We start from the raw sequence: 57,415 nt of genomic DNA, 5'->3' as shown, positions 1-57,415 counted from the left end.
GGCAACAGTGCCTTCTCGCAGGGCATGATCTGGCACAACTACCCTAAGCCAACGACCTATATGGTTGGTCTGCAAATTGGTCTTTAATCACAACGTACGTAACACATTGATAACAATTATGCGACAATCTTTTGTAAAAAACATATCACGGGTGCTGCTATGCGGCATTGTGCTGGCCGGGCCAATGGGCTGCTCGGATTTCCTTGACGAGAAAGACCCTTCCAACCTCACTCCCGATAGCTTCTATAGCATTCCCGACCATGCCGAGGCCGCTTTGGCTGCGGTCTATGCCGATCTGAGGTTTATGGGCGGCGGAGCCGGTATTTTCTCGGCCAACTGGCAGTTGCTCGAAGCCCTGACGGGTACCTCGACTACCGAAACGGCGCAGAACTCCGACCTCAATAACCTGTATAGCCTGGTTCATGACGGTAACACCGTCCACGTGGTCAACTACTGGAACGGACTCTACCGCGTTATTGCCAACGCCAATCAGGTACTTGACAAGGTACCGGCCATTACACCCATGAACGACGCCCAGAAGGCCAAGATTCTGGGTGAAGCCCGGTTCCTGCGGGCGTCTGCCTACTTTACGGCCGTTCGGCTTTGGGGGGATATTCCGCTCATTACCACCCCCCAGACTGCCACAACCGACCAGTTCTCGCCCACCCGTGCACCACAAGAGGATGTGTATAAGCTCATAGTAGATGACCTCGTCGCGGCCGAAGCGGCTGGTCTGCCCTGGATGGACGTATCGGGCCGGGCCAATTTGGCTGCTGTAAAAACACAACTGGCAAAAGTGTATCTGACGATGGCGGGTTTCCCACTTAGCAAGGGTGCGTCGCACTACAAATTAGCCGCTGACAAAGCCTTTGAGGTTATTACCTACGCCAATGCTAACCCAGGCACGATCAACCTGTTTACGAATTACAGAGACGTACACAGTGAGACCACCGAAAACCGGCTCGAACACCTGTTCATGATCCAGTACAACACGGTTGTCGCGGGTAACCCGATGGAGAACTTCTACCCCAATTTCAAACCCGTTACCTTCAACGGGCCGGGCGGAACGGGTAGTTCGGTGCCAACACCTGCATTTTACAAATCGTACGAGGCGGGAGATTTGCGGGCCAAAGACCAGGATGGCTATTTTTACACCAGTTATTTTACCAATGGCAACGGAGCGCCGTTCGAACTGGGCGCGCCCTATGTTTTCAAGCACTTTAACCAAACCTCGGCAGGTAGGTCTGGTGTGGCTGGTACACGACAAAACAACCTGAACGTGCCCCAGATCCGCTACGCCGAAACGCTGCTGATTTACGCCGAAGCACAGAACGAAGTGGGTGGGCCGACGCAGGCCGCCTACGATGCCATGAAGCGCATTCGGGATCGGGCCACGCTGACCACGCCCGCGCTTGGTACGTTTAGCCAGGCCAGTTTCCGCGAGGCTGTCTGGCGCGAACGGTGGAAGGAACTCTCCTACGAGCAGATCACCTGGTTCGATATGTTGCGTTTGCGGAAGGTCTATAACGAAACGACCAATGGTTTTGACAACTTCGTGGGTCACATAAACCTAAGTTCCAACCAACCGCTACAGCAGAAGCACCTGTTACTACCCATACCAACTCAGGAATTGCTCAACAACCCGAATCTGAAAACGCAGAACCCGGGTTATAACTAATACCTAGTCTCTGAATACCTAAAACCGCCCCGGTCACTACAAGTACCGGGGCGGTTTTTTTATGCCTTCTTTTAAAATAATAAGTACCTGTTGCTTACTCATACCAGACTGTTACCTCGTCGGCCGATTTACGCTGTATATCGGGAACGGTGGCATCGGGGGCCGGGTACCCGACCGGAATGAGGAGGAAAGGTTTTTCGTGAGCGGGTCGCCCCAGGAGGCGGGTCAGGAAGTCCATCGGACTGGGCGTGTGGGTGAGGGCTACCAGCCCCGCCTGGTGAACGGCCGTCAGAAAAAAACCTGCGGCCAGTCCCACCGACTCCTGTACATAGTAGTTCGTGTGTTTATGACCGTTCTCATCGAGATCATAGATTTTCCGGAAAATAATAACCAGCCAGGGGGCAGTTTCGAGAAAAGGCTTACGCCAGTCGGTACCCAGCGGAGCCAGGTCGCGAAGCCACTCCTCACTCATGCGTCCGTGGTAGCTGCGGTACTCCTCTTCTTCGGCTGCCTGCCGTATCTGTTGTTTGAAAGCAGGGCTGCTTACCGCACAGAAGGTCCAGGGCTGCTTATTGGCCCCCGAAGGCGCCGAGGAACCCGTCATGATCAGTTGCTCGATGATGTCTCTGGGTACCGGGCGGTCAGAAAAAAAACGCAGGGAGCGGCGCTTTTCCATCCCTTCGTGGTATTCCCGGCTACGGCTTCTCACTTCATCCTCGGGCAGCCCCGCCGCCTCAAAAGGAATGGCTTTATACGGTTCATCCGCGTTTTTATACATTCTAACAAGCCATTTGCTAAGTTGACAACCTCCTTTGTTTAGGGAGAAATAAAAAAAGCTTTACTTTGTTCAATAATTACTCACCCAAACAATTCTAATAGCACATGAAAAAGTTTTTCGCAACACTGTTCTCTATTGCCCTGTTTACACTGGCAACCCAATCTGCTTTTGCTCAGTATGAAAAAGGCGACAAATTATTAAACGTAGGTATTGGTTTAGGTTCCTATGGTTACGGGAACATTGGCTTCGGTGGTTCCTTTGAAGTAGGTGTACACGAGGCTATAAGTGTAGGTGTACTGGGGGGCTACTCAGGTACATCTTACATTGGCTACAACTGGTCCGTACTTACTATCGGTGCACGTGGTTCCTACCACTTTAACGAACTCCTCAACCTGGACAACGAACAACTGGACCTTTACGCAGGCTTGGGCCTTGCCTACCGTAATTATAGCTACGGAGGGATAAGAGACAACTTTGGTTATAATCCTATTGGCCTTTTGAGTCATATAGGTGGACGTTACTACTTCAAACCTAATATGGCAGCATTTGCGGAATTAGGTTCTGGTTTCAGTGCTCTACAGGTTGGACTTACCTTCAAGTTTTAATAGACCACGAATACTGAAAGAGCGTGAGGCAGCTGCCTCACGCTCTTTTTTTGAGTTTTCGGGCAGAAGCCCTTTCCTTCGTCTGTTTCAAACTTTGTTTAATCGGCTTTATTATGAAGAAAACAGCTTTACTATTCCTACTTTTTCTCGTTTTCGGTATTTCGGCTTGTCAGAAGCGCCAGTACCCGCCAATGGGTAAACCCCGGTTTGACAGTTTCAGCTCCCAAAAGGCATCCGCCCCCATCGCGACGACTGAGGTACCACCCGCCCAGGTACCTGCTGCGGTGGAAACAAACCAGGTGATAACCGCTTCGGCGGCCGAAGGAATTGAAACGGTAATTGGGGGAGAATCTGTCGAAGGAGCCGTTCCGGCCGCGGCCGTCGGGAATCAGACTGCTGTCCGAAAAACTCCCGGCAACTCGTCCTGGAAAGAACGGCTCATTATCAGTAAAGCCGAGCAGAAACTAAGACGTACTGCTACCACTGACCAGGGAAAGGCCGCTGCAAAAACAGATGCGGTATCGTTAGTATCGTTTTTTGCGGGGCTGCTTGGGCTGGCTTTACTGATAGCGGGCCTGACCCCAGCGGCTTTATTGGTGGGCCTGGTAGGTTTTATACTGAGCCTGGTTGGGCTAAAGCGGGTAAAGAAAGGGCTGGCTACGCGCGCATCAAAAGGCTGGGCCATAGCCGGTCTGGTACTCAATGGCATACTAATGCTGGTACTTCTTTTTTTTATTGTATTCTTCCTGGCTTACGCGGCTGCCTCCTGAAAGGCCTTCCTATTTCGGTGTTGTATTAACTTTTGTATTCAGTACTTATTACATGAAAAAATCATCTTTACTCCTCCTTATTCTTCTTGGTATTCTTTCGGCTTGTCAAAAGCGCCAGTACCCGCAAATGAGCAAGCCCCAATTTGAAAGTTTCGGCTCCCAAAAGGCAACACCCGCCCAGGTACCCGCCCCTCCGGTAGCAGCAGAGGCGCCCGCCGCTGTCATGGCCTCCTCCGCAGCGGGGGTGGAAGCCGTACTGGAAGCAACGAATGAAAACTTAGCCGCTATGCCGGCCGAAGCCATAAAGGCTTTACCAGTGGCGGAAAAAGCACCGGTTAAACTCAACTGGAAGGAACGGCTGGTGGCCAAAAAGCTGGAAAAGAAAATGCAGGGTACTTATTCTTTGAAGAGAGCGAGTGCCACAGGTACATCCAAAACCATCCCCCTGCTATCCCTGGTTTTTGGGGGGCTTGGCCTGCTGATGTTACTTTTGAGTATCATTCCCGGGCTGGCCATTCTGTTCGGGATAGCGGGCCTGGTGCTGGGTATTGTTGGGCTGGGTGAAGTAAGAAAAGGGAAAGCTCCGCGTTCATCCAAATTCATGGCTTTACTCGGATTAATCTTCGGGGCCGGCGTCATAGTACTACTCCTGGCCGCCGTAATTTTCATTGCCGCCTTTGGCTTTGCCTGAACATAAGTAGGACGCTTTAATAAATGTACTAAAAAATTATAGCAGCAATAAAAAATGTAATCTATAATTAAGATATTTATACCGTGAAACAGACTTCACAGCTTTTTATTTTTTAATACCCCCTCCTTATAACTATCTGTACTTTAAACGCAATGTGAATGAAGAAAACCTTTCTAGTGCTCTTTACCCAATGTAGTATTCTTATTGCTTATGGCTCTGCTCCGGCTACTGCTTCGGTGGTAACGGCCCCTGTGGTAGCAGCCCCCGTGGTAACGGCCACCGTGGTAACGGCCACCGTGGTGGTAGCCCCGGTGGCAGCCATGGCTGTTAAGCAGGCTTATGTACCCGCTGGTGCGGCCATGTCTACCAAAGCGATTAAGAGTATCGGTAAAGCCGGCAATGCAACTGCCGTGCAAACCTGGGAAAAACGAATTATTGTAAAGCTACTGTCTGCTATTTACTTTGTTATTGAAGCGTTCGGCTTTGTATGATCCTTTTTTTCTGTACTTACTAAAAGAGAGGGCTGCCTGAAGGCGGCCCTCTCTTTTTTGTACCCAATAAGCGTTTAAACGCCAAACTTATCCAGTTGCTTTACCAGTACATCAAAGTCCTTGGGGTAGGGGGCTTCAATCCGTATGGGCTCACCGTCCATGAGCGCAAAGGATAGGGAATGTGCATGCAGGGCTACCCGCTGAATGAGCGGCTGCTCTTCGGTTTCCTTCTTAAGATTAAACTTCCGCTTCAGGCTCGACAGGAATATGGGCTCTCCGCCATACTGCGGGTCGTTCACAATAGGCGCTTTCAGGCACGACAGGTGGATACGGATCTGGTGCATGCGGCCCGTAATGGGAATACACTCTACCAGGGTATAGCCCCGGTACACCTTTAGGGTATTAAATATGGTTTCGGCTATTTTACCGTTGGTTTTGTCAATTTTTACGGCCGTACCATTTTTCAGGGGCATAATGGGCAGGTACACCGATATGCTGTCCAGGTCGTGGATACCGTTGGCTACGGCATGGTACCGCTTCGTAACCTCGCGGTGCTCAAACTGCATGGACAGGTGCCGGTAGGCTTCCGGTCGCTTGGCAAAGGCTAGTACGCCGGAGGTTTCCTTGTCGAGGCGGTGGGCGGCCTGTAGGTCGGGGTGGTACTCTTTGGCCAGGCGCAGTACGCTACCGCCCCGGTCGGCGGTACGTTCGTCGAGGGTAGCCAGGTGAGGGGGTTTGTTAACGAGCAGAAAGTCGTCGTTTTCAAAAAGGATAATATCCGAAAAATTGATTTTCATAAGCAGGTCTCAGGTAATCCGCCGCTGGCTGATTAGCCTTACATAATTTTAAATGACTACTGAAAAGGTACTTGCTGCGCTACTGCATACATTAATCAGAACCAGAAGTAGGTACTGATTCAGGGAAAACAAAAAATCTTCCGGCCAAAGTTCGGAAGATTTTAAGAGAAAATGGGGTTCAAAGTACCTTTCACCAGGAACAGTAGATAATGACAGGCCTTATTCGGGTGTTTCTTTGGCCAGATGCTCTACTTTTGTTGGGTTAGGGTTAAGAGTATCGGATTCGACGAGGCCGTCGCGCAGGCGAACAATTCGGTGGGCGTAGCGGGCTATGTCTTCCTCGTGCGTTACCATTACAATGGTGTTGCCCTTGCTGTGGAGCTGGTCGAAGAGGTCCATAATTTCGTAGGAAGTCTTGCTGTCGAGGTTACCGGTAGGTTCGTCGGCCAGCAGAATACTGGGGTCATTGACCAGGGCGCGCGCTATGGCTACCCGCTGGCGCTGCCCGCCCGATAGTTCGTTGGGTTTGTGTCCGGCGCGGTTTTCCAGCCCTACGTTACGGAGGGCCAGCATGGCTTTTTCGGTGCGGGCAGCCTTGTTGAAGCCCGCGTAGATAAGCGGCAGGGCCACGTTTTCCAGCGACGACATCCGCGGGAGCAGGTTAAAGGTCTGGAACACAAAACCAATCTCTTTGTTACGAATTTCAGCCAGCTCGTTTTCGCTCATATCACTCACATCCTTGCTGTTGAGTACATAACGGCCGGAGGTAGGGGTATCCAGGCAGCCAATGATATTCATCAACGTAGACTTACCTGAGCCCGAAGGTCCCATAAAAGCGACGTATTCGCCTTTATTTACATCAATACTTACTGACTTCAGGGCCTCTATCACCTCAGTACCCATAATATAACGCTTGGATATATGGCTGGTTTCAATAATTTTCATACTTCCGGGGTAGTTTCACTATTGGACAGGTAACTGATTATTTGTCGTGTATTTTACTATTTATAAGGTACTTGTTGCTGAACTAAAGATGCATGAGCAGCCGCGCCAACGCGGGAATAGAGACGCCCGCCAGCACCATAAGCCGGAACCGCTGCCGGAAGTAGCTATGCACGTACAAACCTACCAATACGATGGCCGGGTGCAGGTAATCGTACTGTATGGTACCACCTCCACCCTGCCAGGGGCGGGCCGCTACGTAGGTTGCTTCTTCGTCGGTATGCCTCACTGACCATTTGTACCGGCTCCACTGCTGGTAGTTCCATTGGTACTCTTCTCCTTCGTAGGTAATGGTCGCCGATGTAGGAAAACGCCTGAACTTAACGCTGCCCAGTACTTTTTGCCCTTCAATATCCAGGATACGTGCACTTCGCTTACCAAAGCCTTTGGTATCAAAACGAACCAGGTACCCGTTGTATTCGCCGTAGGTGTCGGTCCCCCAGGAGCCCCTTTTCAGAATACCCACAATCACTTTCTCTCTAAAAATCCGGTACTCGCTCTGCCAGCCGACTGTCTTCCAGTAAATATCCATAGGGTAGTAGGGGTACAGGTCAAAAATAAAGAATCAACGAAAGTCTTCCCGTTGTTTTTCGATGAGTGCTTTCCTGGGCTGATAGCGTTCCCTAAAAGCCTGATAGTCGGCAGCCGAGGTGTTAGCCTCCACCCGGGCTGCACCTTCATCGGCCTGTTCCAGCAGGCCCATGTCCAGGCTGAGCAGGGCGTACTGTGCCCACAGCCCCGCCGCGCGGTCGTTGAAGCGGAGGGCATCAACCACTATCTGGTAAGCTTTTGTGGGTTGTTTTTGTTGGCGGTAGTACTCCGAGGTACTTACTACTACGCCGGCATTCAGCGGATTGGCCCGCAAGGCTCTTTCATAACTACCGGCCGACGGGTTGGCCCGCGCTGCCGTCAGCAGGGAGTCGGCCTGACCCACGGGCCGGACGCCATCAGCGAGGCTTTCCTGCAGGGCCTGTACCGACGGATTGGGGCCTTCTTTCTGTAACCTTTCGAGTAGGATAGTCGCTACGGCGCCCTGTCCGGCCAGGGCCTGCGCCACCGCCTGCCCCAGCAAACCTTCCGGCCCTTTGACGAGCGCCAGTTGCTCAATAGCCTGGTCATACAGGCCGAGCTGAAGGTACCAGTGCCCGAGTATCTTGCGGAACAGCGGCTCTTTTTCGCCTCCTTCCTCCACCCAGGCCGTCATGATGGCCAGTGCCCGTAACTTATCACCACTGTAAAATTCCGGGTAGAGCGAGGCCAGCAGCAGGTCATCAACCAGGTAGGGGTTTTTGTCGGCCAGCTGGGAAGCCAGCCGAATGGGCATACTGTCGGTACGGGCCTGGTTCAGGGCGTAGTTGTAGATATAGGCCAGCCCCGATACATTCAGGAGCGAGTCAGCGGGAATAGCTTCTTTGCGGAAACGACGCTCCGCGAAGTTCTGGCGGAGATTCTGAACGGCCAGCCAGTTGGCCTGCCAGGAAGGGTACTCTTTTTCATCCAGCTGCTGTACCAGCGAGTCCAGCAGAGGGGCGTCGGTATTGCGGGCCCAGATTGCCAGCAGATTGGTAGCCGGTACTTCACTTCGCTGGGCGGTGCGTTCGGCGCGGTCGAGGTAGTGATAGGCCGAGTCGGCCAGATTGGTGCGGGCGTAGAGCATACCCAGGTTATTGAGTAATTCACCACTTTTAGGAAAGGTAGTAATTCCTTCGCGAAGGCTGAATACCGCATCAAAGAACAGGTTTTCCTGCACCAGTACATTGCTGAGTCCTACGTAAGCCTGCGGCGAAGGATTCTTGAGCGTAGCCTGCCGGAAGTAAAAGGCCGCCGCGGTGCGGTCGCCCTGGCGCAGGGACAGGGAGGCCAGGGCGTAGTTGGACTTGTGGTTCTGGAACTCCTGCTGCAGCGCCAGTTTGTAGTACTGCTCGGCCAGCGCATACTCGCGGGTAGTGGTGTAAAGGTCGCCCAGGCCGTTGAAGTACCCGGCTACGGCCTGATAAACAGGGAGCAGAGTTTGGGTGGAAATCAGGACAACGAACCCGGCAAAACCCAGCAGGCGCGTTTGGGTCAGCCCGAATTTCAGGGGCTTGTAAAGTATTTTATGTACCGCCAGCCCTTTCTCGAACAGCGGCAGGAAGTTGGCCAGGATATAAAACAGAAACAGCAGACCCATGGCCAGTTGTCCGTTCACGACCACATCTTCCAGTACTTCCAGCAGGGGGTCATTGGCGGTGGCGGCCACATACCCGCCAAAGGCTGCCGTAATGATAAACAGCCCTACGTACCACCAGAAGCTTCCCTCGCGGTAGTACAGTATGCCATTGGTCGCTTCACTGCGGGCGCGGAACCCCCATATACCCAGCAGTCCGGCTACTATGGCCAGCACGGCCGGACTCACCATGGGTACGTCCCATTCAATCTGGCGGGTATTGCGCAGAAACAGCATCAGTAAGTAAATCAGGTATAGTATACTGATAACCAAAAAATTGGTAAGCGACGTGCGTCCCATGCCTATCCGGGAGGTGGTACTGAGCCACACCAGGCCGGCCATGATTTCGGTGGCGGAAATGAGCAGAAACAGAGCCGACAAAAACAGCCACATGGGCAGCGAGTAAGTCGCCGCGGTCAGGTCGGGGTGGGGGACCGTAGCGGTAAAGGCTACCAGTAAGGTCAGCCCGGCCGATACCCCTAAAAAAGAAAACAGGCGCAGGGCTATCGACGCTCCGGGGCGGAAGGCATGAAAAAAGTAGCTCAGACCGGTGTAAAGTACCAGGGCCAGAATAAAGAAAGCACGGCTTCCTTCGCCGAACAGGCCCAGGGTTTCGGTTTGGGAAGCCGCCAGCAGCAGAATAAAGCCAACCATACTACCCAGGTACCAGAAGCGCGGCAGGGTTGTCAGGCCGGCCAGCAGCAGGGACAAACCAATGAGGCCCAGGCCCAGAAAAATACGGACCGCGCCGAAATCCACCTCCATGGTAGAAGCCACAAACTGCTCCGTAACCAGGTAGGACGGTACCGACACGCCGTACTGCCAGTTGTCGAGCCGGATTACGTCCACGGCCGTAGACAGGTCCGACAATTCACTTAGTATATCCCAGCGGACCACATTCCCCAAAGGGTCCAGAATTTTAATACAAAAAAATACCAGCGCCAGCAGCAGGATAAACAGCACTCCAAAAGCAATGCGCAGTTCACCGGAAGACCAGGCTTTCTGAAAAAACAAGTATCTCATGAGTTATCAGCTCTCCTTTCTCAAAATTTCTATACGCTTTTTCGTTAAATCGGCGCTTATTTCTAAAAAATATCCAATAAATGAAGCCATGGTCTATTGGTACTGACCAAATTATCTTCTAATTTTGCGGTCTTGAAAATAACCTCTTGACGATAACTATATTCTTACAATGGCAAACGTGACAAACATAGGAAAAATTACACAAGTAATTGGACCGGTTGTAGACGTATCGTTTGAAGACAGCGAGCGCATCCCGGCTATTCTGGATGCGTTGGAAGTCGTAAAACCGAATGGTCAAAAAGTAATACTTGAATGTCAGCAGCATCTGGGTGAGGACCGCGTTCGCACCATCGCGATGGACGGTACCGAAGGTTTGCAGCGTGGCATGGAAGTAAAATCATACGGCTCACCTATCCTTATGCCGATTGGTGAGGAAATCAAAGGCCGCCTTTTCAACGTAGTAGGTGACGCCATTGACGGACTCCAGTCGGTTGACAAAACCACCGGTATGTCTATTCACCGGGCGGCTCCCAGGTTTGAGGATCTGGCTACCGGTACCGAAATTCTTTTTACCGGTATTAAAGTAATTGACCTGCTGGCTCCTTACGTAAAAGGAGGTAAGATTGGTTTGTTTGGTGGTGCGGGAGTAGGAAAAACAGTATTGATTCAGGAGTTGATCAATAACATCGCCAAGGCCTACGCGGGTCTGTCGGTGTTTGCCGGAGTAGGTGAGCGTACCCGCGAGGGAAATGACCTGCTGCGCGAAATGATTGAAGCCGGTATCATCAGGTACGGTGAAAACTTCAAGCACAGCATGGAAAACGGCGGCTGGGATCTTTCCAAAGTTGATTACGAAGAGCTGAAAGAATCACAGGCTACTTTCGTATTTGGTCAGATGAACGAACCTCCCGGAGCCCGGGCCCGGGTAGCCTTGTCAGGACTGACGGTAGCGGAGTACTTCCGCGACGGCGACGGCCAGGGTCAGGGACGCGATATCCTTTTCTTTATCGATAATATTTTCCGCTTTACGCAGGCGGGTTCAGAGGTATCGGCCCTTTTGGGACGTATGCCTTCGGCGGTAGGATACCAGCCCACACTGGCCACCGAAATGGGTGCCATGCAGGAGCGTATTACCTCTACCAAGCGTGGTTCCATTACCTCGGTGCAGGCGGTATACGTACCTGCCGATGACTTGACTGACCCCGCTCCGGCTACTACCTTTGCTCACCTTGACGCCACTACGGTATTGAGCCGTAAAGTATCTGAGAAGGGTATTTATCCCGCGGTGGACCCTCTGGACTCTACTTCACGGATTTTGTCGGCCGAGACGCTGGGTGAAGCCCACTACGACTGCGCCCAGAACGTAAAGAACATTCTGCAGCGTTACAAAGAGCTTCAGGATATCATTGCCATTCTTGGTCTGGAAGAACTTTCCGAAGACGATAAGCTGGTAGTATCGCGGGCCCGTCGGGTGGAGCGCTTCCTGTCGCAGCCTTTCTTCGTAGCTGAGCAGTTTACGGGTCTGAAAGGCGTACTGGTTGATATCAACGATACCATCAAAGGCTTTAACATGATCATGAATGGTGAGTTCGATCACCTTCCTGAAATGGCCTTCAACTTGGTAGGTACTATCGAAGATGCCGCAGCCAAAGGAGAGAGAATGCTCGCCGAAGCAACCAGATAATTGATTCAAGGTAGCTATCGGGTAAAAACGCTTCCTGGCCACTACTACCCGATAGCTACTACCTAACAGCAGATAAGTATGAACTTAGAAATAATCACCCCCGATAAGAGAGTATTTTCCGGCGAGGCTATAGCCGTTACTTTCCCGGGTACCGAAGGCCAGTTCCAGGTCCTCAACAGTCACGCTCCGCTGGTAAGTACGCTGGGGCGCGGCGACGTGGTAGTGGACACGGGTGCCGTGAAGCAGGTCTATATAATTGACGGCGGTGTGGTAGAGGTCTTGAACAATAAAGTACTTGTGTTGGCAGAGGCCGTACTATAAGATAAAAAAGTAAAACGTGGAGAGGCAGGAACCGGCAGGTTCCTGCCTCTTTTTTGTTGGGCAGTACCCAGCCCGAAGGGCTACGCTATTTCTGTTCACCACCGAACAAAAATGTTCGGAATCGAACGCCGCTTTTTAACTCTTTACTATTTTTACAAATATTCAATATTTGTATTTTATTGATAGGCAGCATGTTGATTGAAATTTTTGAAAAAATAATCTTTGGTCTGGCAAGTGGCACGGACTTTTCAATAATTAAATCAAATAGCCAAAAAGAAAAATAAATTAGCCATTAAAAAAACATCTGTTAGCCATGAAAAATGTAATTTCAACTGTCCGCACTTTGTTATTTGCTTTCGCGTTGTCACTTCCCCTGCTGAGCCAGGCCGACAATCACTTTGTAGGTCCCGAAAAACCTAAGAGCTTTACCATGGGTATGTACCAGGTACTCAATTCGTCTAAAATTAACCTGAGCATTGCCAAGGCCGCTACCGCCCGGATGACCATCCTGATTAAAGATAGTGACGGTAACCTGCTGCACCGGGAAACCCTGGCCAAAGGCATGGAGTACTACAAGCGGAAATTTGACCTGAAAGAAATGGGTAATGGTACCTACTACTTTGAGTTAATTACCAACGGGGAAACTATTACTAAAAAAGTAACTTTATCCACCACCAGTAACCAGCAGATAGCGCTGGAATAAGAGAATAGCCGGATGAGCTTGATCAACCACGGGGAACCGCTTTTGTTAGCGGTTCCCCGTTTGTTTTATCGGGGTACAAACCCCGTTACGCCCAGTTGGTTCCGGAGGGTGGTGTCGGCGGGGGCGTTGTGATTCCAGTAGTCGGAGCGGAGGAGGCTGGTCCGGACAGCCCGGGTCGTAAGTACCTTCCCGCGCGACGTATAGGTTTCTTCCCAACCCGCTATCTGATGCGGGAAAGCTTTTTCAAAAACAATGCGCAGCTCACGGCTGGAGTCCGGGTAGAGCAGGGAGTACACCGCCAGTGCTTTACCCGTAAAGGCAGGACCCGTGTAGTCGGTCATGGAGCCAATCGCCGACAGCGGCTCAAGCGCCTGGCCGGTAAGGCGGGCCGCGTAGGCGGCCGGCACTACGTCGGTACTGCCTATGGGTAGCAGCTCGGGCGAAAGGCGCACGAACGTCCAGATCTCATCTTCCAGCCAGGCCTCGCCGATGGTACCCTCTACGTCGCCTTGCCTCTCAAAGTACGAGCGCCCCAGTACATTATAGCCGGTGCCGCGCCGGTTGAGCTGGGTATAGGTTTGTCCGCACCAGTCCTGCGCCGACATCGTCACCTTGAGGCTGTGCGCAAAGTCGTCGGTATTGACCGGCGTAAAAACGGAGGTATAGAGGGAGTAGTCGTAAATGCCCGTTACGAAGCGGCGGATGCTGTTGAGCTTTAGAACAGTAGTGGCGTCGCCCGGGTTATCTTCCGACTCGAGCTTGACTTGCTTGTCCGTCAGGAAATCTTCGGTAACAAATACCAGTACCGCCTCGCCCGGATTCCGGGTACCGTACTGTACCTGTTGCAGGCTATAGCGGCTGATTTCGGCCTGGCCGTTGAACCAGTAGTCGCGGAAGGGCTGGGAGGGCTCAAAGTCATCTCCGTTGCCCGGCCGGCAGGCCGTAAGCCCCGCCAGGCACCAAAGTATGACAAGGATAAAGGTTATCTTCTTCATGGAGCCAAGGTACAGGTTTATGTTAAAAATATCCAGGTTATCTGTCGGGGTATGCGAAAGTTTCGGTACTTTCGGAATGGTAACATTTACTCCTCCTCCCGCATGCAGCCTACTTCAGCTACTCCCCGCCATGAGCTTTTAAAGATACTGGGCGTTGGATTTGGTATCGCCGTGACCATCGGAGGTACCATTGGTACGGGTATCCTGCGCAAGCCCGGCCCCATCGCCGCCCAACTGGGCGACCCCTGGCTGATCATGGGGGTATGGCTGGCGGTTAGTCTGTATGCATTTTTAGGTACCCTGTGTACCATTGAGTTGGGTACTTCTATGCCCAAAGCTGGTGCCTGGTACGTGTATGCACAACGGGCATTTGGCAACTACGCAGGTTTTGTAGTAGGCATTAATAGCTGGCTGGGTACCTGCGCGGCACTGGGCTTTGGCGTATACACCATGAGCGAGTACATGGCGCTCCTGCTGCCCGGGCTGGAAGGACAGGAGCCGTATGTGGCCGTAGGACTGTTGCTGGCTTTGACAGCGGTACACTGGCTGGGACTGGCGCTGGCCAGCAATTTTCAGAATGTAATGAGCTTTCTTAAGGCCATTGGATTGTTTGCATTTGTGGCGATCTGCTACATCTATGGCCAGGAAGTATCGGCGGCCGACGCTCTGGCTACTACCAGCCAGATTGCTGAGACAGGAAGCTGGCTGGGGCCTCTGATCTTTTCCTTGCAGGCGGTATTTTATACCTACGACGGCTGGCATACGGCCGCTTATTTCACTGAAGAAGACCGCGACCCTACCCGCAACCTGCCCCGCTCCATGATTGGAGGCGTGCTGCTGATTATTGTGATCTACCTGCTTTGTAATGCCGCTATACTGTACATTATGCCCATGGATGTATTGGCCCGGTCGAAACTGGCCGCGGCAGATGCCATAGGGCTTATTTTTGGTGAAAGTTCGGGTAAGATCGTGACGCTGTTCCTGATGATTTCGATACTGGGTATTGTCAATGCCCAGTTACTCTTTAACCCGCGGGTGTTGTACTCCATGAGCCGCGACGGTCTGTTTCTAAGGGCAGGGGCGCGCGTCAATCGGGGAGGTACGCCGGCACTGGCTATGCCCCTGACCGCCGCCCTGGCCATTTTGCTGATTCTGATCGGCAAGGAAGCCACCGAGAAGCTTTCCGACATCGCTACCTTCTTCTTTGTACTGGGGCATACTTCAGGTTTTGCTTCGCTGCTGGCGCTGCGCCGGAAAGAGCTCAAACTGCCGCGTCCGTGGAAGGTACCGGCCTACCCGGTACTCCCAATCGTGATGCTGATTGCTTCAATTGCCTTTCTGATAGGCGTTGTGGTACAGGATATGCCCAGCAGCCAGTACGCGCTGCTCTTTATGGTGATTAGTTATCCGCTGTTCCTGCTGGTGCGGCGGCTGAACCGGTAAGTCAGTCTGTTTTACTTTTGGGTACCATTCAGGACTTTCACATCCATCTCCGAAAGTTTCTCGCCCCCTTTGATGCCAAAGTCCAGGGTCCGGATCGGGAACGGGATCATGATATCATTCTGGTCGTAGGCTTCCTTGATATGCATGATGGCCTCGTGCCGGCCCTGTAGGTAGGTAGGCTGTGCCGCGGAGTTGAGCCAGATTCGCAGACTAAAATTGATAGAGCTATCTCCAAACTCCTCAAAAAACAGCGTCACCTCCTCATTCGGGTCGCGTACACTGACCTTCTCGGCGGCTCTGACGGTTATATCTCTTACTTTCTGAAGGTCATCACCATAGGATACCCCCACCGTCAGGTCCATCCGGCGTCTGCCCAGGGTGGTAAAGTTTTCGATAGAGTTCTGGAAAACTTCTTTGTTAGGTATAATAACCCGCTGGCCCTGTAGGGTACGCAGCACGGTGTCGCGCAAGTTAACTTCCAGTACTATACCAAAGTAATCGTTGGTCTTAACCAGATCACCGGCCCGTATTGGATGCCGGAACGACAGAAAAATACCCGAAACAAAATTGGCCGCAATGTCCTGAAAGGCAAAAGCCAGCGCCAGACCCAGAATTCCCGCACCAGCCAGAATAGAGGTAACGGCTTTATCGAGGTTGAGAATGCTAAGCGCAATAAAAATGATAACACCGACGAAAATGGTGTATATCAGCGAGGCAAAAAGGGCATTGACAGTTCCGTGCGAGGATACTCTCTTGATTAGCCGCAGGGCCAGTTGTTTTATAAATCGGGCAATAAACAACCCCAGTACCAGTACCAGAGCGGCCAAAATAATATTGGGCAAAAGCCGTATGAGTTCCTTCGCCCAGGTGTATAGTTTATCAGAGAGTAATTGAAATGCCTTATTAATATCCATAGTAGACAGGGGACTATCCTTCTACTACAACCATGACTAGTAGGAAAGGTTTGGGAAGAAGAGGATCTTCGGCAGGGGGAGAGGCAGGCGAAAAAAAACAAAACCTAAAAAAAGGAGAGCCCCGGGCTCTCCTTTTTCTTAGAAAGGTAAATCGTCGGATTCGTCTTCCGAAAAGGTCATACTGGGGGGCAGGGGCGAAGCAGCCTGCGAAGCGTCCGAGGAACTACGGCCACTGTCGGCGCTGCCGGCTTTTTCTACTTTCCAGGCTTTTACTTCGGTGTACCACCGTTGGTTATACTCACGGCTTTCTACGTCAATGGAGGCAGTGACGTTATCGCCTTCTTTCAGATTAAACTGATCAATTTTATCACCCCACATGGTAATACATACCTTGCGCGGGTACTGGGACGGAATTTCGAGAATGAATTCCTGCTTGCGCCATGTCCCGTTTTTTCCCTGGCCCGACACTTCCGGGAGCAGCGAAACAACTTGTCCGGTTAATTCCATTTATACGTTTTTTTAGAATACAATGCTGGATTGATACTGGTGATTGATAAACTCAAAATTACGGGTTTTACCCTGTTTTACCAAGCTTTTGCCCCGGCAAAAGCTAGCCAATCGCATTTTCCAGATCCGCAATCAGGTCTTCCACATCCTCAATACCCACGCTCAGCCGGATCAGCGTATCTTTCAACCCGCCTTTCAGGCGTTCCACTGCCGGTATGCTGGCGTGGGTCATACTGGCCGGGTGCGTACAGAGCGACTCCACCCCACCCAGTGATTCCCCCAGGGAGAACACCGTCAGGCTTTCCATCACCCGCACGGCCTCTTCGTACACGTCGCCTTTCAACTCAAAGGATACCATGCCGCCGAAGCCCCGCATCTGGCGCGCGGCCAGTTCGTGGCCGGAGTGGGAGGGGAGGCCGGGGTAGTATACCTTGCCTACTTTGGGATGATCCAATAGCCACTGCGCTATGCGCCCGGCGTTTTCGCAGTGGCGTTGCATGCGTATGTGGAGGGTCTTGAGGCCACGCAGTACCAGGAAGCAGTCCTGCGGGCCGGGTACGGCGCCGCTGGCGTTCTGGATAAAGGCCAGCTGCTGGGCCAGGTCAGAATCGTTCAGGACCAGCGCCCCCATAACCGTATCGGAGTGGCCGCCGAGGTACTTGGTGACGGAGTGCATCACAATATCTGCCCCCATATCCAGCGGATTCTGAAGGTAGGGTGTAGCGAAGGTATTATCCACCACACACATAATGCCCCGGTCGCGCGCCAGCTTCGCTACGGCTTCGATGTCAATGATCCGAAGCAGCGGATTGGTAGGTGTTTCCACCCAGATCATTTTGGTTTTATCCGAAATAACCCGTTCTATGTTGGCAGTATCGCTCATATCCACAAAGTGAAACACCTGTCCGAAGGGCTCGAATACGCGCTTCATGATCCGGTAGGTACCTCCGTAGAGATCATTGGTACTAATGATTTCGTCGCCGGGGCGAAAAAGCTTAAGTACCGCGTCGGTAGCGGCCAGTCCCGAAGCGTAGCAGATGCCGTGTTGGCCGTTTTCGAGGGCCGCCAGGGCTTTTTGCAGCGCCGTGCGCGTGGGGTTGTGGGTGCGGGAGTACTCGTAGCCCTTGTGCTTGCCGGGGCTTTCCTGCACGTAGGTAGAGGTCTGGTAAATGGGGGTCATGATGGCACCGGTAGTAGGGTCAGGCTCTACGCCCGCGTGTATGGCTTTGGTTCCGAATCGCATGCCGATGTATATAGGTTAGTAAGAGTAATAGTCTTCGCATTCTAAACAGGCGCATCTGTTGTATTGTTGGAATAAATAAGACAGATTCCAATGCTTTATACAGGGAGCCTGTTTTCCTTTGTCCCCAAATTAACAAAAAGACTTTTGGCTAACTCGTTTCTTCGTAAGTACCCGCTTCCGCTTCTCCTAAGTACCCTACTGACGGTGCTGCCCCTGGTTACCAGCTCGCTGGTGACGGGTTGGGCCATTACCCACGAAGGTACCCTTACCGGCTGGACGATGACCCAATGGGTACTGCTGACGGGCGGGCTGGCGGTAGCGTCGGCCCTGGCGCTGGTACCGCCGGGTTTTCTGGCGCTGGTGTACGGGTACCTGCTGGGGTGGATTTCGCTGCCCCTGCTTTTCGCCATGAATGTAGTAGCCATTGCGCTGGTGTATACGCTGGCCCGGTACCTTAAGGCCGACGAAATGCTACGGTACCTGGAAGCGGCGTTTCCAAGGGTCAGGTCTATCCTGGCGCGGTTTCGGGAAGATCAGCTGCGGCTTATATTCTTTACTAAACTGTCGCCGGTACTTCCCTTTGCCGTTACTAATCTGCTGTTTGCCCTGGCGGGGGCGGGTCTGCGCCGGATGCTGCTGGGGGGCGCGCTGGGTATGGTACCCCGTACTATACTTACCGTCTGGGCCGGGACCAAGGCCAAGGAGATCCGGTACCTGCTGGAGCACCCCAACGAAGGACTTGCTACGCAGGTACTTCTGCTGGCGCTGCTGCTGGTTTCGACGGTAGGAATCGGCTGGTTTTTCCGTTCAAAAAAATGAGAGGCCACTATGGCCTCTCACGTTCATCGTCCTCAATAAGCTTTTTTCAACGGTCGTGGGTTTTCATCCACTCATCCATAGAAAATTTACCGGACCCTGCAACGGTGAAGACAATCACAAGGAGAAGCGTGAGTACAGAGAGCCAGAGCTCGGAGTTGAGGTACGAGAAGCCCATGCGCAGGTTTACAAAAAACACCGCGAATAGTAAGATAGGTAGTTGAAACAGGCACGCCAGACGGGTCAGACAGCCCATGGCAATCAGAAAGCCGCCAAAGATATGGGCGAAGGCTACATAATGCACGGCCATAACCGAATACAGATCAAAATGGAGCCCGCCCACCAGCTGAGACAAGTGGGTCGTGTCGCTGATAAAGCTGATTCCTTTCACAAATAACAATACGCCCAGTCCGATACGGACCATATCCAGCCAGGCCGGATGGTGGGTGTCGCCCCAATGCTCAATACGATGAATGACATTCATAGGCTTGATAATGGTTTGGTTTTGAGAAAGTTATGTATTTAAATTTAAATAAGCAAGCAGTATGTAACTTATTTTACCAAAGAAGATAAATAAGCCGCTGCTTTGGCTACCAGTTGGGTGTGGCCGCAGGAAAGGACGATGTACTGATTTTCGGGCAGCCTCCGGGACAGTACCCTGACCTTATCCGGCCGGAGCAACTGATCGTATTTTCCCATGAACAGGTAGACAAGTACCCCATTATTGTGAAGCGTACCGTAAAGTACCGAAATGTTGAAGCGCAATGGCCGGAAGCCCAGCCACGAATGGTACACGGTTTGGCGCTGCGCGGGCGTAGCCAGCATGTGCTGCACAAACCGGATCAGGCTGCTGTGTAGCAATCCGGCTTTTTCCAAAAGTCGCGCCGCGCTGAATAGTTTGTCCGGATGCTCAAGTACCTGCCGGAACAGGTACCTTCCGGGGGCGAGGCGGGTGGCTAGTCCGTATAGCGGATGCTCCCTTACGCCGTCAGGGGCCATCAGGTAGGCCTGACCGATCTGCTCCGGAAAAGCTTCGAGTGTAGCGAGCGCAAAACGCCCACCCATACTGAATCCGGCTACGTCGAACCGGTCAATGCTGTTATCGGAGAGAAATTCCTGGACAATTTGTTTCCAGGCCGCTTTGGTGATAGGGGAGGTTTCGTGGAAGTCATCCGTCGAGGTAGTCCTGCTTTGGCCGTGAAAGTAGAGGTCAAAAGCGTAGAGGGTATAGTAGTCACCAAGTACTTCGGCAAAAGGTTGGTAGCAGTTAATGCCGTCCTGCCCGATGCCGTGGAAGGCCAGTAGTACGTGCGGGCCGTGACCCAGGCGGTGGTAGTGGAGCATTTATTCGTATCTTTCCTCCTTCTGTACTTCCTCAATCAGTTTTTCCAAAGGGATTTTTTCCTCCTGCTGCCGCTCCTCAATAAGTAGTGCATCCAAAATATCTTCTACCAGTTCCTGATGTTCTTCAAGATTAATCACAATATCTGTCTTATGTCCTTTTTCGTCGGTTATGTAGCGTATTCCTGTCATGGCTGTCTTGATTCATGAAGTGTCGCTCCTACGGAGCTTTTCGTAAAAAAAAGAATCAAAGCACTACTAAGGTTTTGCCCCTCCGGGGCTTGCGACTTTACTTGCTAAAATCATCCAAAGGTTTATCAAAGTCTTCGGATAGGGTAAAGGTACCCTTCATCATGCCGAAGCGTAGCTTTTTTGGAGTGGATTTTTCTGCTACGTATTTAGTAAGCAGAAAATCAACGTAGTCTGCTACCTGATTTTTAAGGTTATCGGGCAGGATAGACACTTTATTCAGCAGATCAGTGTTGATCATAGCTCGCAGTAATTTTCTGAAAATACTAATTATTGATGATAAAAGTCCCCGGAGGTTCAACTGTTTCCGGGGACTCATTATTTTACGACTCCATCAGATAAGCTTTGATGAAATCATTCAATTCACCGTCCAGTACCGCGTCGGTATTGGAGGTTTGGTAGTTGGTGCGGTGGTCCTTCACGCGGCGGTCGTCGAGTACGTAGCTCCGGATCTGCGAGCCCCACTCAATTTTACGCTTGGAGGCTTCCACTTCGGCCCGGGCCGCGTTGCGCTTTTCCAGTTCGATCTGGTACAGCCGCGATTTTAAGAGGCGAATAGCTACCTCCTTGTTCATCAGCTGTGAGCGCTCCTGCTGACAGGCAATCACGATGCCCGAAGGCTTGTGGTGCAGCCGCACGGCCGTTTCTACCTTGTTCACGTTCTGTCCACCGGCACCACCCGAGCGGTAGGTATCCCAGGTAATATCGGCCGGATTGACGTCAATCTCGATATCATCGTTGGCCAGCGGGTACACGTACACCGAGGTAAAGGAGGTATGCCGGCGGGCGTTGGAGTCAAAAGGCGAGATACGCACCAAACGGTGTACCCCGTTTTCGGACTTGAGGTTGCCGTAGGCGTAGTCGCCGTCTATTTCCAGCGTAACGGATTTTACACCCGCTACTTCCCCGTCCTGCAGGTCCACTTCGCGTACTTTGTAGCCGTTTTTTTCGGCCCACATGATGTACATCCGCATCAGCATGGAGGCCCAGTCCTGCGACTCGGTACCTCCGGCGCCGGCGTTAATCTCAATAACAGCGGGAAGTTCGTCGCCTTCCTCCCCCATCATTTTCCGGAACTCGATTTCGTCCAGCTTGGCTTCGAGCTTGCGGCCTTCTTCGTCCACCTCCTCTTCGGTGGCTTCGCCGGCTTCGTAAAATTCCCAGATGGTATCCAGGTCGTCGCGCAGGCGGGCGAGTTCTTCGTAGCCCAGGGTCCAGAATTTTAGCCCCTGCACTTCCTTCATGGTACGCTCGGCGCGTTCGGAGTCGCTCCAGAACTCGGGCTGGGCGGTTTGTTGTTCGAGGTCGTTTAGTTGTTCTTTGCGGTTAGCGTAGTCAAAGATACCTCCCCAAGGCCTCAACTCTGGCCTTCAAGTCTTTCAACTGTTCAAGTGTCATATTCAACAGGATTAATTTAAAATAATAAATACGTAGAAACAAAGATAGTAACAATTTGGCAGGTACCCCGGGTTCGGGCTAATCACGCCCGATGTCGGTGTAGGCAATCCGGCAAATCGTCTTAACTTTGCAGCGTTTTTCAGTAAAACCTTTTTTACCAAAAAATCAAATAGGAAATGGCTCAAACATATGATGTGATCGTGATTGGAAGTGGCCCCGGAGGGTATCCGGCAGCTATCCGTGCTTCCCAGCTGGGAATGAAAGTAGCGATCGTAGAAAAAGAAAGTTTAGGGGGAATCTGCCTCAACTGGGGCTGTATCCCCACCAAAGCCCTGCTCAAAAGCGCGCAGGTATTTGAATACATCAAGCACGCCAAAGACTACGGAATCACCGTAGGCGACTACTCGGCTGACTTCGGCGGGGTGATCAAACGGAGCCGGGGCGTAGCCGATGGAATGAGCAAAGGCGTATCCTTCCTGATGAAGAAGAATAAGATTGACGTCATTATGGGTGCCGGTAAGGTGAAAGGCAACAAAACCGTAGAGGTAACCGATAAGGATGGTAAGAAGACGGATTATACCGCTGGTAAGGGTGTCATAATCGCTACCGGCGCCCGGGCGCGTGAGCTGCCCAATATCAAAATTGACGGTCAGAAAGTAATTGAGTACCGTAAGGCCATGAGCCTCGAAAAGCAGCCAGCCTCCATGCTGGTGATTGGTTCGGGAGCCATCGGGGTGGAGTTTGCCTACGTATACGCGAGCATGGGTACCAAGGTAACGATCGTGGAGTTTTTGCCGAACGTGGTACCCGTCGAAGACGAGGACGTATCGAAAGAACTGGCCAAGCAGTACAAGAAGAATGGGATCGATATTTACACAAATTCCTCGGTAGAAAAAGTAGACACCAGCGGCAAAGGTTGCAAAGTGTCTGTTAAAACGCCCGACGGAGAAAAAACCTTTGAGGTGGACGTAGTACTTTCAGCAGCCGGTGTAATCGCTAACCTCGAGAACATAGGTCTGGAAGAAACCGGCATCAATACCGACAAAGGCAAGATCGTTGTGAACGAGTGGTATGAAACCAACGTACCCGGCTTCTACGCTATTGGCGACTGTACCCCGGGCCCGGCGCTGGCGCACGTAGCTACGGCCGAGGGTATCGTGTGTGCCGAAAAGATCGCCGGTCACAAGACCGAAGCCATCGACTACGCTAATATTCCGGGATGTACCTACTGCCAGCCGGAGATTGCGTCGGTAGGTCTGACCGAAAAGAAAGCCCGCGAAGCCGGCTACGATATCAAGGTAGGTAAGTTTCCGTTTACGGCCTCGGGTAAAGCTACGGCGGCTGGTGTACGCGAAGGCTTCGTAAAAGTTATCTTCGACGCCAAGTACGGTGAGTGGCTGGGTGCGCACATGATCGGGGCCAACGTCACCGAAATGATCGCCGAAGTAGTAACCGCCCGCAAGCTCGAAACTACCTCGCACGAAATCCTGCGCGCCATTCACCCGCACCCGACCATGTCGGAAGCGGTAAAAGGAGCTACTGAAGCCGCCTACGGCGAAGCGATTGATTTGTAGCAGGTAGTAAGTTTAACGTATAGGTTAATGAGTAAGACCTCACCAGCTTATAAGATCTGGTGAGGTCTTACTTTATTAGGGTACTAGTAAAAGGCTTTACCTGCATTTGTCCCATGCTTGCAGGATAGTAATCTGGCTTCTCCTCATATTATCCTGTAATAGCCTTTTGGACGCTACAGACCAAGCAGGTGTTCTGAAAAGATATGGTCTTTGAGAATATTGGCAAATTGTTGTACGCCTGTCTCTTCCCTTAAATGACATATATCACAGAAATTCTCTTTGTTACGAGGCAGGGCCACATCCATATCCAGGAAGCTTATTTTGTTTAAGGCTACCAGTTCTCGGAGCTGGTCATTATGAACCTTAATACCTTTCTGGACATTTTCAGGAGTACCCCAGATAGAAATACTGGACTGGTACTTACATTTTCCAAAATAGCTCTTGTCAGTCTCAGTTCCGGTCAGATGGACCCCTTCCGGGAAAAAAGACGCATAGGACATGAGCAGGAGTGGCTCCTGCCGGGATTTAGCAATATTAATTAGTTCCTGAATGTTTTTCCGGTAAGAGACCGAAGTTTTTATTTCGCTCCCATGGGTGACATAATCAAACGGTACGCTGTTCATATCGAGGCTCGCCGGTTTGGTGTAAAGGTGCTTCAGCTTCTTATAAATAAAGTGGAGCGTATAAGGTATAACTGTGTATTTGAGTTCAGTATGCTGCACAATCAGATGGACGTCCCGGTACCATACTACGTGGCTATAGTCTTCCCTGAACAGCTCACTGGGTACGTTGTTGAACCTGTTCTCATTGATGGCCTCATAATAAATTACCAGGTCAAAGTGCTGGTTAGCTACTAGTTTGTACTTAATCAGATTGTCCAGTGAAGTATTAGCAGGCGCTGCGGCATTGTATACCCGAATAGCACTTCCCTTGGAAAGATGCGGCTGAAGGAGCTTTTCCAGCCGTGTTTCCAGGTGGGACCAGTTGGTACTAACTACTGAACCACCTAAAATTAAAATATTCTTAACGTCTTTTTCTTCTCTAGTATTCTGCGCGAAGATCGGGGCAAGCTCCGAGTAGTGCTTTTTAATAAAGGAATGATAGGGGTTAAAAATGCATGTAGCGAATCCAAAGTAAAATAGTCTTAGTCCTACTTCAATAAGTAGATAATAGAACGTAAATAAGGTGGTGTAGACAGCTAATTTTTTCATTTTTAGAAGAGGATGGTTTTAAATTATTCATTAGGGTAAATCGATTGTCGGTGACAGAAAAGCAGAAGAGTATAATTTTTTGAAAGAATTAAACTCCTGTTAAATATATCACTTGTCCCCGCACGGGTCCAGAATCGGAAGCTTTAGTTTCTGAAAATTTATCTAACGGTAGGTTGCCCATGAAGACTTAGGCGGAAGTGGAAGCCAAAAAGCTTCTGAGCAGGAGGAATACAACCTTAAAACTGATAGCACGAATGCAGGTCCTTTGCAGCGCATAAGAGGGTTTTTTGCTTTGTCATTTATCCCAAAAGCCCCTCCGCCGGGCTGATTATCCCAAAACCTTGTCCGTAGTCCCTCCGATTTGGAGTGGTGCGTGAAGGAGCGATACGTTTGTGTCATCGAATCAAACAACACAAATCTATTCGCTATGAACCTGCTCAACACTCTGTTCCTGATCCTGCACATTGCCGCCGGCTTCTCAGCCCTGGCGGTGGGGGTAGTCCCACTGGTGGTTAAAAAAGGAAGCCCGCTGCACAACCGGTCGGGGCTGGTTTTCTACTACGCTATGGCTGTGGTATGCGCTACGGCTTTCTGGCTGGTGGCTTTCAAAGGTAGTCCGTTGTTCCTGTTGTTCATTGCTATTTTCAGCTTCTACATGTGCTTCACGGGGCGGCGCGAGATCCTGCGTAACCGTTTAAGGGTTCACGTAGAGCGGCTGGACTACAACGCAGCCGGACTGGCTTTGCTTTCGGCGGTAGGTATGCTGACGCTGGGTATCTTTCAGTTATCGCAGAGTAATTTTGGAATACCTTCAATTCTATACCTGGTTTTTGGAACGGTACTTTTCAGCCAAAGCAGCTACGACTGGCGCCGATTCAAAAATGCTGCAAAAAGTAAGTACCTTAAGAAGAGCTGGTTTTTCCACCATATAACCCGAATGGGCGGTGCGTACATTGCTGCTTTTACAGCCTTTGCGGTGGTCAACACCCGTTTCAACGAAGGACCCTACGCGTTCTGGCTTAATCTGGTGGCCTGGCTGGCTCCCGGTGTCATCGGGGGTATTCTTATTGGTCGTACGGTGAAGTACTATCTGAATAAACAAAGCAGCAGCAAAGGCCATAAAACAGCGATTCCTGCGTAGAAACAAGTACTATGCAGGAATCAACTCTCTGTAGATAGCGGGATGTATACTTACTTCACCTGCGTGCGGCGCTGCATGGCTTCGCGCCAGGTGGTCAGGATAATGCCTTCCTTTTCGATGTACTTGCGCAACTCGGGATCAATCATGGCCAGCAGGTCGCCTTCACGGGTAATTCCTGACTCCGAAATATGGGCGAACACTTCCGTTGGATCAGTACAGTGCATGATTACCATGGTAAGGCCCGGCTTCAGGTTTTTCAGGCCGTCGATGTACTTTTCAGTTTTGTAGCGCTGCAGTTCTTTTTTGGACATACTGGCGTTGCCCTTCCAGCCGTAGCTTTCATTGTGCAGGTCGTCCAGGACCGGCAGGCCCGAAGCCCACAGCTGGCTGCCAATCTGGCGGGTCATGGTCAGCATCTCCGGCGACATTTTTTCGTCAATCTGAATGGCGGTGTTATGTCCACCCGGAAACATCACCGGAATCTTTTCCTGCATCCCTACCTTGACGTAGCGCTCTATAAAGGCCGGAGTCGCAAACAAGGTACCCATGTGTGAATCAAGGTGCGTAGGCTCAAAACCCATGGAACGGGCGCGGTCAAGCTGGGCGCGGATCTCCCTTTCTACGTCGTCGGGCGAGCCATTTTGTACTACGTCTTTTACACTGGGCCAGAGCGCTCCTTCGGCATCCACCAGGCTCTTCACGGCGGGCTTACCGGCCAGTGGCCCCCAGCGGTAGTCTTTCCATTCGGAGGTCAGCGTCAGGTGCAGACCGGCATCTACCCCCGGGTTTTGCTTCATGTAGTGCACAAAGCCGGGTACCCACGAGCAGGGCATCATGATACTTACGGAGGTAGCTACTCCCTCGCGCAGAGCCCTGATGGTACCCAGGTTGGAGTCGTACGACATACCCGCGTCGTCTATGTGCATGATCACTACTTTTTTTCCTTTCGGATAGCCTAACTTTTCGGCGAAGGTAGTTTCAGGACTTTGGGCAAAGGCGGCGGTGGCTACGGCTAACAGAAGTACAATAAGACTACTTTTCATGAAAAATGGCTGTAAATGATTAGGACTTAAAAAGTAAGGGTTTAGGAAATATACTACCTCTATCATACTTCTTATCCGGACTTTCGGGCTATTATTTTCTTAACAAAATTCCCTCGTACGAGTAGGTGTCGCCATTGCGGGCCGCCGAGCGCAGCACCAGCCGCAGCGAGTGGGCCTGGTCCTGAAAACTGAATACAAGCTGCGCCGGATCAACCTCGTACGAAGAAGTGCCGTACTCCTGCTCCAGCTCGGCCAGGCGGGTGGCTATATCCCAGGAGGCTACCTGGGTAGTGCCCCGGTATACCGTCAGATTCCGGCCGTTGCCGGTGGGCTGTATCATCCAGCCGTTCTGCTCCATCCGCTGCTCACCATACACGTTAAACAGCCACATGGTACCATAGCCGTTGATGTCCAGCGCGTAAATTTCATTGGGTGCTGAGCGGGTGGAGAAGTTGAGCGTCCGGCTGGCTTCACCCGGTATAGCTTTCACCGAAAGGCTGTTCCTCAGCCGTACCTCCATGGCATTGGCCAGGGTGGTAGGATTGTTGCGGGTGGGAAGCTGAGCAAAAAACGGCTGCAGGGTAGCGGTTTCGCCCCGGTCGCGGAAGTACCTTACTATAGACTGCAGGTGGTCGTAGTCGCCGGGCGGCACGGCGGCCCTGCCTTCCAGCTGCTGCTGGTTATTCAGGAGCTGGTATTTTGCCAGAAGATCCCGAAAACGGTTGGCCTGACTCTGGCGCGACAGGCCGAAGATACTCCACGGACCTATCGCAATGGCGAAGCTTATGAGGCACAGCGTTAGGGGAATCAGGCGGATGTCGTCGCGCTTGCTGAACAGCAGGTAAAAGGTAATTCCCAGCAGCCACACCGCCAGAATCCCGACCAGGTACCGGTTTTCGGTAATGCCATAGTCGCCGATGCGGCGGTAAATTCCCACAAAGAGCAGCACAATCAGCGGGAGCAACGCCAGGTGGAAGCGTCGGGCAAAGAGCCGTATCCACCGTTCTTCGGCGGAGCTGCGCAGGGGGTACAGGAGCAGGAGCGCCAGAATACCCGCCACCGAAAAGGCCACCACCAGGTAGGCCACGCCGCCTTCGGGCAGCCGCCACTGGATCAGGATCTGGGCTGAGTACACGTACAGGATAATCAGGTATACTACCTCGAGGGGCAGCAGCACGTACTGCGTAAAAAGTTTCAGTCCCTTTGGGTACTCGCTTATTTCGTCGAGCTGGTCCAGCCGTTCGGGAATGCCGCTGAGAAAGAGCAAGGTATGAAAAAAGCTGAAGATAAGGACAAATAAATCTGCCTCGATGCGGAAAGGATAATCAACATCGAACAAAAAACGGACGGTTTCGATGGCGATGATAAGGCCTATGTACAAGGTACCTGCGTACAGTGTAGCGGTCAAGATCTGGATAAAAAGCGTTTTATTGAATTCCCAAAAACCGTGTGGTTTATTGTACCCCACAAAAGGAGCAAAGGACACGAGCAGGTGCGCACTGACCATAAATAACCCAAAGCGGTAGTAGTCGCGCTGAATGGGGGTTTCGTTCATGGTAAAGAAGTACCCGATAAGCAGTACCACTACCGCCACCACGGCACCCAGTTGTACCGCCTGGCTCCAGCGCCTGCGCTCCGCCACGAGCCGTACGCTGAGCAACAGGGGCAAGGCCAGAAAAAGCAAAAAAGCCAGCCGGACCAGCAGGTTATGGGTAGGTTCGTCGGTGCGGGGCGTTTCGATGAGGGTAATCAGGAGCAGGGCCTTGGCGGCGGCGACCAGTACTACCCAGGGCAGCCGCTGTATAACGCGTTGAATGGCACTTGTCAGATTTTGTACCGAGGGTAGTTTAATCATGCTAAATGTAAGGTTCGGGGCATAAGGTAGGAAATGAATTCATCCTAATCAACATTTTATTCGTTCCGTCAAACTCCGCTTCCGGCAGGGCAATACTGCCCCCAATCCGGCGTTATGGCATACAGCACTCTTTGTAATAGACTCACTCATGAAGCTAAATCCACTGGTTCTGTCGCTCGTTCTGGTAGTGACTTTCTCAACTGTTCACGCTCAGCAACTGAGCCTCAGTCGCCTTTTTTACCCCAATGTCACCCTTCGGGCCGACTACTACGTACCCTCCAATGTACCCACCAGCCAGGACTTCGGTCTTTCCCGGACGAGCTTTTTTGGAATGGTACCGGTACAGAGCGAGGTACAGGCAAGTTTCAGCCTGAGAAAAAAACTGGACCTGCGGGCAGTACACACGCTGGTAATTGCTCAGTTTTCGCAGCTGCAGCCTACGTTTGAAGGTATAAAAACGCCGACTAACGGCTACAAAACGGCTTCGTTGGGCGTGATCCGGCTGCAGGCCAGCGTTAAGGAGCGGCTGTGGGTATATGGGGGCGGACTGGGTATGACCGAAACCAACGAAACGTTTTTTTCGCCGCAGCCTTACCTGTGGGGCGGTGCTGCCCGTATGCATATTTTTGGACTGCAGTCGCAGATTATCTACGGCTCCGTGCTGGTTTATAACCAGAAGCTGCGCGTGGTTCCGGTATTTGGTGTGAACAAGCGCCTGGGGCCGCAGTGGCGGGCCACGGCTATTCTGCCTTTTATGGCCGACGTCAATTATAAAATCAACAAATGGTCTAACCTGGATTTCATCGCCGGGGTGAATGGCTACAGCGGCGGCTTTCAGGTACAGGCTCCCGAAGAGAAACTACTGCGTCGGGAAAACTACCAGCACGTTAAGTTAGGAATCGCCGCCAATGCTCACCTCTTTACTGTTTTAAATGTATCGGTAGAGGCAGGTATGACGGGCTTCCGCCAGCTGCGCACGTTCAATAGCGCCCGCGAAAACCTCACCGCCTATTCGCCCGCTCCTACTCCCTACATCGGGGCCAGTGTACGGTACATCACCAGCCGGTCCAGTATCTCGTCTCAGTTTACGAAACGCCTGGGACTGGGTGATAAGGGGATCAACTGGTAGGAGACGGGCATCTTCTGGGATCTTTTTCGATATGATTTTATAAAGAATTTTATCATGAGTACCTCTTCCCGTGGTCGGGTCTTTGGGTTCGTGGCAGGCGAAGTGTTTTTAATTATTTGCAAATAAAATTTTAACAAAATACGAGTTGTATATATTTATATTTCGATCATGGCGATGTAATTTATATTGAACAAAATTATATTTTGTTTGGAAGTATAAGATCCGGTTTGGAAATGATTAGGAGTTTATTGCACTTTTGCAGCATCAAACTCAATTTGAACTAGTCATGAAGAAATCAATTAGTATTACCAGCCTTATCCTTTTTACCCTGCTGGCAGGGTTTACCTCTACCACCTTCGGTAGCACTACCCATAGCGGCGACGTTCAGGTACGTGTGGTATCTCTCAAAGAAAATAAAGTCCTGATAGCCGCCGAGTCGGTATCGGCTCAGGCCGTGACGGTAGAGCTGATGGATGCAAACAAAAATGTTCTTTTCGTCAGGAAAATAAGAAAAAACCCTTCTTTTGCGGAGTCCTACAACCTGCGTAAGCTAGCAGATGGGGCTTACTTCATTAAGGTTTCCAATGCCAGCTATAGTTATGTAGTACCGGTCGAAATCAAAGGAGGTGTTACGACGGTTCGGCAGAGTGAGGCTGAGGAAACGCAGCGCCCCGCGGTACGCCTGCTCGAAAACAAGCTAAGTGTATATACAGTACTGGCCGGCAGTTCTTCTTTCTCGTTGCAGCTATACAACGACCAGCAAAAGGTAGTATACTCAGAGCAGGCGCAGGTGGTAGAGAACATCCTGAACCGCCGGTACGATTTAAGCCAACTGCCGGAAGGTCAATACAACGTGCTGGTGACAATCAACGGCCGGGTGTACTCCGAAGAAGTAGCCATTACCCGCTAAGGGCTATTAAGTACAGCTACAAAGAAAAGCCTTGTGCAGCGAGCACAAGGCCTTTTTTGCTTTTAAATCTGGAGGTACTATCAGGCTACACCACCGTTGACACTGAGGGTATGGCCGTTGACGTAGGAAGCTTCCTCGCTGGCCAGGAACAGGTAGGCGTAGGCAATGTCTTCGGGTACGCCCATGCGCTTGACGGGTATGCCCGCTACGGTTTGGTTCCGTACTTCCTCCGGAATCTGGTCGGTCATATCCGTCAGGATAAAGCCCGGTGCCACGGCGTTGGCCGTAATATTGTACTTGCCCAGCTCCCGCGCCCAGGTCTTTACCATTCCGATCATGGCCGCCTTGGTAGCGGAATAGTTGGTCTGCCCGAAATTGCCCGTGATACCTACCACCGACGATGTACAGATTATACGACCGTACTGCTTTTCGACCATGTAGGGTACTACGGCTTTGGTGCAATAAAAAACGCCGTTGAGGTTTACATCAATAACCTGCTCCCACTCGGCCTGCGACATTTTGAGCAGGGAGCGGTCGCGGGTAATACCGGCATTGTTGATCAGAATATCAATGCGCCCGTACCGCTCTACTACCTCGCGGGCGGCGGCTTCCAGCGCCGGAGCATCGGTTACGCTTACCTTTCTGAATTCGGCCTGGTGGCCCTGCTCCCGCAACTCCCGGGCGGTAGCCTCACCGGCATCGAGCATATCCCAGATAATGACCGTGGCGCCTTCTCTGGTAAATACTTCCGCCGTGGCTTTACCAATGCCCCTGGCTCCGCCCGTAATAATGGCAATTTTGTCCTGTAAACGACTCATAGATAGGTTTCGTTATTTGCTTTAAGCTATAGGCTGTAAGCAGTAGGCTTTTTAAAGGTTATATTGTTAATAGGTACTTGCCTTGGCTGTGCTTTCTTATTCCCGCTGGTCAAACAGATGCTGCCCAGGTAACCTACATGACCACCACCGCCTTGCCCACTACTTTACGGTCCAGCATATCCCGTAAGGCCAGGGGAGCATCGACCAGGGGATAAGTACCGTGCAGGTGCTGCTGAAGTTTTCCTTTGTTAAACCACAAAAGCAATTCCTGGAAGTTTTTGAGGTTTGCCTCCGGTTCCTGCTTCGCAAAAGTCCCCCAAAACACACCCACGACCGAACAGCCTTTCAGCAGTGGCAGATTCAGCGGAATTTTGGGAATGTCGCCCGTGGCAAAACCCACCACCAGGTAACGCCCCTGCCAGGCCATGGAACGAAGCGCCGGTTCGGCAAAGGTACCTCCTACGGGATCGTACACTACGTCGACACCCAGGCCCATGGTGAAGTCTTTGATCCGTTCGCGGAGATCGTCGGTGGAGTAGTTGATGGTCTCACCGGCTCCTAACTCCCGGCATACCCGAAGTTTTTCGTCGGTCGAAGCGGCGGCAATGACCCGGGCACCCATTAGTGCGCCCAGCTGGACGGCCGCAAGTCCTACGCCCCCCGCGGCACCCAGTACCAGCAGGGTTTCTTCCGGCTGCAGCCGGGCCCGGTTTTTCAGGGCGTGGTAGGAAGTACCGTAGGTGTACATGACGCTGGCCGCCGTAACAAAGTCGATACCGGCCGGCAGCGGCAGCGTGGTAACGGCCTCGGCCAGTACTTCCTCGGCGAAGCCGCCCCAGCCAACCAGGGCCAGCACGGCATCGCCCGGTTTAAGATGCTTCACTCCCTCGCCCACTTCTTTCACTACCCCCGACACTTCCCCCCCCGGCGAAAAAGGCAGCGGTGGCTTAAACTGGTACTTATTCTGGATCAGGAGCGTATCCGGGAAGTTAACGCCGCAGGCTTTCACGCTAATAAGTACCTGTCCCTTGCCGGGTGTAGGCGAGGGTACCTCTTCCAGGACCAGACTCTCCGGTGCTCCGTATTCTTTACAAAGTATTGCTTTCATGGTGTAGGTAGTACCTGTTGGGTATAAGGCGGTCCGCCTGGTAAATAATTTTTAGTATTGTTAGAAAAATTAGTTTGAAATAGATTCTTCACTTTTTGGCAGAACCGGCTAGTACTTTCCACTTTCTACGGCACTGGCTGCTTTGCCCGACAGGGCCTTTATCCCCACCAGCAGCCCGGCAAAGCGCTCGTCCCGGGTCAGGCCCTTTTTCCAGCGCGCATAAATCTGTTGAATTACTACAGTATTCTTGAACAACCCAAACACGTAGTAGTACAGAATGTTTGATAAGTCGCGGCCACTCTGGTCGGCGTAGCGGTCGGCAAACTCGCGGCGGCTGAGCGTACCCGGTAGCCAGGTAAAGTTAAAGCTCTTTTCAAAGGGGCCGTCACCGGCCTCGGCCCAGTACGAAAGCGAAGTACCTACGTCCATCAGCGGATCGCCCACAGTACACATTTCCCAGTCCAGCACGGCCACCATATCGGTCAGGTCGTCGGGGTTCAGGACTACGTTATCAAATTTATAATCGTTATGGATTAGGGTGGGGGGCTGCCCGGTGGGTACCCCCTCCGAGAGCCAGCGGTACAGCTGCTCCATCACGGGCAGGTCGTCGGTTTGGGAGGCCTGGTAGCGTTTGTACCAGCCCTCTACCTGCCGCTGAATGTACCCTTCGGGTTTGCCCATGTGGATGAGCCCGGTTTCCTGAATATCTATCTTATGCAAACGCACCAGGTTATCTACCAGGGTTTCGGACATCCCCCGTAGCAGTCCGGGCGTAAGGTTCATTTGGGGCGCAGTGTGCGCCCGCAGAATGACCCCCGTTACCCGCTCCATAATGTAGAAGGGGGCATCCAGAATAGTTTCGTCTTCACAAAGCAGTATAGGAGTAGGTACTTTGTGGTAACCGGCCTCTCTGGCCAGTGTAAGTACCCGGTATTCGCGGGCCATGTCGTGTCCGCCTTTGATGTTTTTGGCCCCAAAGGGCGGGCGGCGCAGCACGTACTCACGGGCATCCTGGGTCCGGAGCAGGTAGGTCAGGTTAGAGTACCCACCCGGAAACTGCCGGACGTCGGTCACCTCCGCTACCGCCGCTCCGACCGCGCGCAGGTACTTGTTCAGCCTGGGGAGATCCAGCTCTTCACCCGCTCGTACCGGGGCGGGGGTATCTATTTTTAGCTCACTCATAACTCCCTCCTTTACTTCTTTTTGGTGTCCAGACCGTACTCTTTCAGAATACTCCGCGCCAGGGCCGACTTATGTACTTCGTCGGCACCGTCGTAGATGCGGGCGCCGCGTTCGTGGCGGTAGTACCAGGCCAGCAGGGTGTCGTCGGTCACGCCCAGCGCTCCGTGTATCTGAATAGCCCGGTCTACTATTCGCAGCATCATGTTGGCTACGTAAAATTTTATGGCTGAAATCTCATTTCGGACGGCGGCCGCGCCAAATTTGTCAATGTTATGGGCCGTGCGCAGTACCAGCAAACGGGAGGCGTCCAGCTCGGCCCGGCTTTCGGCTATATAGCCCTGGATAAATTGCTTCTCGCCCAGCCTAACGCCATCGCCCATGTTGCGGGTGGCAGCGCGGCGGCACATCAGGTCAAAACACCGCTCGGCAATCCCAATCCAGCGCATGCAGTGGTGAATGCGTCCCGGCCCCAGCCGCTCCTGCGCCAGTACAAAGCCCATGCCTTCGCCACCAATGAGGTTGGAAGCCGGTACCCGGCAATTGTCGTAGGTAACTTCGGCGTGGCTGCCCCAGTGGTCGGAGGCGTCGCCCATGATGGAAATATTGCGAACCAGCTCAAAACCGGGGGTATCGGTAGGTACTACTAACATACTGGCTCGCTTATGCGGCGCGGCGTCGGGATTGGTAACCGCCATAACTACGGCAAAGGCGGCCCCGTCGGCCGAAGAGGTAAACCATTTGTGACCGTTAATCAGGTACTCGTCGCCTCGGTCGGCGCTCTGGTGCCGGGTGGCCGTAGTACCCATATTCACCGGATTGGAGCCCGCGTAGTCCGGTTCGGTCATGGAGAAGCAGCTACGGATGGCACCGGCTTTGAGTGGTTCCAGAAATCGGTGTTTAATATCTTCCGAAGCGTGCCGGTGCAGCAGCTCCATGTTACCGATGTCGGGGGCCTGGCAGTTGAAGGTATAGTGACCAAAGGGCGTCCAGGCCAGCGCTTCGCTCACCTGCCCAAACTCACAGAGCGACAGGCCGTGCCCGCCCTCCACCTCACTCCACTGCAGATTCCACAGTCCCGCCTTTTTGACCAGCTCCCGTTTTTCGTCCAGTTGCCGGGCTACTTTTGAGAAGTTGCCCGTAAGGTGTTCGGCGGTTTCCAGCGGTACCAGTTCGTTTTGCACAAACTCCTGTATGCGCGGTACCAGGTTGCGGGTCTTTTCCGTAGCAAAGATTTCTTCCATTCTTAAGCTCTTTTAGGTACAGCAGCCGTATGTGTGCATACCGTATGAATCCAAAAATAGCAGGTTCTCGGTAAAAACCTCATCCCCTGCCCCTTCTCCTTGGAGGAGAAGGGGGACAAAAAGTATCTTTCCGTAAAAGGCTAGGCTACAAAAACTCCCCTCTCCAACAAGGAGAGGGGTTGGGGGTGAGGCAAAAAATACAGACATTTGCGCTGCCATTGACAAAAAGGTACCGATTGGGTACCTGACCAATAGAATAGAACATCCACAAAATATGACCATAGATCAGACTTTCGAAGCGTTTAATTCTTTGCGCGTACTGGTAGTAGGCGACGTCATGCTCGACTCCTACGTATGGGGAAAAGTAGAGCGTATTTCACCCGAAGCGCCGGTGCCGGTTGTAACGGTAAACAAGCGGGAATACCGCTTGGGTGGGGCCGGTAATGTACTCCTGAACGTGCAGGCGCTGGGGGCGGAGGCCATTATCTGCTCGGTAGTGGGGGCCGACGCGGCAGGAGACATCCTGTGCGGACGACTGGACGAACTGGGCCTGAACTGCGAAGGGCTCATCCGCAGCGAAAGCCGGATCACCACCATTAAAGAGCGTATTATAGCCGGTTCGCAGCAGGTGGTACGCATTGACACTGAAACCGACAAGTACATCAGTGAAGAAGAGCGGGAGCGGTTAGTGAGTAAGGTGAAGGAGCTGATTCCGACCTGCCAGGTCATTATTTTTGAAGATTACGACAAAGGGGTACTTAGCCGGGAAACTATCGCCGAAATTACCGGTTTGGCTAACGCGCATGGGGTACCTACCGTCGTAGATCCCAAGAAGCGTAACTTCCTGTCTTATGAAAATATTACGCTTTTTAAACCCAATCTGAAAGAGCTACGGGAAGGGCTGAAAGTAGACTTTGAGGTAGACAAGGACGGGGAATTACAGGCGGTTGTACAGCAACTCAAACAAACCCTGAACGCCCGCGGTGCCCTTATTACCCTTTCGGAAAAAGGGGTGTTTATTGATTTTCAGGAAGAAATACACCACCTGCCGGCGCATATTCGCAAGATAGCGGACGTATCCGGAGCGGGCGATACGGTCATCAGTATTGCGGCCTGCTGCGTAGCGCTGGGGCTGTCCCCGCGCGCGGTTGCGGGTATCTCCAACCTGGGCGGCGGGCTGGTTTGTGAGTCGGTAGGCGTAGTACCTATCAACAAAGAACGCCTCCGGCAGGAGGCGTTGAAAGAAGGACTTTTATAGGGGCGCGCCCCTGCTTTAGGCTGTAAGCTATTAGGCAGTAGGCGCAAGATACATGCCCCCTACCAAGGGGGACACAGGGGGTGTTAAGGCAGTAAGTACCACACTAGACAACGATTATGTGTCAGCATTCTCCGCCGTTTTACACCCCCCTTAATCCCCCCTTATTAGGGGGGAAACATCAGGAACTTCCCAAACCCCGCGCCAGGATTCCCTTTACATCTGCTTATAACCTAGGTACCTGATTCCCACCGCCCCTATTATGCGCTATAAATTAGTAATTGCTTATTGGTCAATGGTCACTGCTTTTAATTACCTTCTCAAATAAATCCTGCAGCAGCAGCGTACGCTTGCCGGGGGTACCATTGCCGATGGCCTGCTCGCCCACCCGTACAATGGGCATGACCCACTTGGTAGTACTGGTAGTAAAGGTTTCGTCGGCAAAAAGAAATTCGTCCAGACTAACCGGACGTACCTCTACTTCAAAGTGCGACGCCGCCAGTTCCATCACCACCCGGCGCGTAATGCCGTGCAGTACGTTACGGTTGGGGGTAATGAGCACATCGCCCCGGAATAGAAAAACGTTGGAACGGGTAAGTTCGCTGATTTCTCCATCCTTGTGAAACAGCAGGTCTGAGGCGCGCTGCTGTTTCATTTCGTCGGCCATCAGTACCATGTGTACGTAGTTGGTCGTTTTGACCTCGGGCAGGTCGCGGACATATTCGTAGGGAAGTACCTTCATTCCTTTCAGCCGGGCACCCGGATTGTCCTGCGGGAGCGGCTCCGTCCGGATCAGGAGGTTGGGTTCAACGACGCTGACGCTGTCGGCGGAGTAGCCGCCCGTCAGAACAAAGCGAAACGCCACCTCGGCCTCACCCGATAACCGGTACAACTCCGCCAGTACCGCCGCCGCTTCCTCCTGACCTATCGGAAGACTAAGCCTGAGCTGCCGGGCTGAGTTTTCGAACCGTTGCCAGTAGTCATTCCAGCGAAAAGGTACACCGTTGTAGGTACGGAAGTAATCAAACATCCCGTAGCCGCGCAGCAGACCCAGGTCGTTGGTCTTGAAAAGAGGGGTGTCGAGGGGGAAAAGCTGGCCGTTGAAGTAGCAATGGTAGGGCATATAGTGTAAATAAGTAGGGTAGGTATAAATAGGGAAACAGGGTACTGGCTTTACGGAATGCGTCAGATGATCTATAAAAGTAGAAAATAGGAGCGTTCCGGCGTCTATCTTTTGAGTTTTTCGTTGGGAATTAGCTACTTTGCAAACTTCAATTAAGTAAAAAAAGTTAGTTTATAGTAAACCCTGACTATTCACACCCGGTTGAAAAGTGCAGAAATAGACTTAGAATGACAACACCCGAACAACTGCTGCAAACGCTGCAAACTGATATTGAACAGAATACCTTCGGTGAACATCCGGTTGAGTTATATGAGCCCATACGCTACATTATGTCGCTGGGCGGGAAGCGCTTGCGCCCGCTTATGACGCTCATGGCCGCCGCCCTGTATACCGATGAGTGGCAGCGTGCTCTCAAACCGGCCCAGGCAGTAGAAGTATTCCATAACTTTACCCTCATGCACGATGACATCATGGACCGCGCGCCGCTGCGGCGGGGGCAACCTACAGTGCACGAAAAATGGAACAGCAACATTGCCATTCTGTCGGGCGATGTTATGCTGGTACGGGCCTACGACCTGCTGCTCGATGTGGAGAGCGACCGCATTAAACGAGTACTGACCCGCTTTAATCAGACGGCGGCGGAAGTTTGCGAGGGACAGCAGCTGGACATGAACTTTGAAAAGCGCTGGGATGTGTCAGAGGCCGAGTACCTGGAAATGATTCGGCTGAAAACCTCGGTACTGCTGGGGTTTGCGCTGGAGCTGGGGGGCATTATTGGAGGGGCCGACGAAGAAGCTACCCAACTCCTCTACGAGGCGGGGGTCAGTATGGGCGTTGGCTTTCAACTTAAAGACGACCTGTTGGATGTTTATGGTGATCCGGCTAAGTTTGGGAAACAGGTAGGTGGAGATATTATCGCTAATAAAAAGACGTTTCTGCTGATTGAAGCCCTCGAACGTGCGCAGGGCGAAACCCGGACCGAGCTGGACAAGTGGCTCAATAAAAAGGAATTTGATAAAGAGGAGAAAGTAAAGGCGGTTACGGATATTTATGATTCGCTGGACATCAGAGCATTTACCGAACAAAAAATCAATGACTATTTTTCGCGTGGCTTCGACTGCCTGGAACGTGTACCCGCCGAGCCAGCCCGCAAAGCGCCGCTGCTGGGTTTTGCCAGCCAGCTGGTCGAGCGGGAGCAATGATTAATGAGCAATAATCAGTGACCAATGTCCGTTGCAGACGCCACCAATAATAACTAAATCTTAACATGAAGGCTGCTACTCCTATACTCATTAACTCATACACTTTTAACTTAATCTCTCAATCACAAATCACTCATTCACTCAATAAACAATGTCCATTACCCTCATCCTCATAATTATCACCGTCGGAATTAGTATCTACGCCTGGAACAACCCCAGCCTGCTGGACAAGTGGGTGTTGAATCCGTACCGGGTTACCCAAAAGAACGAGTACTACCGGTTTATTACCTCCGGATTTATCCATGCCGACTACGGGCACCTGCTCTTCAACATGCTTAGCTTGTGGTTTATCGGGGAAGGCATTGAGCGTTTGTTCGGAATGCTTTTTGGTGCCAGCGGAGGCATGTACTATCTGTTCCTGTATATAGTGGGCATTATTGTTTCTGACATTCCTACCTTCCTGAAGCACCGCAACAACTCAAAATATAATTCATTGGGTGCCTCGGGTGGGGTGTCGGCGGTACTGTTTGCAGCCATCCTGTACGCGCCCCTGCTGCAGATATGTCTTTACTTTTTTATCTGTATGCCGGGCTTTATATTCGGGCTGCTGTTCCTGGGGTACTCTTTCTTCGAATCGCGGCGGGGTGGCGGCTACGTCAACCACGATGCCCACATGTACGGCGCTATTTTTGGTATGCTGTTCATGGCCGTAGTTTACCCCGGTTCCGTTCCCGGTTTCTTCGAGCAAATCGCCAGCTGGAGAATATTTTAGAATGAGCAATGACCAGGTATCAGTGACCAATAAGACAATAGCCGGTATATACAGGATGAGTAAGTATTCCACGCTATTTAGTCGCAACGCGTTCGGTTCGACAATCCGCATTCGAAAATCGAAAATCATTCTTCCGCTCTTTCGCCAATGTTCCAGCTACTCCGGCAGCCTTATCCACTCAACGACTCCCGCCGGCACGACTTCCTGTTTGCGGTAGGAGCGGGGCTGTTTGTGGCGCTGTTCCTCTTTCTTTTTCAGCCCTTCGGACTTAGTCGCTGGGAAGCTTCCTGGACTAAGACCGCTGTTATTACCGGGTATGGTCTGGTTACGTTTGGTGCGATGCTATTGTGGGAGTTTGGAGTAAAGAGAGGTTTGTTGGCGGGTAGTTATACGGAGGAGAAGCATACCGTCGGGCGGCAGATTCTCCACGTGGCTCTGCTTCTACTGCTCATCGCCGTCGGTAATTACCTATACACCCTACTCGTTTTTGGCCAGGATGGGCCAGGTGCCGTCGAAGGCTTTGGTAAAACGGTACTTTACACCCTGCTGATTGGTATATTCCCCACCGTGACGTCGATCCTGCTCAACTATGTATATCAGCTTAAGAAATACCGCCATCCTCCCCAGGTGGTACCCGGGGAGCCTGCTGTACCCTCAGCGGACGTATTGGAGTTGGTTGCCGAAAACGGAAAAGATTCTCTGGCTGTCAGGGCTGAGCAACTTTACTACATTGAGTCTGCCGACAACTACTGTCTGGTGGTGTACCAGGGGGAGAAGGAAAAGAAGCGGGAGCTGGTACGGAGCAGTCTTTCCCGCCTCGAGGAGCAGATTAACTCTCCCCGGATTGTGCGCTGCCACCGCTCTTTTATCGTAAATCTTTCCAAAATAGAAAAAATTACCGGCAACGCTCAGGGATACAGGTTACACCTACCTGGAGAGGTAACCATTCCGGTAGCGAGGCGGTACAACTCTATGATTATTGAGCAATTGAAGGGAAAGTAAAATGGTAGTCGGCGGATAATTTTTTAACCCGTACCTCCTTTCCTCCATTATTCCTTTCCTCCCTTACTACTCCTCTACCTTCAGCTCCGCCAGTACCGTAACACTACCGACAGTTTTGTCGCCCAGTTTTACTTTGATATCAGCATCCAGTGGTATAAAAATATCAACCCGCGAGCCAAACTTGATAAAGCCCATTTCTGAGCTTTGCTCTACCGGCTGGCCTTCCTGTACATACCAGCGAATACGGCGGGCTACGGCTCCGGCTATCTGGCGGAACAGTACATCTACGCCCTGGGCGGTACGGATTACAATGGTAGTACGTTCGTTGTCGGTGCTGGACTTAGGGTGCCAGGCGACCAGGTACAGGCCGGGGTGGTACTTGAAGTATTGCACCACACCACTGACGGGCGTCCAGTTAACGTGTACATTCAGGGGCGACATAAAAATACTGATCTGGCGGCGGGGGCCCTGGAAGTACTCGGTCTCGACGGTTTCTTCGATCACTACCACTTTTCCGTCACAGGGGGCTATTATTTGTTTTTCGTCCCTGGCAATAACCCGCTTCGGATGGCGAAAGAACTGAACGATCAGCAGGAAAACAGCGATACTCAGGATGATTAGCAGCAGGTGTAGCCACGTCAGGCCCGGCGTAAAGGAGCGTACCCCCCAGTTAACCAGTAGTAGCAACAGGGCTGTACCTCCAATAATCGTATAGCCTTCTTTATGGATAGTCATAGTGATAGGTTTTGTGCAAGTGCGGTAAAAATACAAATATCGTCCAAATCCTTGAAATCTTTTACTTCTGGCAGATCTTCCGTTTTAAGTGACTAACAATTAAGAAAGAGGAGGGTTCTAATAATAGAGGAATTATTGAATAACGTTCTTTATCCTAAAAATAGACCTGGATGGCCGGTTTAACGCAAGAAGTAAAAGAAAAGCTATTGGCAGCCCTTGCGCTGGCGGAGCATAGTATAGCTAAAGCAAAATTCAAAGTAAAGGACAAGCTAAATCTGATTGATCCGATCAGGATTGTGCCGTACTATGGGTTTGGCAATGAGAACTATGTGTACTTGAAGGGAAGAGTACTGGAAGATGAAAAAGTAAAGGACGACCGGGAAAGTAATAATCCGGCAACGCATCTCAAAAATACTTTCAAGCGGTATGAGTCTGATGAGATACCTGGTATAAAGTTAATGGCTTCCTTTGCCGGACAGGTAAAAGAAGTAGTGACAGATGAAGAGGGCTATTTTGAGGTCGAGTTCAGGACTGAAGACAGAGTTGACTATTCTAAAACAGGTAACAAGATACAACTGAAGCTTCTGGAACAAAAAACGGATAATGATGTCCTGGAGGCGGAGGGTTACGTGTTTGCTCTGGGTCAGGAAGTGGAGTTTGGAGTAATATCGGATATTGATGATACGGTACTTGTTTCAAATGTCACGCATTTTTTGGGACAGCTTAAACTTATGCTGACTAAAAATGCCACCGAGCGGAGTCCTTTTCCGGGTATAGCAGGTTTCCTGCGGGCGCTTGGCAAAGGCAGCGATGGCCAGGGGCAGAATCCACTTTTCTTCGTATCAGGCAGCGAATGGAACCTCTTTGACCTGCTGATTAATTTCTTTCGCTCGCACGATATACCCGAAGGTCCTTTGCTGCTGCGAGATAAGGGTACCAAGTTTGACCGGGGTACCTTGGAAACCAGTGAGGAGGAGTACAAGCAGGAAAAGATCCGTCATATTCTGGATACCTTTCCTTCCCTTAACTTTATCTGCATTGGCGACAGCGGTCAGCTCGACTCCGAAATCTACCGGCAAATGGTGGAGGAGTACCCGGGGCGAATACTGGGCATCTATATACGGGATGTAAGTCCGGATAAGCGCGACGCGGAAGTGCGAAGTATAGCAGAGCAGGTGAAAGAAATGGGCACCGAAATGCTGCTGAGCGCTGATACTCTTGAAGCCGCCCGCCATGCTCTGCAAATGGGCTGGATCAATGAGGAGCAACTTGCCGATATAGAGCAGGAATGTGAGAAGGACAGTACCAGATAAGCAGGCGCGGTAGCAGTATCAAACAACTTCTGACAAATTCCCGTACAAGCAAAAGCCCCACTTATACCAACAGGTTATAGTGGGGCTTTTAGTAATGGTTGATGGTAATGCCTTACTCGATCACTACACAGTGACCGCTTTCTACGTCCTGTTCAACCTTTTTATATTTTACATCGCGTAGTACCCGTCCGTCGCGGTACTGTACCGTTACTTTTTGATTGCGGTCGGCAATCTTGATGGAACGTACCGGTTCTTTACGCGTGGTAGAATCCATCTGACGGGCGTACTCGTTGGGGCCACCGCCGTCCGGCGACTCTCCGTCAAAGTGTTCTTCACGGCTGGTTTGCAGAGTAGGAGCGGGTTCCGGACGCCGCACCGGCTGTTGTACCTGCTGGGGTGAAGCCTGCTCCTGCGGGATGTCGGCCTTCGCTAGAAACGAGATCATGTCAAAGTTTACTTTGCTCAGGAAGCGTTTGAAAAGCTCCACCGATTCAAATTTGTAAATCAACAGGGGGTCTTTCTGCTCAAATACCGCGTTCTGTACCGACTGCTTCAGGTCGTCCATCTCCCGGAGGTGCTCTTTCCACTCCTGGTCAATAAGCGAAAGCACAATGGCTTTTTCCATCTCCCGAACAATCTCTTTTCCTTCGTTATCGATGGCTTTTTTCAGGTTTACTACTACCCCCGTCTGACGCAAACCGTCGGAGAAAGGAATCATGATTTCGGTGATGGTGGCACCACGCTCCGCGTAGATAGACCTGAGTACCGGTAACGCCCGGTCAGCAATGGTCTGGTTTTTCTCCTGGTAGTGCTTCTCAGCGGCGGCATACAGGCGTTGCACTCTTTCGGGCTCTTTGAAGCGAGCGTAGTCTTCCTTACTGAAGGGTGCTTCCATTCCCAGCGTAGTCAGAGTGGCCAGTTCCAGTTCGTCGAAGCTTCCGGTTGTGTTGCTTATCAATTCTTCGCACACATCGTACAAGGTATTGGCAATATCAACAGCCAGGCGGTCTCCGAACAGGGCATTGCGACGGCGGCGGTAAATGGCGTCGCGCTGGTAGTTCATCACGTCGTCGTACTCGAGCAGGCGCTTCCGGATACCAAAGTTGTTTTCCTCTACTTTTTTCTGGGCGCGCTCGATGGACTTGGTAATCATGCTGTGCTGAATAACTTCTCCTTCCTCGAGTCCCATGCGGTCCATGACCTTAGCCATGCGGTCAGAGCCGAACAGACGCATCAGGTTATCTTCCAGTGATACAAAGAACTGCGATGAGCCGGGGTCACCCTGGCGTCCCGAACGTCCGCGCAACTGGCGGTCGACCCGGCGGCTTTCGTGGCGCTCGGTACCGATAATGGCCAGACCACCCGATGCCTTGGCTTCGGACGTGAGTTTGATATCAGTACCCCGCCCGGCCATGTTGGTGGCAATGGTAACCGTGCCCGGGTTACCGGCTCCGGCTACTACTTCGGCCTCGCGCTGGTGCTGCTTGGCGTTAAGTACTTGATGCGGAATCTTGCGCAGGGTCAGCATCCGGCTGATAATCTCCGAGTTTTCGACGGAGGTAGTACCGACCAGAACCGGCCGACCGGCTTCTACCAGCTCCACGATCTCGTCGGCAACGGCGTTGTATTTTTCCCGGACCGAGCGATACACTTTATCTTCCTCGTCCTTACGGGTTATAGGTACGTTGGTCGGGATAGACACAACGTCCAGCTTATAAATCTGCCAGAATTCGCCCGCTTCCGTTTCGGCCGTACCGGTCATACCGGCCAGCTTGTGGTACATCCGGAAGTAGTTCTGTAGCGTAACGGTGGCGTAAGTCTGGGTAGCGTCCTCGACCTTTACGTTTTCTTTGGCTTCAATGGCCTGGTGCAGACCGTCCGAGTAGCGGCGGCCTTCCATGATCCGGCCCGTTTGCTCGTCCACAATCTTCACCTTACCATCCATAAGCACATATTCGGTATCTTTCTCAAAAAGCGTATAGGCTTTCAGGAGCTGATTAACCGTATGGATACGGGCTGTTTTGACCGAATAATCACGGATAAGAGCTTCTTTTTTCAGAATACGCTCCTGCTCGGTAACAGTAGTATCTTTTTCGATAGCATTGAGGTCAACCGCTATGTCAGGCAGAATGAAGAAGTTTGATTCTTCTGATTCGCCCGTCAGGAAGTCAATTCCTTTTTCGGTAAGCTCAATGCTGTTGTGGCGCTCGTCGATTGTGAAGTACAGCGGGGCGTCGGCTTCGGGCATCAGCTTCTGGTTTTCGGCCAGGTAGATACTCTCCGTTTCCTGCATCAGGGCTTTCATACCCGACTCACTCAGGAACTTGATGAGGGGCTTGTACTTGGGCACACCCCGGAACACCCGGAACAACGCCAGACCTCCTTCTTTTTTATCACCGGCGGCTATTTTACGCTTGGCTTCGTTGAGCAGGTCCATAGCCAGCTTCTTCTGCGCTTCCACAATGCGTCCTACGCGGGGCTTCAGTTCCATGTACTCCTGCTCGTCGCCGCGTGGTACCGGTCCGCTAATGATAAGCGGGGTACGGGCGTCGTCAATCAGAACGGAGTCTACTTCATCCACCATGGCGAAGTGGTGCTTGCGCTGTACCAGTTCTTCGGTACTCCGTGACATATTATCGCGCAGGTAGTCAAAGCCAAATTCGTTGTTGGTACCGTACGTAAGGTCAGCTTTGTAGGCATTACGGCGCGCCAGGGTATTGGGCTGGTGCCGGTCAATGCAGTCAACACTCATACCGTGGAATTCAAACAGGGGCGCGTTCCATTCGGCATCGCGTTTGGCGAGGTAATCGTTAACGGTTACGATATGTACCCCCTGGCCGGCCAGCGCGTTCAGGAAAGCCGGTAGGGTAGCTACCAGCGTTTTACCTTCCCCCGTAGCCATCTCCGCAATTTTACCCTGGTGCAGTACCAGTCCACCAATCAGCTGCACATCGTAGTGCAGCATGTTCCATTTGATGGGGTGGCCAATCACATTCCAGGTACTGTTCCAGTAGGCTTTGTCGCCTTCAATGACGATGTGTGATTTTTTAGTAGCTATTTCCCGGTCAAAGTAAGAAGCCGTAACCTCCAGCCTCTCATTTTCCTTAAACCGGCGTGCAGTATCCTTTACGATGGCGAATCCCGTGGGCAGAATTTCCATCAGTACTTTTTCGAGTTCTTTATTGCGATCTAGCTCCAGGGCGTCAATTTGCTTGAAGATAGTTTCTTTGGAATCTACATCGGGTTCGTCTTCGGCCTGCTGTCGTAGCTGGGCGATCTGATCATCAATAGATTTGAGGCTTTCACTAATATACGCTTTCAGCTCGGCTGATTTGGCCCGCAATTCATCGTGCGAAAGAGAAGCTAACTTGGCATACTCTGCGTTGATCTTCCCCACATAAGGAGTCAGATCCTTCAAATCCCGCTCAGACTTTGTACCAAATAGCTTCGAGAATAAATTTATCATGATTCGTACTAAGGCGTTAATCGTCAATTGTTACACGTAGGTCTCTAATTTCCTGACAAATAGGGAGTACTAACGTTAACAAATAACCTTTATGTTTAAAAATTGGATGTAGTTTTTACTTTGGAAAATAGTAAGCCACTACTTTGCAAGTGTCAGAATGGCAGAGCTCAGGTTTACAAATGCAAAGTTAATTTTTTACTACCAGTTTAATAACAAGATTTTTATAATACTGGTGCCAGCCGGTAAGAATGGCAAAAAGGCCGTATACTGCGGGAGCAGGTCACCCCAAACCCGTCAGGTACTTCATACTAGAGCTGCGAAATCGTTTGTAAAGTACCGGTAGTGTCAGGATCGTTCCGTTTGCCGTGCTATATTTGTCATTAGTGGTAGAAGTAAGTTGACCTGCTGCTGTTATTTAACGCATGCCTTTATCATTTCTGTAAGCCCGGACCGTCTACTTATGAAGAAAATTTACAACAATCTTACCTTTCGGGTCCTGGTAGCCATTGTACTTGGTGTTTTGCTGGGACAGTTTGCTCCTGAACTGGCCAGCCGGATGAGGCCCCTGGGCGACCTCTTCATTAACCTGATCAAGATGGTAATTGCCCCCATTATTTTTCTGACCATCGTGTTAGGGATTAGTAATATGGGTGATCTGAAAAAAGTAGGCAGGGTAGGAGGCAAAGCGCTGCTGTACTTTGAGGTAGTGACTACGGCGGCCCTGGTGATAGGGCTGGTAGTGGCCAACTGGCTGCGCCCGGGCGACGGAGTGGTAGCTCAGGTGGCGAGCTCCGACACCGTAAACCGCTACGCCGAGCAGGGCAAGTCTATGAATTGGGTCGATTTCCTGATGCATAGTGTACCCAGCAATGCGGTGCAGGCTTTTGCGGAGGGGGAAATTCTGCAGGTACTGGTGTTCTCGGTGTTTTTTGGGATTGGCCTCGCGCACATGGGCGAAAAAGGCCACAGCCTCATTATGACCTTTGACCGGCTGGGTAAAGTATTTTTTAATATCCTGAATATAGTCATGAAGCTGGCCCCGCTGGGTGCTTTCGGGGGTATGGCCTACACTATAGGTACCTACGGACTGGCGGCCCTGCTACCGCTGGGGAAGCTGATGGTGACGGTGTACCTGACCATGTTCCTGTTTATTTTTGTGATACTCAACCTGATTCTGCGCTACTACAAAATAAGCCTTTGGCAACTCCTGAAATATATAAAGGAAGAACTCCTGATCGTGCTGGGTACTTCGTCGTCGGAGTCGGTGCTGCCGCTGATCATGGATAAACTGGAAAACCTGGGCTGCTCGCGCTCGGTAGTAGGGCTGGTGATACCGGCGGGGTACTCCTTCAACCTGGACGGTACGACTATTTATCTCTCTATGGCTACCATTTTTCTGGCGCAGGTATTCCACGTGGATCTCACGCTGGCGCAGGAGCTGACCATTATAGGTATTCTGATGGTCACTTCCAAAGGCGCGGCGGGTGTTACGGGCAGTGGCTTTATAGTACTGGCCTCTACCCTGACGGCCATTGAGGTAATACCCGTGGAGGGACTGGCGCTGCTGCTGGGCGTGGATCGGTTCATGTCCGAAGCCCGGGCCATTACCAACACCATCGGGAATACCGTAGCTACGGTCTGGATAGCGCGCAATGAAAACGAACTGGATATGAAACGCCTGAACCGGGTACTTAATAAAGAGGAGAAGGAGCCTCTGGCCAATTATGAATACGAATGAGCTGGAACCGGGCGACCGCCCGTATCTGACGCTGTCGCGGGTAGCTATTTTTTTGTACATAGTCCCGATGCTTCTGGTGGCGTATAAAGTAATAAACCTGCCCCTATGGGCGCTGTACCTCATGCCACTGCCTTACTTTCTGCTGTCGGGTTACTGCTATTATAGGTTAAGTACGGTCGGTCGCCTTTTCATCCGCCCGTTGTCGCTGATCCTGACGCTGGTTATGCACGTAGCCATCTGCTTCTATATATTCGGACGCTAAGCGAAAACCCTGCTCTGTTTACCCACTAAAACGGGCCTTTCTTCCGGGCCAAAGACCGTTTATCCCATTGCGCTATGTCTACTTGGTATTGCATAGTACCTTTGATTCAACAATAACAACAAAAACAGACATAGCCATGAACAATAACAGATTATTCCGCAACATGAATCAGAAGGTAATAGCAGGTGTAGCCTCAGGTTTAGCCGATTATTTCGGTGTAGACGTAGCCATTATCCGGGTCTTGCTGGTACTGGCGATTTTTATACCACTGCCCCTGCCAGTTGTGATTATTTACATCGCCTTCTGGATTGCCATGCCCAAAAGCACCTCTGTAGCTAACACGGCCGCTTCCACCAGCCAATTATAAAAGCTACACCACAAGTAGTCATTCCTGATTAATATAACCGCCGGGAACAACCCACCGGCGGTTTTTTGTTTTTAAATAAATTACTACTTTTACAGATAGTATGCCTGCATACTACTAATCAAAACTGACTAAATCTCTGTAAAGTTATGAACGCATATATTGTAGCCGGCTACCGTACGGCCGTAGGAAAAGCCTCCAAGGGTGGTTTCCGTTTTACCCGCCCTGACGATCTGGGGGCCGACGTGATTAAGTACATGATGGGACAAGTACCCCAGCTCGATCCGGCCCGCGTAGATGACGTTATCGTAGGAAATGCGGTACCTGAGGCCGAGCAGGGCATGCAGATGGGGCGGTTTATATCCCTGCTGTCGCTGCCGGAGAGTGTGTCCGGTATGACCATCAACCGCTACTGCGGGTCAGGGGTTGAGGCCATAGCCATTGCGGCTTCCAAAATCCACGCCGGCGTATCTGACTGTATTATTGCCGGTGGGGCCGAGTCCATGTCGCTGGTACCGGTTATGGGCTGGCGTACTGCTTTAAATTACGAAATTGCCCACAGCAATCCGGAGTACTACCTCAGCATGGGCCTTACGGCCGAGCAGGTAGCCAAGGAATTTACTATCAGCCGCGAAGACCAGGACCAGTTTTCCTACCAGTCGCACCAGAAGGTACTGGCTGCGCAGCGCGACGGAAAGTTTGACGAGGAAATAGTACCTGTTACGGTAAAGGAAACCTACTTTGACGAAGCTACCGGCAAAAAGAAAACCAAAGACTATGTAGTCAAAAAAGACGAAGGCCCGCGGGCAGATACCACCGTGGAAGCCCTGGCGCGGTTGCGTCCGGTGTTTGCCGCTGGTGGAAGCATTACGGCCGGTAACTCCTCTCAAACCTCCGATGGAGCCGCTTTTGTACTAGTCATGTCGGAGCGGATGGTGAATGAACTGGGTCTGAAGCCCGTTGCGCGCATGATGTCCTACGCTACGGCGGGGGTGGATCCGCGTATTATGGGAATAGGGCCGCTGGAAGCAGTACCCAAGGCTCTGAAGCAGGCGGGACTCCAGATGTCGGACATTGAGCAGGTAGAGCTGAACGAAGCTTTTGCCGCCCAGACCCTGGCCGTTATCCGCGGCCTGGACCTTGATCCGGAGATAGTTAATCCCAACGGAGGTGCCATTGCCATTGGGCACGCTTTGGGGTCGACGGGGGCGCGCCTGTCGGTGCAGCTTTTTAACGAAATGCGCCGCCGCAACCAGAAATACGGCCTCGTAACGGCCTGCGTTGGCGGTGGACAGGGGGTAGCCGGGATCTATGAGCTACTGAACTAACCGTTTTTTGTGATAACTCCTTACGTAAAACTCCGGGGCGGTTGAAAGACTTCCTCGGAGTTTTACTATTTTTGCCCCTTCAAATGAGCTATCATATATATGGATGTTTCCATTATAATTATAAATTACCACACAACTCAACTTATCCTAAATTGTCTGTCCTCCATTTATCAGCATACAACGGGTGTTAGCTTTGAAATAATAATAGTCGACAATGACCCGCCGCAGGGAGGAGGAACGACAATCCGTAGCCAGTTTCCGGAAGTACACTGGGTAGATATGTCCTACAACGCAGGCTTTGGACGCGCCAATAACGAGGGTATGAAAAGGGCGAAGGGGCGGTACTTTCTTTTGCTGAATGCGGACACGCTGCTGGTGGATAATGTAATTAAGCGCTGTGTAGAACGCATGGACCGGCAAACTGAGGTAGTGGCATGTAGTTTGCGGCAAATTGATGCACAAGGCAACGAGGCACCCCTGTGGGGAAGCTTTAACGAACTTCGTCAGACGCTCTTTATTTTGCCTCCCGGTCCGGCGGTACAGAAGCTGATGGATAAACTTTACCCCATCAGCGACTATAAACGTAACGGGAACAGGGAATGGTTGTCGGGTGCTTTTTTACTGTTACGGCGCGAAGCTTTTGAGCGTACCGGCGGGTTTGATGAAGACTTTTTTATGTATGGCGAAGATGTGGAGTGGTCGGGCAGGCTGGGGAAATTAGGTACCCTGCGCTATTTTGAGGACCTTTCTTTTATCCATTTAGAAAACAACAATCCTTTTCGCCGCACAAATATATCCTGGATAAACAGATTTAATACACAGATGCAGGTGTCCAATTTTCTCTGGATACGAAAGCAATACGGATTACCAGCCTATTTAGGACTTATTTTTTCTTATATCTTTATGATTCCCACCATTTTTGTCTGGAAGATGCTCATCAACTTAAAAAAGCATGGTAACCCGCTGGCCGAATTAAGGACCCAGGTAATTTTTACCCGGAAAACAGGGGTTATTTTAAAATACTTCCCAAAAATGGTACTTGACCAAAGGTACTTTTACAAGATCAAGCCCTCTGAAAATATAGATCTCCTCACTGTTCAATGAAAAAACAACGTCTCCGCATTTTGTTCCTTACCCCTTATGCCGGGCGTACAGGATCAGAAATGATGCTATTGTACATCCTCAAAAGTCTGGATCGGGAAAAATTTCAGGCGGGCTTAGTGTGCTTTGCGCAGGGGGAATTGCTTCAGGAGGTACCTGCTGACGTTCCTGTTTTTCTGGCCCCGCTAAACTATAATTTGTGGCAAAAAGCCTCCTACTGGGCGGGCAGAAACCCAACAAAAGCCTGCTTAAAACAGATTCAAAATAATTTTAAGGCTGATGTCTGGTACATAAATACCATCATGTTGCCGGAAGCTGTAGCAGTAGCCAAGGAACTACACATACCTTTTATAACGCATGTGCATGAATTAACGGAAGCCTTTAGCTATACTGGCAAATCCGACTTTAGATCAATGGTTGAAGATTCCGCCCTACTGATTGGCTGTTCTGATATAGCTTGCCAAAGGCTCCGGGAAGCCGGGGCAAAAAAAGTTCGAAGGGTATATTCCTTCGTAGATTTAGACAAAATTGCACCCTCAGCGGCTGGTATAGCCGCCGCCCGGGCCGAATGGGGAGCCGGCCCGGATGATTTTGTCTGGATTTTTTCGGGGGTAAGCAGTGACCTGAAAGGATTTGGTTTATTGCCGGATATCGCCTCCCGAATACAGGGCCAGAATGTACATGTGGTCTGGATGGGAAACTTACTGGATTCGGGCCTGGTATACTATGTCGAAAACAGATGTCGGGCCATTTCCAATGTAAAAATACATTTAATAGGCTCTAAGAATAAAGACTACTACAGCTACCTGGCGGCCGCCGACGGACTGGTTATCGCTTCCAGACAGGAATCTTTCGGATTGGTAATGGTGGAAGCCGCCCGGTTGGGCAAGCCGGTAGTAGCGTTTGATTGTGGGGGACCTGCGGAATTTATTTCACCCGAAATAGGTACCCTTGTACCAAACCTGAATATAGATAAATTGGTTGATACTATGTTTTATTGGCAGCACAACGCATCGGCCTACAACCATGAACTGGCTCAACAGCGGGCCATGCGTTTTGGCAATCAGGAGGGAATGCAGGAGTGGACCAGGGTAATGGAAGAATTTTCTGTCTAAAAAATAAAGGTACAGGCCTGGACGATATTTTCGTTGAAGCATTAAACCATAACGTATGAAGTACGGCGGGTATATGAGTTTTTGGGTTAAGGGTAAGGCTTTTTCTCCCGTGGGCGAAATGCTGAAGTGTATGTTGCTTCTGCTTCTGTTTTTTAGCCTTCCCCTGACGACAAAAGCAGAAAAACGCTCTGAAGATGATGAGAAGCAGCGGTATTTTGCTTTGCTACTGTTAAATCTTGCCGAGGAGCTTGATTATGAGCTTGACATCATTCGTCAGGCCAAAGAAGCCGGCATGAACTCGGTAGTACTTACGGTATACTGGGACAAGGTATACCGCCGCTCGCCCAATGACCCGGGCGACTGGTCAAAGACCGATAACCAGATAAAACTGGCTACCCAACTGGGAATGAAGGTAGGTATCCGGATATTCGTGGGCCGCAACACCTCCTACCTCCCAAACTTCTGGACCGTGGATAATTCGGCCAAGGACTTTAAGAAGTTTCCTCTGCGTGAAATCTATAACTACACCCATTTTAGTTTTCATCACCAGCCGTCGGTACAGATGGCTGAAAATTTTGTTCGTGAAGTTACCAATCGCTACAAGTACCTGCAGGAACAGAAGCAGCTTATTTATGTATCCGTAGTAAATACTCCTACGCAGGAACTGGGCTATCACCACACCAACATACCAGTGGGCGGTGAGTACCAGAATATGTACGCTTCTCTCTTTGATTATTCCGAAGCCTCGGTTAAAGGTTTCGGCGAATGGGCACAGAATAAATACAAGAAAATCGTTCGGCTGAACCTGTTGTGGGGTACCGAGTTCAAGGCTTTTAAAGATGTGTATGCTCCCGTAAACCCCTGGGAACCGCAGGATTCTTTCTTTGGGCGCTGGGGGAAGGATTGGTACATCTACCGGCATGAGGTACTTAAAACCTACAACGACCGGATGATCCGGGTAATCAAATCAGTTGATCCGGGTATAAAGTACATCAATGAGTTTGGCTCCGTTATGGACCGCGAAAGCGGACTAAGGGGTACGCTGGGTTTTCATGATCTGGCCGAGCACGCCGACGGCACCAAGATACACGATCTGGAAACCTACGACCATCTCTATACTATGGATATTATCCGGAGTAATACCCCGGCTGGTAAATGGGTCATGAACGAGGTATTTTATGACTCCTACAAACCCTACTTTGAGTACTATGAGCAAATAGACGAGTGTTTTCAGAATGGAGCCAAGCTCATAGCTTTTGTTATGTCTACCCCCGCCCACATCCAGGCTATGCGCGAGGTAATTATTAACTCTTCCCGGAAATGGGTCAATGTTCCGCTGGAGCCCATAGTACCTAAAGATACCACCTCTTATCTGCTGTCCCGGGCGCTCGACAAAGGAGTTTATGATGTAGCTTATCCTAACTGGAAAAAACTGGCCCGCAATGGAGGCGCTCCTAAGCCGGTATACGTAAAGCTGGTCGAGGATTTGTTCACGGAGGAATACTGGAAAGCGGCCGCTAATAATCCTCCTTACCTGCTCAATCCGCTACCGATGCGTATTGCAGCCGTAGGGCGTGATTTTTCCTTCAAGATACCCACCACTACTTTTGCGGATGCGGACGGGCAGGTGGTAAAAGTAGAAGTACCTAACCTGCCTGCCTGGCTACGGTTTGAAAACGGTGAAATCAAAGGCCGGTCCGATGTACTGGGGGATACCCGTATCCTGGTTAAAGGAATTGATGATGAGGGAGGGGCCGGAGAAGCTTTTTTTACGATTCGTATTGACACCCGCGAAAACGCCAATCAGCCACCCACGGTAAGAGAAAATTTTCCAAAGCTGGTTATCAAGGTAAACGAATCGTTCAGTTTTAAACTCCCCAAAGAAGCCTTCGTTGATACTGACGGTAGCATTACTTCCATTGAAGCCAGCGGTATGCCCGCCTGGCTTACCTTCCAGAACGGCGAGTTTAAAGGCTTCCCTACGACTACCGGCGAGTACCGTATCTTTGTCAAAGCCTATGATGACTTAAAGGCATTTGTGGAAACCTTCTTTGTAATACAGGTAGTAGAGCCTCAATTCATCAACAATCCACCCTACTTATCCCGGACTCTTCCGGTCAAGTATGCCAAGGTCAACGAACCTTTTGCCTACCGGCTACCTCCTGATTTATTCAGCGACGGTGATGGGTATATTTCCCTGATTACCGTACAAAATCTGCCTACCTGGCTCTCTTTTTCTCTTAATGAATTTTCGGGTACGCCTACCGAAGAAGCCGACTACCGGCTCATAATTCGGGCCTATGATAATGGCGGAAGCTACATTGATACCCCGTTTCTCCTGAAAGTAGAGGTGCCTTATCTGACTTTTGACCTGCTGCAGTCCGGGCGCCCTATCGACCGGAAAAAATTGCAGTCTTTAAAGAAGGAGGAGGTGCTGCTGGTCGACTCCCTGCCTGCGCTGCTTAATATCTACGCCTACGGAAATTTTGAATTTGACCGGGTCAATTTTCAGCTGACCGGCCCTTATCGGTATGAGTCAAAAGCCACGAAGTTTCCTTACGCACTGTTTCAGGAGAATGGTGGTTTTGCTCCCTACGTTGGCCGCTACACCCTGACCGCTACGGCTTTTCATCAGGACTCTCTGGTACTTACTACTACGCTGCCATTCAGTATTGCAGCGGGCGACTCCCTGAATATAGCCCGAAGTTTGACCGACTGGCAGGCGTATCCCAATCCTTTTGAACGCGTATTCAATATAAAGCTTCCGGAAGGTACTGCCGCTTCGCAGTATAGTTTTACACTCGTGACCGTCAGCGGACAACGTATTCCGGTATCGTCCCAAAAGGTTACGGTTTACGATGGAATCGCTCAGCTCGACCTCAGTGATTTCACGCTTTCTCCGGGCGTATACTTTATTCGGCTGGAAGAAAACGGAGAGCTGGTGAAGCTATTCAGAGTAGTAAAACGATAAATTCTCCTGCGAATTTTCACCTACGTAATCAGCCGGATAAAACTCTTTTCTTTGCAGATAGTATGCTTGCATAATATTATTTCTTGAGTTATATTTGCGTACCTTATAGTAGTATGCAGGCATACGGGTAATTAGTAACTACCACTCGAAAACCTCTAAGATACAATGGCAGTAACAATTGATAATAAAGCATCAATCAAAGGCGGCGAGTTTTTGATTAAAGAAACCGAAGCCTCACAGGTATTTATCCCGGAAGATTTTACGGAAGAGCAGCAGATGATTGCCGAAACCTGCCGGGATTTCTTGCGTACGGAAGTCTGGCCGCGCATTGAGGAAATTGACAAGGCCCGCACGCCCGAGCTGATGGCCTCCCTGCTGAATAAGGCCGGCAACCTGGGTATATTAGGCACCGCCGTTCCCGAAGAATACGGTGGGTTTGGGATGAATTTTAATACTTCCATGCTGGTAGCTGAAGCCACCGGTGCGGGTAATGCTTTCTCGGTAGCGTTGTCGGCGCATACCGGTATAGGTACTTTGCCCATACTTTACTACGGCAACGAAGCGCAGAAATCAAAGTACCTGCCTAAGCTCGCTTCGGGCGAATGGAAAGCCGCCTACTGTCTTACTGAACCTGATTCGGGTTCGGATGCCAATGCGGCCAAGTCACGCGCCAGGCTAACCGAAAACGGAACCCACTATGTCATTAACGGGCAAAAAATGTGGATTACCAATGGTGGCTTTGCCGATATATACATTGTATTTGCCAAAATAGACGATGGTTCGGGACAGGTTGATAAAAATCTGTCGGCCTTTATCGTAGAGAAAGACTTTGGTGGAATTACCATGAACGAGCCCGAGCACAAGATGGGTATCAAAGGCTCCGATACGCGTCAGATATTCTTTAACGATTGTAAAGTACCCGTCGAAAATCTGCTGTCGGAGCGGGGCAACGGGTTTAAAATTGCGGTAAATATCCTGAATATAGGTCGGATCAAGCTGGCAGCGGCTACACTGGGCGGTGCTAAAAAAGTAGCCGAACAGGCCGTTAACTACGCCAATGAGCGAAAGCAGTTTGGGACGGCTATCGCCCACTTTGGCGCTATCAAGCATAAATTGGCCGAAATGGCCGTCAAAATTTATGCCTCCGAGTCGGCAGCCTACCGCGCCGGTCAGAATATTGACGATTTGATAATTGACTTCAAGGAGCAGGGAATGGGCGATTCTGAAGCGAAACTGAAAGCGCTGGAAGAATTTGCCATTGAATGCGCCATGATGAAGGTACACGGCTCGGAGGTACTGGACTACGTAGTAGACGAGGGTGTGCAGGTTTACGGCGGTATGGGCTACTCAGCCGATGCCCCCATGGACCGGGCCTACCGCGACAGCCGCATCAACCGGATCTTTGAAGGTACCAACGAGATCAACCGCCTGCTCACCGTGGACATGATCCTGAAGCGCGCCATGAAAGGTCAGCTGGATCTGATGGGACCGGCCATGGCGGTTTCCAAAGAGATCATGTCTATTCCGGACTTTGGAGCCGAGGAGGAAGACACGCTGTTCACCGCTGAAAAAAAGGTGATCCGAAATCTGAAAAAGGCAGTGCTGATGGTGGCTGGTGCAGCCGTACAGAAGTTCATGATGAAACTCTCCGAAGAGCAGGAGGTAATTATGGATCTGGCCGATATGGCCATCGAGACCTACGTAGCCGAATCGGTCCTGCTGCGCGTGGAGAAATTGATAGGCAGGCAGGGAGAGGCCGCTACGGCTCTACAGAAAGACATAGCGCTGGTGTACCTGCAGGAGGCCGTACAAAAGGTAAACAATGCCGGGCGTTCAGCCATCACCAGCTTTGCCGAGGGCGATGAACTGCGGGTGATGCTGATGGGCTTAAAGCGTTTTACCAAAGTAGAACCTTTTAATTCCAAAGAAGCCCGCCGCCGTTTGGCTGATGTCCTGATTCAGGAGAATAAATACGTTTTCTAAACAGGAGCGGTTCCGGTAATTGGGCTTACCTACTGTTGAAAACCAAAATAGTTGGCGGGCTCGCCCGCTCTAACAACCAGTAAAACTACTACATAACGTAGAAAGCCGACCCTGATTCAGGATCGGCTTTCTTGTTTTACTATCTATAAATCAGGGTACAAAAACAGGTTACCAAGTTTCTGCCTCCTTACTCTCCGATAGCCAGGCTACTGGCCACACCCACAAACTGCAGCTGAGCATTGGTCCGGTATTCGATGGACAGGGCCGTGGCGTTAGCATTGATGCTAACGGTGTGTCCGGCATCCAGAATTACCTGATCGCCCGCTTGCGGCACCCGACCTGCATCCCAGGTAGAGGCATCTTCCCAGTTACCGGTCTTCACGCTGATAATCAGGCCCCCACTGCGGCTGCCTTCAAATTCGTAGGCGCCCATATCCACCGTCCCGCCGCTGTACCTACGGGCCTTGCCGTCCAGGTCCTGCTCCCAGTCCACCAGCGCGTTATCGCCCGCGTTGATGGCCGGTGAGTTCACCTGCAAGCGGTAGTCGCCCAACAGCGAAGGCGCCTGCTCGTAGAGCGCCTGCTGCACAAAGCGCGGATTCGTATTCAGGTTCCCTACGCCGGCGTAGCCGCCCTCCACAATGCTGTGGCTGATGGTGGCGTTCTGGTCCAGGGTCTGCCCCTGGTTGGCCCAGATCACCGAGTTGCGGATGGTCAGGTGGCTGTTGCGGGTGTTAAGGCTGGCCGCCCGCTCGCCGCCGTTACCTGCGATAGTCACGTTGGTGAGCGTAGGCGTACTCTGGCTGTTGTAAAGGGCG

53 protein-coding genes (1 of these 53 cut by a window edge) are annotated in these 57,415 nt (G+C 51.3%); 28 read left to right on the top strand and 25 right to left on the bottom strand.

Annotated elements, in window-relative coordinates:
- Positions 1–87: the 3' portion of a TonB-dependent receptor gene (locus tag VGN67_RS12555; protein WP_327487189.1), read on the top strand. Its footprint begins 3,153 nt before the window's first position; the window shows 87 of its 3,240 coding nt (coding positions 3,154–3,240); its start codon lies beyond the left edge, outside the window; its stop codon occupies positions 85–87.
- Positions 88–118: 31 nt separating this feature from the next.
- On the top strand, positions 119–1,678 hold the full coding sequence (locus VGN67_RS12550) for a RagB/SusD family nutrient uptake outer membrane protein (protein WP_327487188.1): 1,560 nt from the start codon (positions 119–121) through the stop codon (positions 1,676–1,678).
- 94 nt (positions 1,679–1,772) lie between these two features.
- On the opposite strand, the gene VGN67_RS12545 is transcribed toward VGN67_RS12550, so the two are convergent.
- On the bottom strand, positions 1,773–2,456 hold the full coding sequence (locus VGN67_RS12545) for a nitroreductase family protein (RefSeq protein ID WP_327487187.1): 684 nt from the start codon (positions 2,454–2,456) through the stop codon (positions 1,773–1,775).
- Between the two features lie 104 nt (positions 2,457–2,560).
- On the opposite strand from VGN67_RS12545, the gene VGN67_RS12540 reads away from it, so the two are divergent.
- The 4 genes from VGN67_RS12540 to VGN67_RS12525 all read left to right on the top strand — a co-directional run bounded on the left by VGN67_RS12540 (position 2,561) and on the right by VGN67_RS12525 (position 5,013).
- Positions 2,561–3,061 carry a hypothetical protein gene (locus VGN67_RS12540; protein WP_327487186.1) on the top strand — a complete coding sequence of 167 codons (501 nt, stop codon included), beginning with the start codon at positions 2,561–2,563 and terminating at the stop codon, positions 3,059–3,061.
- A gap of 191 nt (positions 3,062–3,252) precedes the next feature.
- The gene (locus tag VGN67_RS12535; RefSeq protein ID WP_327487185.1) at positions 3,253–3,831 is read left to right on the top strand and encodes a hypothetical protein; all 579 of its coding nucleotides are present in this window, start codon (positions 3,253–3,255) and stop codon (positions 3,829–3,831) included.
- A 127-nt stretch (positions 3,832–3,958) separates the two neighbouring features.
- Entirely contained in the window at positions 3,959–4,522 is a 564-nt protein-coding gene (locus VGN67_RS12530; RefSeq protein WP_327487184.1) for a hypothetical protein, read from the top strand.
- A 158-nt stretch (positions 4,523–4,680) separates the two neighbouring features.
- Entirely contained in the window at positions 4,681–5,013 is a 333-nt protein-coding gene (locus VGN67_RS12525) for a hypothetical protein (RefSeq protein WP_327487183.1), read from the top strand.
- Between the two features lie 74 nt (positions 5,014–5,087).
- On the opposite strand, the gene VGN67_RS12520 is transcribed toward VGN67_RS12525, so the two are convergent.
- The 4 genes from VGN67_RS12520 to VGN67_RS12505 form a co-directional block, all read right to left on the bottom strand.
- Positions 5,088–5,810, bottom strand: a complete 723-nt coding sequence (locus tag VGN67_RS12520; RefSeq protein ID WP_327487182.1) for an RluA family pseudouridine synthase — start codon at positions 5,808–5,810, stop codon at positions 5,088–5,090.
- A 219-nt stretch (positions 5,811–6,029) separates the two neighbouring features.
- Positions 6,030–6,755, bottom strand: coding sequence for an ABC transporter ATP-binding protein (locus tag VGN67_RS12515; protein WP_327487181.1), 726 nt, complete (start codon positions 6,753–6,755; stop codon positions 6,030–6,032).
- 82 nt (positions 6,756–6,837) lie between these two features.
- Positions 6,838–7,344: a hypothetical protein gene (locus VGN67_RS12510; RefSeq protein WP_327487180.1), complete on the bottom strand. Its 507-nt coding sequence runs from the start codon at positions 7,342–7,344 to the stop codon at positions 6,838–6,840.
- A gap of 33 nt (positions 7,345–7,377) precedes the next feature.
- Positions 7,378–10,041 carry a hypothetical protein gene (locus VGN67_RS12505; RefSeq protein ID WP_327487179.1) on the bottom strand — a complete coding sequence of 888 codons (2,664 nt, stop codon included), beginning with the start codon at positions 10,039–10,041 and terminating at the stop codon, positions 7,378–7,380.
- A 169-nt stretch (positions 10,042–10,210) separates the two neighbouring features.
- Here VGN67_RS12505 and atpD point away from each other — a divergent pair, with 169 nt between their 5' ends.
- From atpD to VGN67_RS12490, 3 genes are all read left to right on the top strand, one after another.
- Positions 10,211–11,725 carry a F0F1 ATP synthase subunit beta gene (atpD, locus tag VGN67_RS12500; RefSeq protein ID WP_327487178.1) on the top strand — a complete coding sequence of 505 codons (1,515 nt, stop codon included), beginning with the start codon at positions 10,211–10,213 and terminating at the stop codon, positions 11,723–11,725.
- Between the two features lie 78 nt (positions 11,726–11,803).
- Positions 11,804–12,046: an ATP synthase F1 subunit epsilon gene (gene atpC / locus VGN67_RS12495; RefSeq protein ID WP_327487177.1), complete on the top strand. Its 243-nt coding sequence runs from the start codon at positions 11,804–11,806 to the stop codon at positions 12,044–12,046.
- Between the two features lie 313 nt (positions 12,047–12,359).
- Positions 12,360–12,749, top strand: a complete 390-nt coding sequence (locus VGN67_RS12490) for a hypothetical protein (RefSeq protein WP_327487176.1) — start codon at positions 12,360–12,362, stop codon at positions 12,747–12,749.
- Between the two features lie 65 nt (positions 12,750–12,814).
- Here VGN67_RS12490 and VGN67_RS12485 read toward each other — a convergent pair whose 3' ends face one another.
- On the bottom strand, positions 12,815–13,744 hold the full coding sequence (locus VGN67_RS12485; RefSeq protein WP_327487175.1) for a hypothetical protein: 930 nt from the start codon (positions 13,742–13,744) through the stop codon (positions 12,815–12,817).
- A gap of 102 nt (positions 13,745–13,846) precedes the next feature.
- On the opposite strand from VGN67_RS12485, the gene VGN67_RS12480 reads away from it, so the two are divergent.
- A complete protein-coding gene (locus VGN67_RS12480) occupies positions 13,847–15,187 on the top strand; it encodes an APC family permease (RefSeq protein ID WP_327487174.1) in 1,341 nt (446 codons plus the stop codon).
- 11 nt (positions 15,188–15,198) lie between these two features.
- On the opposite strand, the gene VGN67_RS12475 is transcribed toward VGN67_RS12480, so the two are convergent.
- From VGN67_RS12475 to VGN67_RS12465, 3 genes are all read right to left on the bottom strand, one after another.
- The gene (locus VGN67_RS12475; RefSeq protein WP_327487173.1) at positions 15,199–16,101 is read right to left on the bottom strand and encodes a mechanosensitive ion channel family protein; all 903 of its coding nucleotides are present in this window, start codon (positions 16,099–16,101) and stop codon (positions 15,199–15,201) included.
- A gap of 138 nt (positions 16,102–16,239) precedes the next feature.
- Positions 16,240–16,608 carry a DUF3127 domain-containing protein gene (locus VGN67_RS12470; protein ID WP_327487172.1) on the bottom strand — a complete coding sequence of 123 codons (369 nt, stop codon included), beginning with the start codon at positions 16,606–16,608 and terminating at the stop codon, positions 16,240–16,242.
- A gap of 103 nt (positions 16,609–16,711) precedes the next feature.
- Complete coding sequence (locus tag VGN67_RS12465; RefSeq protein ID WP_327487171.1) at positions 16,712–17,851, bottom strand: cystathionine gamma-synthase; 1,140 nt, start codon at positions 17,849–17,851, stop codon at positions 16,712–16,714.
- 144 nt (positions 17,852–17,995) lie between these two features.
- Between VGN67_RS12465 and VGN67_RS12460 the strand changes: the two genes are divergently transcribed.
- The gene (locus tag VGN67_RS12460) at positions 17,996–18,670 is read left to right on the top strand and encodes a TVP38/TMEM64 family protein (protein WP_327487170.1); all 675 of its coding nucleotides are present in this window, start codon (positions 17,996–17,998) and stop codon (positions 18,668–18,670) included.
- A 46-nt stretch (positions 18,671–18,716) separates the two neighbouring features.
- Here VGN67_RS12460 and VGN67_RS12455 read toward each other — a convergent pair whose 3' ends face one another.
- The 5 genes from VGN67_RS12455 to prfB all read right to left on the bottom strand — a co-directional run bounded on the left by VGN67_RS12455 (position 18,717) and on the right by prfB (position 21,655).
- On the bottom strand, positions 18,717–19,151 hold the full coding sequence (locus tag VGN67_RS12455; RefSeq protein ID WP_327487169.1) for a DoxX family protein: 435 nt from the start codon (positions 19,149–19,151) through the stop codon (positions 18,717–18,719).
- Between the two features lie 68 nt (positions 19,152–19,219).
- Complete coding sequence (locus tag VGN67_RS12450) at positions 19,220–20,011, bottom strand: alpha/beta hydrolase (protein WP_327487168.1); 792 nt, start codon at positions 20,009–20,011, stop codon at positions 19,220–19,222.
- Positions 20,012–20,200 carry a hypothetical protein gene (locus VGN67_RS12445; protein WP_327487167.1) on the bottom strand — a complete coding sequence of 63 codons (189 nt, stop codon included), beginning with the start codon at positions 20,198–20,200 and terminating at the stop codon, positions 20,012–20,014. It abuts the gene before it with no gap.
- Positions 20,201–20,297: 97 nt separating this feature from the next.
- Positions 20,298–20,498, bottom strand: a complete 201-nt coding sequence (locus tag VGN67_RS12440) for a type II toxin-antitoxin system VapB family antitoxin (RefSeq protein ID WP_327487166.1) — start codon at positions 20,496–20,498, stop codon at positions 20,298–20,300.
- Positions 20,499–20,580: 82 nt separating this feature from the next.
- Positions 20,581–21,655, bottom strand: a protein-coding gene (prfB, locus tag VGN67_RS12435; protein ID WP_327487165.1) for a peptide chain release factor 2 whose coding sequence is annotated in 2 segments (ribosomal slippage) — positions 20,581–21,594 and positions 21,596–21,655 — 1,074 coding nt in all. Because the reading frame shifts where the segments join, the coding sequence is not laid out codon by codon here.
- A gap of 176 nt (positions 21,656–21,831) precedes the next feature.
- On the opposite strand from prfB, the gene lpdA reads away from it, so the two are divergent.
- Entirely contained in the window at positions 21,832–23,229 is a 1,398-nt protein-coding gene (gene lpdA, locus VGN67_RS12430; protein WP_327487164.1) for a dihydrolipoyl dehydrogenase, read from the top strand.
- Positions 23,230–23,402: 173 nt separating this feature from the next.
- Here the strand turns inward: lpdA and VGN67_RS12425 are convergent, their stop codons facing one another.
- Positions 23,403–24,440 carry a hypothetical protein gene (locus VGN67_RS12425; RefSeq protein WP_327487163.1) on the bottom strand — a complete coding sequence of 346 codons (1,038 nt, stop codon included), beginning with the start codon at positions 24,438–24,440 and terminating at the stop codon, positions 23,403–23,405.
- Between the two features lie 427 nt (positions 24,441–24,867).
- Between VGN67_RS12425 and VGN67_RS12420 the strand changes: the two genes are divergently transcribed.
- Positions 24,868–25,581, top strand: a complete 714-nt coding sequence (locus VGN67_RS12420; RefSeq protein WP_327487162.1) for a DUF2306 domain-containing protein — start codon at positions 24,868–24,870, stop codon at positions 25,579–25,581.
- A gap of 50 nt (positions 25,582–25,631) precedes the next feature.
- On the opposite strand, the gene VGN67_RS12415 is transcribed toward VGN67_RS12420, so the two are convergent.
- Positions 25,632–26,624 (bottom strand): polysaccharide deacetylase family protein, encoded by a 993-nt coding sequence (locus VGN67_RS12415; protein ID WP_327487161.1) that lies wholly within the window; start codon positions 26,622–26,624, stop codon positions 25,632–25,634.
- A 91-nt stretch (positions 26,625–26,715) separates the two neighbouring features.
- Positions 26,716–28,479, bottom strand: a complete 1,764-nt coding sequence (locus VGN67_RS12410) for a DUF4153 domain-containing protein (RefSeq protein ID WP_327487159.1) — start codon at positions 28,477–28,479, stop codon at positions 26,716–26,718.
- A gap of 148 nt (positions 28,480–28,627) precedes the next feature.
- Here VGN67_RS12410 and VGN67_RS12405 point away from each other — a divergent pair, with 148 nt between their 5' ends.
- Together VGN67_RS12405 and VGN67_RS12400 are read left to right on the top strand one after the other, a co-directional pair.
- Complete coding sequence (locus VGN67_RS12405; protein WP_327487158.1) at positions 28,628–29,608, top strand: hypothetical protein; 981 nt, start codon at positions 28,628–28,630, stop codon at positions 29,606–29,608.
- A gap of 286 nt (positions 29,609–29,894) precedes the next feature.
- Positions 29,895–30,518: a hypothetical protein gene (locus VGN67_RS12400; protein ID WP_327487157.1), complete on the top strand. Its 624-nt coding sequence runs from the start codon at positions 29,895–29,897 to the stop codon at positions 30,516–30,518.
- Positions 30,519–30,598: 80 nt separating this feature from the next.
- Here VGN67_RS12400 and fabG read toward each other — a convergent pair whose 3' ends face one another.
- From fabG to VGN67_RS12380, 4 genes are all read right to left on the bottom strand, one after another.
- Positions 30,599–31,336 (bottom strand): 3-oxoacyl-[acyl-carrier-protein] reductase, encoded by a 738-nt coding sequence (gene fabG / locus VGN67_RS12395; protein ID WP_327487156.1) that lies wholly within the window; start codon positions 31,334–31,336, stop codon positions 30,599–30,601.
- 133 nt (positions 31,337–31,469) lie between these two features.
- Positions 31,470–32,444: an NADPH:quinone oxidoreductase family protein gene (locus tag VGN67_RS12390; protein ID WP_327487155.1), complete on the bottom strand. Its 975-nt coding sequence runs from the start codon at positions 32,442–32,444 to the stop codon at positions 31,470–31,472.
- A 108-nt stretch (positions 32,445–32,552) separates the two neighbouring features.
- Positions 32,553–33,626 (bottom strand): phosphotransferase family protein, encoded by a 1,074-nt coding sequence (locus tag VGN67_RS12385; protein WP_327487154.1) that lies wholly within the window; start codon positions 33,624–33,626, stop codon positions 32,553–32,555.
- An 11-nt stretch (positions 33,627–33,637) separates the two neighbouring features.
- On the bottom strand, positions 33,638–34,867 hold the full coding sequence (locus VGN67_RS12380) for an acyl-CoA dehydrogenase family protein (RefSeq protein ID WP_327487153.1): 1,230 nt from the start codon (positions 34,865–34,867) through the stop codon (positions 33,638–33,640).
- Positions 34,868–35,141: 274 nt separating this feature from the next.
- On the opposite strand from VGN67_RS12380, the gene VGN67_RS12375 reads away from it, so the two are divergent.
- Positions 35,142–36,125: a bifunctional ADP-heptose synthase gene (locus VGN67_RS12375; RefSeq protein WP_327487152.1), complete on the top strand. Its 984-nt coding sequence runs from the start codon at positions 35,142–35,144 to the stop codon at positions 36,123–36,125.
- 289 nt (positions 36,126–36,414) lie between these two features.
- Here VGN67_RS12375 and VGN67_RS12370 read toward each other — a convergent pair whose 3' ends face one another.
- On the bottom strand, positions 36,415–37,245 hold the full coding sequence (locus VGN67_RS12370; protein ID WP_327487150.1) for an aminotransferase class IV: 831 nt from the start codon (positions 37,243–37,245) through the stop codon (positions 36,415–36,417).
- A 227-nt stretch (positions 37,246–37,472) separates the two neighbouring features.
- On the opposite strand from VGN67_RS12370, the gene VGN67_RS12365 reads away from it, so the two are divergent.
- The 3 genes from VGN67_RS12365 to VGN67_RS12355 all read left to right on the top strand — a co-directional run bounded on the left by VGN67_RS12365 (position 37,473) and on the right by VGN67_RS12355 (position 40,221).
- Complete coding sequence (locus tag VGN67_RS12365) at positions 37,473–38,447, top strand: polyprenyl synthetase family protein (protein ID WP_327487149.1); 975 nt, start codon at positions 37,473–37,475, stop codon at positions 38,445–38,447.
- Positions 38,448–38,598: 151 nt separating this feature from the next.
- Positions 38,599–39,219, top strand: coding sequence for a rhomboid family intramembrane serine protease (locus tag VGN67_RS12360; protein ID WP_327487148.1), 621 nt, complete (start codon positions 38,599–38,601; stop codon positions 39,217–39,219).
- A 147-nt stretch (positions 39,220–39,366) separates the two neighbouring features.
- A complete protein-coding gene (locus VGN67_RS12355; protein ID WP_327487147.1) occupies positions 39,367–40,221 on the top strand; it encodes a LytTR family DNA-binding domain-containing protein in 855 nt (284 codons plus the stop codon).
- A gap of 66 nt (positions 40,222–40,287) precedes the next feature.
- On the opposite strand, the gene VGN67_RS12350 is transcribed toward VGN67_RS12355, so the two are convergent.
- The gene (locus VGN67_RS12350; RefSeq protein ID WP_327487146.1) at positions 40,288–40,956 is read right to left on the bottom strand and encodes a phosphatidylserine decarboxylase family protein; all 669 of its coding nucleotides are present in this window, start codon (positions 40,954–40,956) and stop codon (positions 40,288–40,290) included.
- A 170-nt stretch (positions 40,957–41,126) separates the two neighbouring features.
- Between VGN67_RS12350 and VGN67_RS12345 the strand changes: the two genes are divergently transcribed.
- Complete coding sequence (locus VGN67_RS12345) at positions 41,127–42,269, top strand: App1 family protein (protein WP_327487145.1); 1,143 nt, start codon at positions 41,127–41,129, stop codon at positions 42,267–42,269.
- Between the two features lie 112 nt (positions 42,270–42,381).
- Here the strand turns inward: VGN67_RS12345 and secA are convergent, their stop codons facing one another.
- Entirely contained in the window at positions 42,382–45,735 is a 3,354-nt protein-coding gene (gene secA / locus VGN67_RS12340; protein WP_327487144.1) for a preprotein translocase subunit SecA, read from the bottom strand.
- Positions 45,736–46,195: 460 nt separating this feature from the next.
- On the opposite strand from secA, the gene VGN67_RS12335 reads away from it, so the two are divergent.
- From VGN67_RS12335 to VGN67_RS12300, 8 genes are all read left to right on the top strand, one after another.
- Complete coding sequence (locus VGN67_RS12335) at positions 46,196–47,473, top strand: dicarboxylate/amino acid:cation symporter (RefSeq protein ID WP_327487143.1); 1,278 nt, start codon at positions 46,196–46,198, stop codon at positions 47,471–47,473.
- A complete protein-coding gene (locus tag VGN67_RS12330; protein WP_327487142.1) occupies positions 47,460–47,735 on the top strand; it encodes a hypothetical protein in 276 nt (91 codons plus the stop codon). The genes VGN67_RS12335 and VGN67_RS12330 overlap by 14 nt, the downstream gene beginning before the upstream one ends.
- Before the next feature lie 136 nt (positions 47,736–47,871).
- On the top strand, positions 47,872–48,102 hold the full coding sequence (locus VGN67_RS12325; RefSeq protein WP_327487141.1) for a PspC domain-containing protein: 231 nt from the start codon (positions 47,872–47,874) through the stop codon (positions 48,100–48,102).
- A gap of 146 nt (positions 48,103–48,248) precedes the next feature.
- Positions 48,249–49,427 carry an acetyl-CoA C-acyltransferase gene (locus tag VGN67_RS12320; protein ID WP_327487140.1) on the top strand — a complete coding sequence of 393 codons (1,179 nt, stop codon included), beginning with the start codon at positions 48,249–48,251 and terminating at the stop codon, positions 49,425–49,427.
- A 99-nt stretch (positions 49,428–49,526) separates the two neighbouring features.
- Positions 49,527–50,531, top strand: a complete 1,005-nt coding sequence (locus VGN67_RS12315; RefSeq protein ID WP_327487139.1) for a glycosyltransferase family 2 protein — start codon at positions 49,527–49,529, stop codon at positions 50,529–50,531.
- On the top strand, positions 50,528–51,643 hold the full coding sequence (locus VGN67_RS12310) for a glycosyltransferase family 4 protein (protein ID WP_327487138.1): 1,116 nt from the start codon (positions 50,528–50,530) through the stop codon (positions 51,641–51,643). Before VGN67_RS12315 ends, VGN67_RS12310 begins: the two co-directional genes overlap by 4 nt.
- Positions 51,644–51,716: 73 nt before the next feature.
- Positions 51,717–54,614, top strand: a complete 2,898-nt coding sequence (locus VGN67_RS12305) for a putative Ig domain-containing protein (protein WP_327487137.1) — start codon at positions 51,717–51,719, stop codon at positions 54,612–54,614.
- 165 nt (positions 54,615–54,779) lie between these two features.
- The gene (locus VGN67_RS12300) at positions 54,780–56,597 is read left to right on the top strand and encodes an acyl-CoA dehydrogenase family protein (RefSeq protein WP_327487136.1); all 1,818 of its coding nucleotides are present in this window, start codon (positions 54,780–54,782) and stop codon (positions 56,595–56,597) included.
- A gap of 187 nt (positions 56,598–56,784) precedes the next feature.
- On the opposite strand, the gene VGN67_RS12295 is transcribed toward VGN67_RS12300, so the two are convergent.
- A partial coding sequence (locus tag VGN67_RS12295) for a choice-of-anchor Q domain-containing protein (RefSeq protein WP_327487135.1) occupies positions 56,785–57,415 on the bottom strand: 631 nt, incomplete at its 5' end.

This window comes from Telluribacter sp. (assembly GCF_035998675.1).
In the GTDB taxonomy this organism is placed as follows: Bacteria; Bacteroidota; Bacteroidia; order Cytophagales; family Spirosomataceae; genus Telluribacter.
The sequence above is the reverse complement of the archived record's forward strand: the minus strand, read 5'-3'. Positions and strand labels throughout refer to the sequence as shown.

Coding starts and splice junctions, on each gene's coding strand:
- VGN67_RS12550 (WP_327487188.1), top strand. CDS start 119: ATGCGACAATCTTTTGTAAAAAACATATCACGGGTGCTGCTATGCGGC.
- VGN67_RS12545 (WP_327487187.1), bottom strand. CDS start 2,456: ATGTATAAAAACGCGGATGAACCGTATAAAGCCATTCCTTTTGAGGCG.
- VGN67_RS12540 (WP_327487186.1), top strand. CDS start 2,561: ATGAAAAAGTTTTTCGCAACACTGTTCTCTATTGCCCTGTTTACACTG.
- VGN67_RS12535 (WP_327487185.1), top strand. CDS start 3,253: ATGGGTAAACCCCGGTTTGACAGTTTCAGCTCCCAAAAGGCATCCGCC.
- VGN67_RS12530 (WP_327487184.1), top strand. CDS start 3,959: ATGAGCAAGCCCCAATTTGAAAGTTTCGGCTCCCAAAAGGCAACACCC.
- VGN67_RS12525 (WP_327487183.1), top strand. CDS start 4,681: ATGAAGAAAACCTTTCTAGTGCTCTTTACCCAATGTAGTATTCTTATT.
- VGN67_RS12520 (WP_327487182.1), bottom strand. CDS start 5,810: ATGAAAATCAATTTTTCGGATATTATCCTTTTTGAAAACGACGACTTT.
- VGN67_RS12515 (WP_327487181.1), bottom strand. CDS start 6,755: ATGAAAATTATTGAAACCAGCCATATATCCAAGCGTTATATTATGGGT.
- VGN67_RS12510 (WP_327487180.1), bottom strand. CDS start 7,344: ATGGATATTTACTGGAAGACAGTCGGCTGGCAGAGCGAGTACCGGATT.
- VGN67_RS12505 (WP_327487179.1), bottom strand. CDS start 10,041: ATGAGATACTTGTTTTTTCAGAAAGCCTGGTCTTCCGGTGAACTGCGC.
- atpD (WP_327487178.1), top strand. CDS start 10,211: ATGGCAAACGTGACAAACATAGGAAAAATTACACAAGTAATTGGACCG.
- atpC (WP_327487177.1), top strand. CDS start 11,804: ATGAACTTAGAAATAATCACCCCCGATAAGAGAGTATTTTCCGGCGAG.
- VGN67_RS12490 (WP_327487176.1), top strand. CDS start 12,360: ATGAAAAATGTAATTTCAACTGTCCGCACTTTGTTATTTGCTTTCGCG.
- VGN67_RS12485 (WP_327487175.1), bottom strand. CDS start 13,744: ATGAAGAAGATAACCTTTATCCTTGTCATACTTTGGTGCCTGGCGGGG.
- VGN67_RS12480 (WP_327487174.1), top strand. CDS start 13,847: ATGCAGCCTACTTCAGCTACTCCCCGCCATGAGCTTTTAAAGATACTG.
- VGN67_RS12475 (WP_327487173.1), bottom strand. CDS start 16,101: ATGGATATTAATAAGGCATTTCAATTACTCTCTGATAAACTATACACC.
- VGN67_RS12470 (WP_327487172.1), bottom strand. CDS start 16,608: ATGGAATTAACCGGACAAGTTGTTTCGCTGCTCCCGGAAGTGTCGGGC.
- VGN67_RS12465 (WP_327487171.1), bottom strand. CDS start 17,851: ATGCGATTCGGAACCAAAGCCATACACGCGGGCGTAGAGCCTGACCCT.
- VGN67_RS12455 (WP_327487169.1), bottom strand. CDS start 19,151: ATGAATGTCATTCATCGTATTGAGCATTGGGGCGACACCCACCATCCG.
- VGN67_RS12450 (WP_327487168.1), bottom strand. CDS start 20,011: ATGCTCCACTACCACCGCCTGGGTCACGGCCCGCACGTACTACTGGCC.
- VGN67_RS12445 (WP_327487167.1), bottom strand. CDS start 20,200: ATGACAGGAATACGCTACATAACCGACGAAAAAGGACATAAGACAGAT.
- VGN67_RS12440 (WP_327487166.1), bottom strand. CDS start 20,498: ATGATCAACACTGATCTGCTGAATAAAGTGTCTATCCTGCCCGATAAC.
- lpdA (WP_327487164.1), top strand. CDS start 21,832: ATGGCTCAAACATATGATGTGATCGTGATTGGAAGTGGCCCCGGAGGG.
- VGN67_RS12425 (WP_327487163.1), bottom strand. CDS start 24,440: ATGAAAAAATTAGCTGTCTACACCACCTTATTTACGTTCTATTATCTA.
- VGN67_RS12420 (WP_327487162.1), top strand. CDS start 24,868: ATGAACCTGCTCAACACTCTGTTCCTGATCCTGCACATTGCCGCCGGC.
- VGN67_RS12415 (WP_327487161.1), bottom strand. CDS start 26,624: ATGAAAAGTAGTCTTATTGTACTTCTGTTAGCCGTAGCCACCGCCGCC.
- VGN67_RS12410 (WP_327487159.1), bottom strand. CDS start 28,479: ATGATTAAACTACCCTCGGTACAAAATCTGACAAGTGCCATTCAACGC.
- VGN67_RS12405 (WP_327487158.1), top strand. CDS start 28,628: ATGAAGCTAAATCCACTGGTTCTGTCGCTCGTTCTGGTAGTGACTTTC.
- VGN67_RS12400 (WP_327487157.1), top strand. CDS start 29,895: ATGAAGAAATCAATTAGTATTACCAGCCTTATCCTTTTTACCCTGCTG.
- fabG (WP_327487156.1), bottom strand. CDS start 31,336: ATGAGTCGTTTACAGGACAAAATTGCCATTATTACGGGCGGAGCCAGG.
- VGN67_RS12390 (WP_327487155.1), bottom strand. CDS start 32,444: ATGAAAGCAATACTTTGTAAAGAATACGGAGCACCGGAGAGTCTGGTC.
- VGN67_RS12385 (WP_327487154.1), bottom strand. CDS start 33,626: ATGAGTGAGCTAAAAATAGATACCCCCGCCCCGGTACGAGCGGGTGAA.
- VGN67_RS12380 (WP_327487153.1), bottom strand. CDS start 34,867: ATGGAAGAAATCTTTGCTACGGAAAAGACCCGCAACCTGGTACCGCGC.
- VGN67_RS12375 (WP_327487152.1), top strand. CDS start 35,142: ATGACCATAGATCAGACTTTCGAAGCGTTTAATTCTTTGCGCGTACTG.
- VGN67_RS12370 (WP_327487150.1), bottom strand. CDS start 37,245: ATGCCCTACCATTGCTACTTCAACGGCCAGCTTTTCCCCCTCGACACC.
- VGN67_RS12365 (WP_327487149.1), top strand. CDS start 37,473: ATGACAACACCCGAACAACTGCTGCAAACGCTGCAAACTGATATTGAA.
- VGN67_RS12360 (WP_327487148.1), top strand. CDS start 38,599: ATGTCCATTACCCTCATCCTCATAATTATCACCGTCGGAATTAGTATC.
- VGN67_RS12355 (WP_327487147.1), top strand. CDS start 39,367: ATGTTCCAGCTACTCCGGCAGCCTTATCCACTCAACGACTCCCGCCGG.
- VGN67_RS12350 (WP_327487146.1), bottom strand. CDS start 40,956: ATGACTATCCATAAAGAAGGCTATACGATTATTGGAGGTACAGCCCTG.
- VGN67_RS12345 (WP_327487145.1), top strand. CDS start 41,127: ATGGCCGGTTTAACGCAAGAAGTAAAAGAAAAGCTATTGGCAGCCCTT.
- secA (WP_327487144.1), bottom strand. CDS start 45,735: ATGATAAATTTATTCTCGAAGCTATTTGGTACAAAGTCTGAGCGGGAT.
- VGN67_RS12335 (WP_327487143.1), top strand. CDS start 46,196: ATGAAGAAAATTTACAACAATCTTACCTTTCGGGTCCTGGTAGCCATT.
- VGN67_RS12330 (WP_327487142.1), top strand. CDS start 47,460: ATGAATACGAATGAGCTGGAACCGGGCGACCGCCCGTATCTGACGCTG.
- VGN67_RS12325 (WP_327487141.1), top strand. CDS start 47,872: ATGAACAATAACAGATTATTCCGCAACATGAATCAGAAGGTAATAGCA.
- VGN67_RS12320 (WP_327487140.1), top strand. CDS start 48,249: ATGAACGCATATATTGTAGCCGGCTACCGTACGGCCGTAGGAAAAGCC.
- VGN67_RS12315 (WP_327487139.1), top strand. CDS start 49,527: ATGGATGTTTCCATTATAATTATAAATTACCACACAACTCAACTTATC.
- VGN67_RS12310 (WP_327487138.1), top strand. CDS start 50,528: ATGAAAAAACAACGTCTCCGCATTTTGTTCCTTACCCCTTATGCCGGG.
- VGN67_RS12305 (WP_327487137.1), top strand. CDS start 51,717: ATGAGTTTTTGGGTTAAGGGTAAGGCTTTTTCTCCCGTGGGCGAAATG.
- VGN67_RS12300 (WP_327487136.1), top strand. CDS start 54,780: ATGGCAGTAACAATTGATAATAAAGCATCAATCAAAGGCGGCGAGTTT.